The organism is Thalassobacillus sp. C254, from assembly GCF_001310615.1.
Genome location: NZ_BAXQ01000009.1, coordinates 57,672 through 115,342 on the forward strand (window position 1 = coordinate 57,672; position 57,671 = coordinate 115,342).

51 protein-coding genes and 14 pseudogenes (2 of these 65 cut by a window edge) are annotated in these 57,671 nt (G+C 42.4%); 41 read left to right on the plus strand and 24 right to left on the minus strand.

The genetic code is table 11. The annotated features are described in order from the left end of the window. From walK to rlmH, 7 genes and pseudogenes are all read left to right on the plus strand, one after another. Positions 1-1,345: pseudogene (walK, locus tag JCM19033_RS10400) on the plus strand (cell wall metabolism sensor histidine kinase WalK) (it extends 472 nt beyond the left edge of the window). Beyond that, positions 1,342-2,679: a YycH family regulatory protein gene (locus JCM19033_RS10405; RefSeq protein WP_054636262.1), complete on the plus strand. Its 1,338-nt coding sequence runs from the start codon at positions 1,342-1,344 to the stop codon at positions 2,677-2,679. Before walK ends, JCM19033_RS10405 begins: the two are co-directional and overlap by 4 nt. Continuing rightward, entirely contained in the window at positions 2,666-3,556 is an 891-nt protein-coding gene (locus JCM19033_RS10410; protein ID WP_054636263.1) for a two-component system regulatory protein YycI, read from the plus strand. Before JCM19033_RS10405 ends, JCM19033_RS10410 begins: the two co-directional genes overlap by 14 nt. Then, positions 3,513-4,305 (plus strand): annotated as a pseudogene (locus tag JCM19033_RS10415) (MBL fold metallo-hydrolase). The gene JCM19033_RS10410 and the pseudogene JCM19033_RS10415 overlap by 44 nt, the downstream one beginning before the upstream one ends. Before the next feature lie 352 nt (positions 4,306-4,657). After that, a pseudogene (locus JCM19033_RS10420) lies at positions 4,658-5,868 on the plus strand (S1C family serine protease). Positions 5,869-6,100: 232 nt separating this feature from the next. Next, positions 6,101-6,259, plus strand: a complete 159-nt coding sequence (locus JCM19033_RS22185; protein ID WP_083465384.1) for a CxxH/CxxC protein — start codon at positions 6,101-6,103, stop codon at positions 6,257-6,259. Between the two features lie 66 nt (positions 6,260-6,325). Further along, positions 6,326-6,805: a 23S rRNA (pseudouridine(1915)-N(3))-methyltransferase RlmH gene (rlmH, locus tag JCM19033_RS10425; RefSeq protein WP_054636264.1), complete on the plus strand. Its 480-nt coding sequence runs from the start codon at positions 6,326-6,328 to the stop codon at positions 6,803-6,805. A gap of 39 nt (positions 6,806-6,844) precedes the next feature. On the opposite strand, the gene JCM19033_RS25625 is transcribed toward rlmH, so the two are convergent. The 4 genes from JCM19033_RS25625 to JCM19033_RS10440 all read right to left on the minus strand — a co-directional run bounded on the left by JCM19033_RS25625 (position 6,845) and on the right by JCM19033_RS10440 (position 10,861). Then, positions 6,845-7,048, minus strand: a complete 204-nt coding sequence (locus JCM19033_RS25625) for a transglutaminase family protein (RefSeq protein ID WP_269758123.1) — start codon at positions 7,046-7,048, stop codon at positions 6,845-6,847. Then, entirely contained in the window at positions 7,045-8,748 is a 1,704-nt protein-coding gene (locus JCM19033_RS10430; RefSeq protein WP_269758124.1) for an alpha-E domain-containing protein, read from the minus strand. The genes JCM19033_RS25625 and JCM19033_RS10430 overlap by 4 nt, the downstream gene beginning before the upstream one ends. Beyond that, entirely contained in the window at positions 8,749-10,206 is a 1,458-nt protein-coding gene (locus tag JCM19033_RS10435; RefSeq protein WP_054636265.1) for a circularly permuted type 2 ATP-grasp protein, read from the minus strand. It lies immediately after the preceding gene. Between the two features lie 73 nt (positions 10,207-10,279). Then, complete coding sequence (locus tag JCM19033_RS10440; RefSeq protein ID WP_054636266.1) at positions 10,280-10,861, minus strand: DedA family protein; 582 nt, start codon at positions 10,859-10,861, stop codon at positions 10,280-10,282. Positions 10,862-11,159: 298 nt separating this feature from the next. On the opposite strand from JCM19033_RS10440, the gene JCM19033_RS10445 reads away from it, so the two are divergent. Then, positions 11,160-11,843 (plus strand): inositol monophosphatase family protein, encoded by a 684-nt coding sequence (locus JCM19033_RS10445; RefSeq protein WP_269758125.1) that lies wholly within the window; start codon positions 11,160-11,162, stop codon positions 11,841-11,843. A gap of 103 nt (positions 11,844-11,946) precedes the next feature. On the opposite strand, the pseudogene JCM19033_RS25630 reads toward JCM19033_RS10445, so the two are convergent. The 3 genes and pseudogenes from JCM19033_RS25630 to JCM19033_RS10465 all read right to left on the minus strand — a co-directional run bounded on the left by JCM19033_RS25630 (position 11,947) and on the right by JCM19033_RS10465 (position 13,839). Next, a pseudogene (locus JCM19033_RS25630) lies at positions 11,947-13,049 on the minus strand (S8 family peptidase). A gap of 17 nt (positions 13,050-13,066) precedes the next feature. Further along, positions 13,067-13,411: a hypothetical protein gene (locus tag JCM19033_RS10460; protein ID WP_054636269.1), complete on the minus strand. Its 345-nt coding sequence runs from the start codon at positions 13,409-13,411 to the stop codon at positions 13,067-13,069. Between the two features lie 146 nt (positions 13,412-13,557). Further along, on the minus strand, positions 13,558-13,839 hold the full coding sequence (locus tag JCM19033_RS10465) for a hypothetical protein (protein WP_054636270.1): 282 nt from the start codon (positions 13,837-13,839) through the stop codon (positions 13,558-13,560). A gap of 82 nt (positions 13,840-13,921) precedes the next feature. Between JCM19033_RS10465 and JCM19033_RS10470 the strand changes: the two genes are divergently transcribed. From JCM19033_RS10470 to JCM19033_RS10480, 3 genes and pseudogenes are all read left to right on the plus strand, one after another. Then, complete coding sequence (locus tag JCM19033_RS10470; protein WP_054636271.1) at positions 13,922-14,617, plus strand: uracil-DNA glycosylase; 696 nt, start codon at positions 13,922-13,924, stop codon at positions 14,615-14,617. Positions 14,618-14,695: 78 nt separating this feature from the next. Further along, positions 14,696-15,453, plus strand: a pseudogene (locus JCM19033_RS10475) (aldo/keto reductase). Next, positions 15,454-16,274 (plus strand): annotated as a pseudogene (locus JCM19033_RS10480) (radical SAM protein). A gap of 58 nt (positions 16,275-16,332) precedes the next feature. On the opposite strand, the gene JCM19033_RS10485 reads toward JCM19033_RS10480, so the two are convergent. Beyond that, positions 16,333-16,827: a glutathione peroxidase gene (locus JCM19033_RS10485; RefSeq protein WP_054636272.1), complete on the minus strand. Its 495-nt coding sequence runs from the start codon at positions 16,825-16,827 to the stop codon at positions 16,333-16,335. A gap of 459 nt (positions 16,828-17,286) precedes the next feature. On the opposite strand from JCM19033_RS10485, the pseudogene JCM19033_RS10490 reads away from it, so the two are divergent. Both JCM19033_RS10490 and JCM19033_RS10495 read left to right on the plus strand, forming a co-directional pair. After that, positions 17,287-18,485: pseudogene (locus JCM19033_RS10490) on the plus strand (peptide ABC transporter substrate-binding protein). 11 nt (positions 18,486-18,496) lie between these two features. Further along, positions 18,497-18,928: a hypothetical protein gene (locus JCM19033_RS10495; RefSeq protein WP_054636273.1), complete on the plus strand. Its 432-nt coding sequence runs from the start codon at positions 18,497-18,499 to the stop codon at positions 18,926-18,928. A gap of 143 nt (positions 18,929-19,071) precedes the next feature. Here JCM19033_RS10495 and JCM19033_RS10500 read toward each other — a convergent pair whose 3' ends face one another. Further along, the gene (locus tag JCM19033_RS10500) at positions 19,072-19,953 is read right to left on the minus strand and encodes a LysM peptidoglycan-binding domain-containing protein (RefSeq protein WP_054636274.1); all 882 of its coding nucleotides are present in this window, start codon (positions 19,951-19,953) and stop codon (positions 19,072-19,074) included. 231 nt (positions 19,954-20,184) lie between these two features. Here JCM19033_RS10500 and JCM19033_RS25635 point away from each other — a divergent pair. The 5 genes and pseudogenes from JCM19033_RS25635 (at position 20,185) to JCM19033_RS10525 (ending at position 23,868) form a co-directional block, all read left to right on the plus strand. Next, positions 20,185-21,479: pseudogene (locus JCM19033_RS25635) on the plus strand (ammonium transporter). Between the two features lies 1 nt (position 21,480). Further along, positions 21,481-22,497 carry a DUF294 nucleotidyltransferase-like domain-containing protein gene (locus JCM19033_RS25640; RefSeq protein WP_054636275.1) on the plus strand — a complete coding sequence of 339 codons (1,017 nt, stop codon included), beginning with the start codon at positions 21,481-21,483 and terminating at the stop codon, positions 22,495-22,497. Next, positions 22,497-23,213, plus strand: coding sequence for an exonuclease domain-containing protein (locus tag JCM19033_RS10515; RefSeq protein ID WP_054636276.1), 717 nt, complete (start codon positions 22,497-22,499; stop codon positions 23,211-23,213). The genes JCM19033_RS25640 and JCM19033_RS10515 overlap by 1 nt, the downstream gene beginning before the upstream one ends. 78 nt (positions 23,214-23,291) lie before the next feature. After that, positions 23,292-23,633, plus strand: a complete 342-nt coding sequence (locus JCM19033_RS10520) for a MerR family transcriptional regulator (protein ID WP_054636277.1) — start codon at positions 23,292-23,294, stop codon at positions 23,631-23,633. A gap of 46 nt (positions 23,634-23,679) precedes the next feature. Further along, entirely contained in the window at positions 23,680-23,868 is a 189-nt protein-coding gene (locus tag JCM19033_RS10525) for a hypothetical protein (RefSeq protein WP_054636278.1), read from the plus strand. 79 nt (positions 23,869-23,947) lie between these two features. Here JCM19033_RS10525 and JCM19033_RS10530 read toward each other — a convergent pair whose 3' ends face one another. After that, positions 23,948-24,457: an RsfA family transcriptional regulator gene (locus tag JCM19033_RS10530; protein WP_054636279.1), complete on the minus strand. Its 510-nt coding sequence runs from the start codon at positions 24,455-24,457 to the stop codon at positions 23,948-23,950. A gap of 929 nt (positions 24,458-25,386) precedes the next feature. On the opposite strand from JCM19033_RS10530, the gene JCM19033_RS10535 reads away from it, so the two are divergent. The 7 genes and pseudogenes from JCM19033_RS10535 (at position 25,387) to JCM19033_RS10565 (ending at position 29,442) form a co-directional block, all read left to right on the plus strand. Continuing rightward, positions 25,387-25,677, plus strand: a complete 291-nt coding sequence (locus tag JCM19033_RS10535) for a general stress protein (protein ID WP_083465388.1) — start codon at positions 25,387-25,389, stop codon at positions 25,675-25,677. An 87-nt stretch (positions 25,678-25,764) separates the two neighbouring features. Beyond that, positions 25,765-26,165, plus strand: a pseudogene (locus JCM19033_RS10540) (glucose starvation-inducible protein B). Positions 26,166-26,251: 86 nt separating this feature from the next. Beyond that, on the plus strand, positions 26,252-26,578 hold the full coding sequence (locus JCM19033_RS10545) for a KGG domain-containing protein (RefSeq protein ID WP_054636280.1): 327 nt from the start codon (positions 26,252-26,254) through the stop codon (positions 26,576-26,578). 193 nt (positions 26,579-26,771) lie between these two features. Beyond that, positions 26,772-27,700: pseudogene (thpD, locus tag JCM19033_RS10550) on the plus strand (ectoine hydroxylase). A 311-nt stretch (positions 27,701-28,011) separates the two neighbouring features. After that, the gene (locus JCM19033_RS10555; RefSeq protein ID WP_054636281.1) at positions 28,012-28,668 is read left to right on the plus strand and encodes a FusB/FusC family EF-G-binding protein; all 657 of its coding nucleotides are present in this window, start codon (positions 28,012-28,014) and stop codon (positions 28,666-28,668) included. Positions 28,669-28,737: 69 nt separating this feature from the next. After that, on the plus strand, positions 28,738-29,028 hold the full coding sequence (locus JCM19033_RS10560) for a DUF5327 family protein (protein ID WP_054636282.1): 291 nt from the start codon (positions 28,738-28,740) through the stop codon (positions 29,026-29,028). A 42-nt stretch (positions 29,029-29,070) separates the two neighbouring features. Then, the gene (locus tag JCM19033_RS10565; RefSeq protein ID WP_054636283.1) at positions 29,071-29,442 is read left to right on the plus strand and encodes a DUF423 domain-containing protein; all 372 of its coding nucleotides are present in this window, start codon (positions 29,071-29,073) and stop codon (positions 29,440-29,442) included. A gap of 457 nt (positions 29,443-29,899) precedes the next feature. Here the strand turns inward: JCM19033_RS10565 and JCM19033_RS10570 are convergent, their stop codons facing one another. The 9 genes from JCM19033_RS10570 to JCM19033_RS10600 form a co-directional block, all read right to left on the minus strand. Then, on the minus strand, positions 29,900-32,056 hold the full coding sequence (locus JCM19033_RS10570) for an ATP-dependent Clp protease ATP-binding subunit (protein ID WP_054636284.1): 2,157 nt from the start codon (positions 32,054-32,056) through the stop codon (positions 29,900-29,902). 527 nt (positions 32,057-32,583) lie between these two features. Beyond that, positions 32,584-33,105 (minus strand): spore coat protein GerQ, encoded by a 522-nt coding sequence (gene gerQ, locus JCM19033_RS22195; RefSeq protein WP_157049841.1) that lies wholly within the window; start codon positions 33,103-33,105, stop codon positions 32,584-32,586. Between the two features lie 119 nt (positions 33,106-33,224). Next, positions 33,225-33,650 (minus strand): cell wall hydrolase, encoded by a 426-nt coding sequence (locus JCM19033_RS10580; RefSeq protein WP_054636285.1) that lies wholly within the window; start codon positions 33,648-33,650, stop codon positions 33,225-33,227. Between the two features lie 191 nt (positions 33,651-33,841). Continuing rightward, entirely contained in the window at positions 33,842-34,594 is a 753-nt protein-coding gene (gene hemQ, locus JCM19033_RS10585; protein ID WP_054636286.1) for a hydrogen peroxide-dependent heme synthase, read from the minus strand. Between the two features lie 133 nt (positions 34,595-34,727). Continuing rightward, positions 34,728-35,480: an enoyl-CoA hydratase/isomerase family protein gene (locus JCM19033_RS10590; RefSeq protein WP_054636287.1), complete on the minus strand. Its 753-nt coding sequence runs from the start codon at positions 35,478-35,480 to the stop codon at positions 34,728-34,730. A 56-nt stretch (positions 35,481-35,536) separates the two neighbouring features. Further along, the gene (locus JCM19033_RS10595; protein ID WP_306301311.1) at positions 35,537-37,114 is read right to left on the minus strand and encodes an FAD-dependent oxidoreductase; all 1,578 of its coding nucleotides are present in this window, start codon (positions 37,112-37,114) and stop codon (positions 35,537-35,539) included. Next, positions 37,071-37,277, minus strand: a complete 207-nt coding sequence (locus JCM19033_RS27415) for a hypothetical protein (protein WP_306301312.1) — start codon at positions 37,275-37,277, stop codon at positions 37,071-37,073. The genes JCM19033_RS10595 and JCM19033_RS27415 overlap by 44 nt, the downstream gene beginning before the upstream one ends. 20 nt (positions 37,278-37,297) lie before the next feature. Beyond that, positions 37,298-37,459, minus strand: coding sequence for a hypothetical protein (locus tag JCM19033_RS27420; protein WP_306301313.1), 162 nt, complete (start codon positions 37,457-37,459; stop codon positions 37,298-37,300). Positions 37,460-37,533: 74 nt separating this feature from the next. Further along, the gene (locus JCM19033_RS10600; RefSeq protein WP_054636288.1) at positions 37,534-38,061 is read right to left on the minus strand and encodes a TetR/AcrR family transcriptional regulator; all 528 of its coding nucleotides are present in this window, start codon (positions 38,059-38,061) and stop codon (positions 37,534-37,536) included. 493 nt (positions 38,062-38,554) lie between these two features. On the opposite strand from JCM19033_RS10600, the gene pta reads away from it, so the two are divergent. From pta to JCM19033_RS10620, 4 genes are all read left to right on the plus strand, one after another. After that, complete coding sequence (gene pta, locus JCM19033_RS10605) at positions 38,555-39,556, plus strand: phosphate acetyltransferase (protein ID WP_054636289.1); 1,002 nt, start codon at positions 38,555-38,557, stop codon at positions 39,554-39,556. A gap of 196 nt (positions 39,557-39,752) precedes the next feature. Next, complete coding sequence (locus tag JCM19033_RS10610; RefSeq protein ID WP_054636290.1) at positions 39,753-40,109, plus strand: hypothetical protein; 357 nt, start codon at positions 39,753-39,755, stop codon at positions 40,107-40,109. A 23-nt stretch (positions 40,110-40,132) separates the two neighbouring features. Next, entirely contained in the window at positions 40,133-40,666 is a 534-nt protein-coding gene (locus tag JCM19033_RS10615; protein WP_198153480.1) for a PAS domain S-box protein, read from the plus strand. A gap of 211 nt (positions 40,667-40,877) precedes the next feature. Then, a complete protein-coding gene (locus tag JCM19033_RS10620) occupies positions 40,878-41,183 on the plus strand; it encodes an ATP-binding protein (protein ID WP_054636292.1) in 306 nt (101 codons plus the stop codon). Between the two features lie 95 nt (positions 41,184-41,278). Here JCM19033_RS10620 and JCM19033_RS10625 read toward each other — a convergent pair whose 3' ends face one another. After that, on the minus strand, positions 41,279-42,139 hold the full coding sequence (locus JCM19033_RS10625) for a biotin/lipoate A/B protein ligase family protein (protein ID WP_054636316.1): 861 nt from the start codon (positions 42,137-42,139) through the stop codon (positions 41,279-41,281). 253 nt (positions 42,140-42,392) lie between these two features. Here JCM19033_RS10625 and JCM19033_RS10630 point away from each other — a divergent pair, with 253 nt between their 5' ends. The 5 genes and pseudogenes from JCM19033_RS10630 (at position 42,393) to JCM19033_RS10660 (ending at position 47,028) form a co-directional block, all read left to right on the plus strand. Next, positions 42,393-42,617: a DUF1450 domain-containing protein gene (locus tag JCM19033_RS10630; RefSeq protein WP_054636317.1), complete on the plus strand. Its 225-nt coding sequence runs from the start codon at positions 42,393-42,395 to the stop codon at positions 42,615-42,617. 251 nt (positions 42,618-42,868) lie between these two features. Beyond that, positions 42,869-44,123 (plus strand): annotated as a pseudogene (locus JCM19033_RS10640) (dicarboxylate/amino acid:cation symporter). Between the two features lie 212 nt (positions 44,124-44,335). Then, entirely contained in the window at positions 44,336-45,631 is a 1,296-nt protein-coding gene (locus JCM19033_RS10650; protein WP_054636295.1) for an HD domain-containing protein, read from the plus strand. Positions 45,632-45,722: 91 nt separating this feature from the next. Next, positions 45,723-46,224 (plus strand): annotated as a pseudogene (locus tag JCM19033_RS10655) (YwgA family protein). Between the two features lie 255 nt (positions 46,225-46,479). Further along, positions 46,480-47,028, plus strand: a complete 549-nt coding sequence (locus JCM19033_RS10660; protein WP_054636296.1) for a YwhD family protein — start codon at positions 46,480-46,482, stop codon at positions 47,026-47,028. A 581-nt stretch (positions 47,029-47,609) separates the two neighbouring features. Here JCM19033_RS10660 and JCM19033_RS25645 read toward each other — a convergent pair. Genes JCM19033_RS25645 through JCM19033_RS25655 form a run of 3 tightly spaced genes read right to left on the minus strand, consistent with a single transcriptional unit; the run spans position 47,610 to position 49,443 of the window. Further along, positions 47,610-48,323: a transglycosylase domain-containing protein gene (locus JCM19033_RS25645; protein ID WP_269758127.1), complete on the minus strand. Its 714-nt coding sequence runs from the start codon at positions 48,321-48,323 to the stop codon at positions 47,610-47,612. After that, on the minus strand, positions 48,272-48,817 hold the full coding sequence (locus JCM19033_RS25650) for a hypothetical protein (protein WP_269758128.1): 546 nt from the start codon (positions 48,815-48,817) through the stop codon (positions 48,272-48,274). The genes JCM19033_RS25645 and JCM19033_RS25650 overlap by 52 nt, the downstream gene beginning before the upstream one ends. 11 nt (positions 48,818-48,828) lie before the next feature. Continuing rightward, positions 48,829-49,443 carry a transglycosylase domain-containing protein gene (locus tag JCM19033_RS25655; protein WP_269758129.1) on the minus strand — a complete coding sequence of 205 codons (615 nt, stop codon included), beginning with the start codon at positions 49,441-49,443 and terminating at the stop codon, positions 48,829-48,831. A 351-nt stretch (positions 49,444-49,794) separates the two neighbouring features. Here JCM19033_RS25655 and speE point away from each other — a divergent pair, with 351 nt between their 5' ends. The 4 genes and pseudogenes from speE (at position 49,795) to JCM19033_RS10685 (ending at position 53,475) form a co-directional block, all read left to right on the plus strand. Beyond that, entirely contained in the window at positions 49,795-50,622 is an 828-nt protein-coding gene (gene speE / locus JCM19033_RS10670) for a polyamine aminopropyltransferase (protein ID WP_054636297.1), read from the plus strand. 131 nt (positions 50,623-50,753) lie between these two features. Beyond that, the gene (gene speB, locus JCM19033_RS10675; RefSeq protein WP_054636298.1) at positions 50,754-51,632 is read left to right on the plus strand and encodes an agmatinase; all 879 of its coding nucleotides are present in this window, start codon (positions 50,754-50,756) and stop codon (positions 51,630-51,632) included. 279 nt (positions 51,633-51,911) lie between these two features. Further along, positions 51,912-53,093 (plus strand): annotated as a pseudogene (locus tag JCM19033_RS10680) (CynX/NimT family MFS transporter). A gap of 193 nt (positions 53,094-53,286) precedes the next feature. Continuing rightward, positions 53,287-53,475, plus strand: coding sequence for a hypothetical protein (locus JCM19033_RS10685; RefSeq protein WP_054636299.1), 189 nt, complete (start codon positions 53,287-53,289; stop codon positions 53,473-53,475). A 57-nt stretch (positions 53,476-53,532) separates the two neighbouring features. Here JCM19033_RS10685 and eutB read toward each other — a convergent pair whose 3' ends face one another. Next, positions 53,533-54,516, minus strand: a complete 984-nt coding sequence (eutB, locus tag JCM19033_RS10690; protein ID WP_054636300.1) for a hydroxyectoine utilization dehydratase EutB — start codon at positions 54,514-54,516, stop codon at positions 53,533-53,535. 487 nt (positions 54,517-55,003) lie between these two features. Here eutB and JCM19033_RS10695 point away from each other — a divergent pair. The 3 genes and pseudogenes from JCM19033_RS10695 to JCM19033_RS10705 all read left to right on the plus strand — a co-directional run. Further along, positions 55,004-56,192: pseudogene (locus JCM19033_RS10695) on the plus strand (M24 family metallopeptidase). Positions 56,193-56,228: 36 nt separating this feature from the next. After that, positions 56,229-57,218, plus strand: a complete 990-nt coding sequence (locus JCM19033_RS10700; protein WP_054636301.1) for a cyclodeaminase — start codon at positions 56,229-56,231, stop codon at positions 57,216-57,218. Between the two features lie 424 nt (positions 57,219-57,642). After that, positions 57,643-57,671, plus strand: partial view of a DUF1934 domain-containing protein gene (locus tag JCM19033_RS10705; protein ID WP_157049839.1) — the beginning only. Its footprint extends 409 nt past the window's final position; only the first 29 of its 438 coding nucleotides appear in the window; the start codon lies at positions 57,643-57,645; its stop codon lies off the right edge, out of view.

Genomic DNA, 57,671 nt, shown 5'->3' on the forward strand with positions numbered 1-57,671 from the left:
AGCGATTTATATCGAAGCTCCTATGGAAGAACTGTATTCAGAGATGCAGGATATTAATAACATTCTAGCTACGAGTACCTTTATTGCCCTGGTCGTGACAATGATTTTGGGAATATTTGTGGCCAGAACCATTACGAGGCCTATTGTAGATATGAAAAAGCAGGCCAGAGTTATGTCTGAAGGTGATTTCTCTCGTCGTGTAAAAGTATACGGCAACGACGAAATCGGGCAGTTGGCCATTTCCTTTAATAATATGACCAGAAAGTTAAAGGATGCTAATGCGACGACAGAAGGAGAGAGAAAGAAACTAAGCTCTGTGCTTACTCATATGACTGACGGCGTGATTGCAACCGATGAACTGGGCCGTGTTATTTTAATGAATAAGAGAGCAGAACAGCTTTTAAACATATCCAGTGAAGATGTAGAAGGGGCCTCCCTTCCTGATTTGCTCAGGCTGTCGGAAACCATTGCACCAAGTGACCTATACGATTACTCAGATTCAATTTTGCTGGATTTCAGTGAGCAGGAACAAGAGTATCTCCTGGAAGCAAACTTTTCGGTAATCCGTAATGAAGATGGACCGGTTAATGGTTTAATTACTGTGCTTCATGATGTAACAGAACAAGAGAAGATCGATCGTGAACGAAAAGAATTCGTAGCCAACGTTTCCCATGAACTTCGAACACCTCTTACCTCTTTGAAAAGTTACTTAGAAGCTCTTGAGGATGGCGCGATGCTTGATGATACGCTGAGACAGCGCTTTTTAAAGGTGACCCAGAATGAAACGGAACGAATGATCCGTCTTGTTAATGATCTGCTGCAGCTTTCAAAAATGGACAGCAACGATTTAAAACTTAACTACCAGTCTTCAGATATAGGCAGCCTTCTTCATGAAATCGGCGATCGTTTTGAAATGGTGACGAAGGATAAAAACATTGAACTAGAACGAGTGATTCCTTCTTATCCTGTTTACATTGACATGGATCAAGATAAGATGGTGCAAGTGTTTGATAATATCATTTCAAACGCAGTGAAATATTCTCCAGATGGCGGAACAATTACCCTAAAGCTCCATCCACGAGGGCAAAATATAGCAGTAACTGTTCGTGATGAAGGAGTAGGTATACCAAAGGAAAATCAAAAGAAAATCTTTGATCGATTTTACAGAGTAGATAAGGCAAGGGCTAGGAATTTAGGGGGCACAGGTCTTGGGCTTGCTATTGCCAAGGAAATGGTTCAAGCTCACGGTGGTCACATTGGTGTGCGCAGCGAGTGGGAAAAAGGAACGACAATTATCGTTACTCTTCCGTATTCTGTCTATAAAAAAGCAGGTGTTAACGAATGATTGAACGGGTGAAATCTGGCCTCCTCACAATTCTAGTCATTATTAGTTTATTTTTAACGTGGCTCATGTGGACGTACCAGCCTGATTATGATCTTTTGCAAGGTACTGAGCCTATTGAAAGTGACCCTTACGGAGAGGAATTAAACTACGATGAGGTAGTGTGGCCTGAACGCATGATCCTTCATACACAATTGGGGAGCACCATGGTGGACGGCCAGGAATCTTTGTTTGTTTCTTTTTATGAAACCCTTCTTGATGCTGGGTTTGAAGAACTCTCTGTCAGCACCTCTGTAGATACTGAAAACCTGTATGACGCGGAATCAGGAATTGAACTGATATTTCCTGCTCCTATTCCCAGTGAAGTGTTAGGCGAACTTTTTGAATTTGAAGAAGATGAGCCTTATTTAACGGTTGGGTCGGCAGATCGTTTTCTCTTTACTCACGATGAGGAAAACGAGGAGATACTGGCACATTTGATTTCATATGAGGAAGATTTAGTAATTGAAGCATCTACCACTTTGAGTGTTTCTGATTTTGAAAACCAGTATTTGAACCGTGCAGGGTCTTACCCTGAGGTATTTGCTCATCAGGGGAACGAAGGGAACGAAGAAATACCTCGAATACACTATCTGCCGGAAAACCCTTTAACTTATCCGCATGTACAATATACGAGCGTAGAGCTTCAAGCTGAGCCTTTTATCGATTACTTGTTTAGTGACCCGACGTATGTAAAGCATTACCGCCAGGAGAATGGCACAGAGTCCTTTACCGACGGGAACAGGATGATGAACTTAACTAGAAATGGCCGGTATTTAAATTATATTAACCCAGTGTTCAGCGACCATGGAACTGCCAGTCAGCAACATGTGGTGAACACATCCTTTGACTTCATCAATTCTCATGGAGGGTGGACCGATCAGTATCACCTCTATTCCTGGAGTCAAGATGCGGACCAGGATGAAAGTAGATTTCGCTTGATTATAGAAGGGCTTCCTGTGTTTGAAAGTAATGGAGTGAACAGAACAAGCTTATTTGTTACAAGGTCTGGCACCCAGACATCTCGTTATTCTAGACCGATGTATGATATAGATGTAGAAGAAGAGCCCATTGAATCCACTCCATATGAACTGCCCGCTGGACAAGAGGTGCTGGACTATATTGAGCAGCATACTCCATTTAGCGAAGAGGAAATTGAAAATATTCGTGTAGGCTACCAGATGGACAGGCACAACCTCGTCCTGGCCTTTGAACCCATGTGGTTTGTGAAATACAGAGACTCTTGGTATCCGCTTGAAATTAATAATTCAGAGGGGGAGGAGCATGGACTGGAGTAAAACAAAAACCATCTTCATTGTTACGTTTCTCCTTCTTAATTCTTTTCTGGTCTATCAGCTTATTCAAAAACAAAATGCCAGTGAACTAAACGTAAGAGCTGAGATGACTTTGCAGCAGCGTTTTGAGGACAATAATATTCGCATTACTGAAAACCTTCCCGATGAAATCAATGAAGGACGACACATAGTTGGGAAACGCACACCCGTCCCTCAGGAAGCAATAGATGCAGTAGACGAAGAAGAAATTCTTTTTCCTGATGAACATGCCATGGGGGTTGTCCTGGATGAGCCATACTCAATTTCCAATGATAATGTGAACGAGGACATTGGGAGCTTTTTAGAATCGGAGATATATAACGGTGAACAGTACCGCTTTGCCAGCTGGGATCAGGAGAATCAAAATCTGGTATTCTACCAAACCTACCAAGGCAGCACGGTATACACTGATCAGGAAGAGCAGCTGGTACTGTTTTTAAATGACGAGGGAGATGTGACGAGCTACCTTCAAAGCTTCCTGGAAGTGGAAGAGCACGGGAGAAAGCGTGAACTCCTTTCTCCTTTAAAAGCAATTGAAAGCTTGTTAAATGAGCAGCTTCTTACGTTCAATTCTGTCGTCAGTCAAGTGGAACTTGGGTATTACAGTTATTTCAGTCCTCTTGGAGAATCCCAGGTGTTTGCGCCGATGTATCGCATCGAAATTGATGAAGAGTCTTTTTATCTGGTCAATGCCATAGATGGTGGAATTCAGGAGTTAACTGATTCTGCCACCAGGAGAATGAAGATACTAGTGAAGAGTCCAGGGAAAATGAAGAGGAATAAACGGAGTGAATACAATGTCTTTAAAGTGCAGTGTACTAGCAAGCGGGAGTACAGGTAACGCATCTATGTAGAGACAGGCAAACAAAGACTTCTCATTGATGCGGGTCTGAGCGGAAAAAAAGTAGAACAGCTCCTGGCCAAGGTTTCTTGTAATCCTAAAGAGCTGGATGGCATATTAGTATCCCATGAACACAGCGATCATATAAAAGGGGTAGGAGTGCTTGCGCGTAAACATGGCATTCCTGTTTATGCCAACAGCCTAACCTGGAAAGCCATGGACAGCCAGATAGGAACAGTTGATCCAGGACAGAAGTTCCACTTTGAACGAGGAGAAGTGAAAAGCTTTAAAGATCTTGACGTGGAATCTTTTGGAGTTTCCCACGATGCTGCTGACCCGATGTTTTTTGTTTTCCATCATGAGGGAAAAAGCTGACGCTTGCTACCGATATGGGGTATGTCAGTGAACATATTAAGGGTACCATTCAAAACTCAGACATGCTTATCTTTGAGTCCAACCATGATATGAATATGTTGAGAATGGGGCGTTACCCTTGGAATGTCAAAAGACGGATTTTAGGGGATTTAGGGCACGTATCAAATGAAGATGCTGCGTTGGCTTTGGCCGAAGTAATCGGTGATAATACATCAAGAGTGTATCTGGCTCATTTAAGCCAGGATAATAACATGAAGGAACTGGCTCGAATGACAGTGTCTCAAATGCTGGAAGAGAAAGGACATGGAGTAGGCAGTGAGTTTCACCTTTTGGATACGGATCCTTATACGCCTACGTCCTTAATTGAAGTATAAGCAAGGTTACAATAAGAAAAGTGTTTCGGTCTAGTACGGCGGAGACCGCTGTCAGGCTGTTGAGAAAGTGTTCTCAACAGCCGTTTTTATCTTCTTCAGCAACGTGATATATAAGCAGGTGAACTTTTAAGGTGTAAAAATACAGAGAGTCGGACACCCTAACATCATAATTATGGAAAATATTCTAAAACGTTTTTCTCATATAGACAAATGAGAGCAACCTTTTTAAAATAAGATCACAGCCCTTCCTCATAAGGTTGTCGTCGTTACATTTGTCCATATGGTTTGAATGAACAGAGTCTAAGAAAAAGACTGCAAGAGAAGAACTGGGGAAAGGATGATGATGAGGATCATGGGTTATTATGATGATCATGCTCACAAAACTAGAAGTGGAAACAAAGGCAGACGCGGGCTGATATGGGCCGGTGTTACAGGGGTAATATTAGGAGCGCTGCTCGTAATGTTTTCTGTTCCTTTTTTTACGACCGATCAGGCTGGCACAGCAGAGAATCAGTCCAGTCCTATCACTAATGAGGAAACGGTTGAAGAAAGTCCTAATCAGCAGCATGTCAGTTTAAACGTAACTTCAGATATAACGGAAGCTGTCGATCAGGTTTCCGGAGCAGTGGTAGGAGTGTTTAATCTTCAGCAGTCAGACTTTTGGGAAGAGTCGGGCATGAATGAAGGGACCGGGTCAGGAGTTATTTATAAAGTAGAAAATGGCCAGGCTATATCGTTACAAATCACCATGTGATTGAAGGAGCAAGCCAAGTAGAAGTGAGCTTGGCTGATGAAACAAGGATGGAAGCAGAAATAGTAGGTTCTGACATATTAACTGATTTAGCTGTCCTGCGAATTGATGGGGAGCCTGTAGATACAGTAGCAGAGTTTGGTGACTCGGAAGCTCTCCGTGTTGGAGAACCGGCAATTGCCATCGGAAATCCATTAGGATCTTACCTGTCAAGCACGGTCACGCAAGGAATTATAAGTGCAACCGAGCGCAGCATTCCTGTAGATTTAACGGGAGACGGTCAAATAGACTGGCATGCGGAGGTGCTGCAGACAGATGCAGCTATTAATCCAGGAAACAGCGGGGGAGCGCTCATTAACATTAACGGCCAATTAGTAGGGATTAACTCCATGAAAATTGCTCAAGCAGCAGTAGAAGGAATTGGATTTTCAATTCCTACCTCAGTGGCGGTTCCTGTTATTGAAGATTTAGAATTATATGGAGAGGTTCAGCGTCCTCAATTGGGTGTAGGGATCAAATCTCTCGCAGAAATACCAAGCTATCACTGGCAAGAAACTTTAAACCTCCCGGAAGAAGTTGAACATGGAGTGTTTATAACGAGTGTAGCAAGCAATTCACCAGCTGAAGAATCAGGTCTTCAGGAGTACGATGTGATTGTCGCCTTAAACGGAGAAGAAATTGTGGACGGTCACAGTTTAAGACAATTTTTGTATTCTGAAGTTGAAGTGGGCGATACGATTGAAGTGGAGTTCTATAGGAACGGAGAACTTCAAACTATTGAAGCGACTCTGATGGAAGAAGTGCAATTTTAACAGGAAAGAACACGGGGCTGGCTCAATTTGAGCACAGCCCTTTTTTTGTTACAGATCTCTGCAGAGAGCGGGACACTGAGTCTGTTTTAAAAGAAATGGGGCTTCGAATGTGGATAATTTATAGAGAGGAAGGGCAGAAAATAAATGAAGGAATGATGAATGGGAACGGCTTTGAACTAGCCATCCCTGTGGATAACTTGTTACAATAATAAAATGGAAAGGAGAGTTACTTTTGATATATTGTTGCGAAACACATGTGGAAATGGCACTTGATGATATTGTCGATCGTTCGGGAGAAATGCCGATATTTGAAAAAATAGAAGAAAATAAATTATCCACAGCCTGTTCCTATTGCAAAAATCTTGCCGCATACACAGTCAGCGAGCAATGATTGGACAATGGTTGTGTATATGTGGATAACCTTTGTGGATAAGATAAGTAAAGGTGGATAACTCTTGTGAATATAACAATTATTGCTGTAGGGAAATTGAGAGAAAAATTTATGAAGCAGGGGATAGAGGAATATCACAAAAGAATGACAACCCTGGCTAATGTGAAAATAGTAGAAGTGGCTGATGAAAAAGCTCCGGACCAATTAAGCGAAAAGGAGCAAGAGCAGGTCAAAGACAAAGAAGGAGAAAGAATTTTAGCTAAGATCCCACAGCAAGCCTATGTCATCGTCTTAGATTTAAAAGGCGAGATGCTGAGCTCTGAAAGTCTGGCAGAGAAATTAAATCATTTGGCTTTGCACGGAAAAAGCAAAGTTGTTTTTGTCATTGGCGGATCTTTGGGTATCAGTGAGAGTGTCCGCAGGCGGGCAGATTTCTTATGGTCTATGTCAAAACTTACATTTCCTCATCAGTTAATCCGGGTCATAGTAATGGAACAAATATATAGAGCATTTCAAATTAACCGGGGATCTTCTTATCATAAATAAGCGGATGCCTGTGTACAAGGCACCCGCTTACGTTAGGTATTATTCTGTTGAGGAGACGGTGTTTTGGTCAAGGAGGGTAACTTTAACACTTACATCAAGAGTCTGGTTGCCTCCACGGTAAACTCCTTGAAGAGGACTCACGTCAGCGTAGTCACGGCCTGTACTCACGCGAATATGATGCTCCAAAGCTTCTACATTGTTTGTGGGGTCAAGTCCTACCCAGCCAATACCAGGCACCATCACTTCAACCCATGCATGGTGGCAGAGTCGCCAATTAAAGCAGAATTTTCGCCTACATAAAGATAACCGCTGACATAACGAGCAGGGATGTTTTTCGCCCGTAAAATACCGAGCATCACATGAGTAATATCCTGGCATACCCCGTTTTTTAAGTCAAAGGACTCTCGTGCAGGAGTGTTGACATCCGTTGTTTCACCGTTGTACGTAAAGGTATCATGCAGATGCTCCATGACATCAATGGAAAACTGAACTGGATTATCCATTTCTCCCACTGCTTTTACAACCTGTTCTACCTGTTCTGGCGTAACATAGGTGTAATGGGTATCATTTAAAAAGGACAAATAATGAAGGCGGAATAACTCCGAATGAAAGATAGCTTTCATTTCAGGTGAATAATCAATCCGATGAATAAAAGGACTTCGCTGAATGCTTACAATTGAAGTTGTTTTCACTTCAAGGTGTGTGTGCTGTTCAGGAATAAAAAAGGTTTCCACATAGTTCCCCCACAGATCAATATGCTCTTTCGTTAAAGAAGAAGGCTGGATCTCTGTCCGGTAAGACAGCAGACGCTGGACTTCATCTGTGGTAGGCTTAAGCCTGATCGTATTCATGCTCTGGTCTACGACAGTCTCATAATCAAACTTATTAGTATGTTCGATTTGATATTTCATCGATGATCGACTCTCCATATTCTGTTGTTGATGAGGATGCTGTGTTTTCCCCACTTTATAGGAAGTGTTGACGGGTTCTACTAAATAATACGTCTTTGAAAAAATTTGTCCAATTTCATTGCAGCGATATTGAAAGTGATTTAAAAAGTTACTTAACTCCTGAAGACTTAGCTCTTTAATTTTAACCTCGTTAAACTCATCCATCAAGTTATCAAGCGCGGCATACATCTCCCACGAATAGTGTGAAACTTTCCCTTCCTCAAGCTCAAAGATTGCTTCCCGAACATGATCCATACAATACTTAATGGACCTTGGAAAGTTTTCGTCTCCAATTAAAAATGACAGGATTGTTTTTGGGTCCATAATTGGAGGATGCTGCTTTAAGTATGCTTCATAGCCGTTAACAAGCTGAAGAGCGGTTCTCCAGTAATAATAATACTCTTCCTGATATTCGGCATCAGAGGTAGGAATGTTTTTGCAGACACAATTCAGGATTCGTGCCGTTTTGTCAGCTCGCTCGAGCCACTTTCCTATTTTAATCATTCGATAGGGAAGCCCACGGGACATAGACGACTCAATAACTCCTTGAGCAGTAAGAGAGGCCATTTTCATACGCTGAAGATAATTTTGAATGTCTTTTTTGGACCATTTCTCTTCTTTTGATTCTAGTACGTACAAGTAAAAATCATTCCAGATTTCCCAAAAATCATTTGGGAGATGATCTCTCGTTATGCGGGCATTTTCCCTGGCCGAGCTTATGCAAGTGGTAATGGAATTAATGTTTTCTTCAGAAAAAGCCAGGTAATTGATAAGAACTTCTCCATCATAAATATCTGAGTGGCTGAATTTTTCGAATTCTTGAATGGAAGCGCATATCTCAAAAATGACTTCCCAATCATGGTTGGCGTACGTTTCTTCATCAGAAGCCTCCAGCATTTGGATAAGCTTTACACTTAATATTCTGGCATTGTTTTCTGCTCTCTCGATATTCCGGGACATCCAATATAACGAATCTGCAACACGGCTTAGCATTTACTGATCGCTCCCTTCACCCTTTAATACCCATGTGTCTTTTCCTCCTCCGCCTTGTGAGGAATTAACGACTAATGACCCTTCTTTAAGAGCTACACGTGATAAGCCCCCAGGAACAACGTGGGTGCTCTTTCCCCGTATGACGAAAACCCTTAAATCAACATGACATGGGTAGAATCGTTCTCCTTGATAAGCAGGGGCCCGGGATAAATTGATAGTGGGCTGGGCAATGTACTGGTGAGGTTCTTCGATGATTTTTTCTCTGAACATTTCAATTTCTTCTTGCGAGGCGTGAGGACCAATTAGCATGTCGTATCCTCCGGAAGCTCCAACGTTCTTTACAACCAGCTGTTCCAGGTTCCTAAGCACCCATTCACGCTGATCAGGCTCACGGAGACGGTACGTATCAACATTTGAAATGATTGGCTCTTCGTTCAAGTAATAACGGATAATATCAGGTACATAAGCATAGATGGCTTTATCGTCGGCAATTCCATTGCCTATCCCGTTTAATATGGCCACGTTTCCGCGCCGGTAAGCTTCTAATAATCCAGGCACGCCCAGTGCAGAATCCGGACGGAATGCTTTGGGATCCAGAAAGTCATCATCAATGCGCCGGTAAATAATATCTACTCGCTTTAACCCTCGGATCGTTTTCATGTAGACAACATGGTTATTTATAACTAAGTCCCGGCCTTCCACCAGCTCAATTCCCATTTGCTGAGCCAGAAATACGTGGTCATAGTAAGCAGAGTTATACATACCGGGAGTTAACAGGACGGCGCGTGGCTGGGTACCGCTTTTTGCGGTTTTTGGGACATGTGCCAAGGCTGCTTCATGTAAATGAGAAAGTTGGTGTTCTAGGGTGTGGAGGGAATGATTGGCAAAGAATTCGGGGTATACTTGTCTCATCACGTACCTGTTTTGATAGACATAGGACATCCCGGAAGGGTTTCGTAAATTATCTTCAAGAATCAGGTATTTTCCTTCTTCATTTCTGATAAGATCTATTCCAGCTAAAAAAATATGGTTATTTAAAGGAATCTCCATTCCTTGTACCTGCTTTTGGTAATAATAAGGGTTGTCTACAATAAGCTCTCGAGGAATCACACCATCATTAAGTATTTCCTGCTCATGATAAATATCTTCCAAAAATTGATTCAATGCTTCCGTTCTTTGAATCATTCCTTTCTCTATCAGTGCCCATTCTTCCGGAGGAATGACAATAGGAATGAAATCAAATGGCATGGTTCGTTCTGTGCTTATATTTTCATTGTACACAGTGAAGGTAATTCCTTGCCGTAAAAAGGAAAGCTGGGCTGTCTCATGCTTTTCTCTGAGCTCCATTTCTGAAAAGTTTTGCAATGTATGATAAAAGCGAGAGTAGTGATCCTTTGGATCTCTGTTGGGTGTAAACATATGATCAAAAAATGGCTCAGTTTTGTATGAATTGAACAATGTAAGATCACTCCTTTTTTTCCATGATACTGTAAATGTAAATTTGTTCAAGTAGATTTTTGAAACTTTCAAACTATTTTGTAGATGATTGGTATTTTTTGTTACGTTTCAGACGGTACATGAGGTAAAGAGCAGCCAATAGCGCTAGTAAAGAGAATATTGCAAATTGAAAATTTTGGAACCATTCATAAGCAGCTTCAATATTGCCCAGCTGTCCTATATAAAACATGACTAAAGCTGTAGGAAAAATACCTATGAAAGTTAAAACTCCATACCGAAGCGGAGTGATTTGACAAAAAACAGCGACGTAAGCAATATATCCCGCACCAAGCATTCTCCCTGCTGCTAAGGCCCAGTCCCCGTGTTTTTCTACTAAGCGGACCATTTTCTTAATACTGGGTTTATTAACATGTCGTTTTAAAATGTAATCATATCGCTGAGACAACAAGTATGGGATATAGCTGACAGCCACATAGCATATAGAAACGGCGAAACTCAGACCGACCAATTCCCACCCACCTGGATCTAAGATATAACCATAAGCGAGAATGAAAATCCCCGCAGGAAAGGGGATCGAAAGAGCCTCGATGGCTACTCCTAAAAATAAACCTATAATGCCGAGCTGTCCTAAAATCTCCAGAGCATATTCAATCATTGGTGTTCTCCTTTAATTAATACGAAATAAATACCATTGCTTTCCTATACCCTTTTTTTCTCACTAGTTACCTTGATTAATTTGTAAATAAAAGTTTCAAGATGCCACTGAGACAATACATCTGCCTTATTGATAAATACAACTATCTTTGTGCTCTGGCCTTCAGTTCGTTAAGATAAGTATGATGTCAAATGAAGGAGTGTTGTGATATGAGCCTGGAATGGAGAGAGCTATTAGAAAACGCCAAGAAGTGGGCCGTAGAAGCTGGAGAAGAACAGGTCAGCCGGCTGGAAGGCCGATGAAAATGGAATCAAAAACCTCTGATATAGATTTAGTCACAGAAGTGGATGTTTGGTCAGAGGATTTTATTATGAATAGGATTAAAGAAACGTATCCCGATCATGGCATGGTTACTGAAGAAAGCGGGGAACATGCCGGTGAAGCCGAATATGAGTGGGTGATTGATCCTATTGATGGTACGGTCAATTATGCAAGGGGCCTTCCTGTTTTTTGCGTGTCTATAGGGATTAGATATAAAGGTGAAACGGTAGCGGGCGTAGTTCATGCACCTAGAATTGGCGAAACGTATGAAGCGGTGAAAGGAGAAGGTGCTCTGTTAAACGGCAGCAAGATTACTGTGTCTAAAACAAGTGAGCTTTCCAAATCTGTGTTGGGTACTGGTTTTCCATATGACAAGGGGACAGACCCTGATAATAATTTGTCCTACTTCAATGAATTACTTCCGAGAATTGGAGGTATTCGGAGAATGGGAGCAGCTGCCATGGATCTTTGCCAGGTCGCTGCAGGGCGTTTCGATGGATATTGGGAAATGAAGCTGAAGGCCTGGGATATTGAAGCCGGTGTATTAATTGTTGAAGAAGCAGGTGGAAGCACCTTTGTTAAAGATGAAGAAAAAGGTTTCTTTGTAATCGCAGGAAATGATGAGATTTTTCCACGATTACAGGAAGTAATTCAAAGGTAGCTCATGCAGGTGCAAGCGAGTGTCGTTTAATGATTATCAACAACAAAATGGAACTAAGCCATAAGATAAAAGATTCCCCCTGGGTTGTCCCAAGGGGAATCTTTTATCTAGCCAGAGTAAAGGAATAGCTAACGTCTTTATTGGCTTTAAATTCAGGGTGAGTAACCTGGCCAGAGATAAGGTACTCCCCATAAAAATTTCTGTGGAGATCGATTGTACCGGTATAAGTTCCATCTTCACTTGTGAAACCTTCTATTTGTTGATCTTTTCCTCTCGGAGCGTTGATAAGGAGGTTGATTTCAGCATCTTGTACCGCCTTGCCATTTTGGTTTGTTGTAGAAATGGTTACATCAAGTTTTCCATTAGCGGGGCTCTCGTGGTCAACTGTTACGTTTAAAGAGGGAACAAACTCTTCTTCCGCGTGTTCATCCTCGATTTCCACTTCTTTATTCATATGAGGGGCTTGTATAAGTCCATAACCATATCTATTAGTGGAACCGAGGTCAATCGTATAATGGTTTTGAAGCATTTCTCTTATTTCCTTGTGATCAGCATCAGGATAAGCATTTTTCAACAAAGCCAGATTTCCGGTTACATAGGGAGCTGCCATGCTTGTGCCGCTTAATCTTTCATAGTCCCCTGCCAAATAGGTGCTTAGTATTTGAACGCCTGGCGCGGCTGCTTCTACATCCGGTCCAGTAGAAGAAAAGGATGGCCGTTCATCATCCTGGTTCGTGGCTCCTACTCCAATAACAGACTCATACTTCGCAGGTACATCACGGTATCATTGTTTCCCCCGCGGTTACCGCTGTTTCCGGCAGACGCTACAACAAGCACTCCCGCCTCATAAGCCTCATTTACTGCTTTTTCAAGAGCAGTGGAGTGAGAGGATGTTCCAAGACTTAAGTTGATAATATCCATCTCCTGTTCTACCGCCCAGTCAACCCCTGCAGCGACATCAGACAAGAAACCAGAGCCGTTTTTGTCTAATACTTTTACACCGTAAATGTCGGCTTCATGCGCAATCCCAACTGTGCCTATGTCATTATTTAAAGCTCCTACAATTCCTGCTACATGGGTACCATGTCCATTTTCATCCGTGTAATCCTCGCTGTTTGTTCTGCTTCCTCCAAGAAAGGCAGCACCGCCTGCGATCTGTAAGTCCGGATGTTCAGCAATTCCTGAATCAAGTAATGCTATCTTCACGCCTGTACCCGTGAACCCTATTTCCCAGTCATTTTCTCCGTAAATACGTGTAAGACCCAGTCAGCCTCTTGGCTTTGTGAGTGAGCATGGACCAGACTGTCTTTTTCCACAGCTGTGACATGAGGGTTATTTGCAAGCCCGTTTGCTGCATTTTCATTCATTTCTACCACACTTACTGAAAAGGAAGAGAAATCGTGTACCACATCGTGCTGAGGTATATGTACTCTGTCCTTAGCTCCCTGATTTTCAAACGTTACCAGGTATCTTTCTTTTTTCTCCTGTCCGCTGCCATATGCATTCGAATTAAAACCGCTGACTGTTATAAGCAGTACGATTAATAAAGTTGAAACGATTACTCTCATATGTGCACCCCCCATTTTCATAGTAACAGAGTATCAACGAATCAGGAATAATTATCCATTAAATTTACAAAAAAATGCAGCCAGCAGGGCTGCACTTCCCATAAAGAAGTCAGGATTACAATGAATGGAAAATTAGCCTGGTTTTTTTAACCCTGCCTAAGGAGTAAGCCAATAACTAAAATACTGATAAAAAACAAAACAGCAAGAACACTGGTTACTAGTCCTAAAAGGGCAAGTATCAAGCCGCTTTCCTGGTTTTTCTTTATTTTAGCAAGGGAAATAGAGCCGAGAATCATCCCTGCTGCTCCTAATAGGAGTCCCAGCAGGGGAACAACAAGCATAAATGCTCCTGCTAACAGGCCAGTAACTAAAGATGCTAATGCTTGTCCATTTAAATGGTTTTGTTGCTGTGTTTTATTTGCTGTCACCGTTACGTTCACCTCTATTTTCTTTATATCCTGGCTACTATGCTACAATGAATTCATCACCCATGCTAGAAGGGGGAAGAACATGAGCATTCTGCACAATGATTGGGCTCTCCGCTTAGAGAATGAATTTTCTAAGCCGTATTATGTGGAGCTGAGAGAATTTTTGAAAAAAGAATACGAAACCAACACAGTTTATCCACCTATGGATGACATTTATAATGCCCTGCACCACACAACTTATGAAAATACGAAAGCAGTGATCCTGGGGCAGGATCCTTATCATGGCCCTAATCAGGCTCATGGTCTTAGTTTTTCGGTGCAGCCAGGGGTAACTATCCCCCCATCCTTAAAAAACATCTATAAGGAGCTTGAGGAGGACCTTGGATATCCGGCTCCTGATCATGGCTGTTTGACTTCCTGGGCAGAGGAAGGTGTGCTTTTACTCAACGCGGTTCTAACGGTCCGTGGAGGTGAACCTAATTCTCATCATGGAAAAGGATGGGAGCATTTCACCAATGAAGTGATACGGCACGTAAATGAAAAAAAAGAACCGGTTGTGTTTATCTTGTGGGGAAAAAATGCTCAAGCCAAAGAAGATTTGATTACCAACGAGCATCATTTAATTATAAAATCTCCCCACCCAAGCCCTTTTTCAGCCAAAAGAGGCTTTTTTGGAAGCAAGCCTTTTTCACAGGCCAATGAGTTTTTAGCAAAAGCAGGCCGGCCGGAAATCAACTGGTCTATTCCTGCAAGGGAGGATCTTGATGAAAAGAGATAAATTTTACACTACCCTTCATAACGGCACCAATATGCCTGGGTTGGCCTTGGTGTTTATCAGGCAGAAGAAGGGGAGGAAGTGAAAAATGCAGTAAAAACAGCGTTACAACATGGTTATCGAGGGATTGATACTGCCTCTTTTTATGGAAACGAAAGAGGGGTAGGAGAAGGAATTAAAGAAAGTGGTATTTCAAGAGAAGACGTATTTATTACTACAAAAGTTTGGAATGATGAACAAGGATACGAGGAAACCCTACAGGCCTTCGAAAGAAGCAGAAGAAACCTTGAAGTGGATACAATTGATTTATATTTAATTCATTGGCCTGTTCCCGGTAAATTTGAAGAGACCTGGAAGGCTTTAGAAGAGCTTTATAAGCAGGGGAAAGCAAGAGCGATAGGTGTGAGCAATTTCCAGCAAAACCACCTCGAGAAGCTTTTAAAGCAAGCTTCTATAAACCAATGGTTAATCAGGTTGAATTTCATCCTCGACTTTTCCAAAAGGACCTCCTTGAGTTTTGTAATAGTCATCGTATTCAGGTAGAGGCATGGAGGCCGCTGGGAAAAGGGAACCTTCTCAGTCACTCCGTTATCCAGAATATTGCTGAAAAATATAATAAAACACCTGCTCAGGTGTTAATTAGATGGTGCCTTGAGCACGAGGTGGCAACGATTCCAAAGTCAGTGACACCAGAGAGAATCAGAGACAATTTTGAGGTGTTTAATTTTTCACTTGATCCTGAGGATGTAAGCTCTATTGACGACTTGAATGAAAACCATCGTTACGGTTATCATCCTGATGAATTTCCTTATGATGATATGCAGGCTGATGAGCAGTAAATGACAAAGTTAAATGTCACGCATAAAAAGCCGTCTCGTCTTCTTACACCAGCCAGTGGATTCTTAAAAGGCTACAGCCATTCCTTAAATCCTTACATTGGCTGCTCTTTTGCCTGCTCATACTGCTATGTAAGGCAAATGCCTGTAAACCTGTTCAGAGATGGAGAATGGGGGACATGGGTTGAGGTAAAGGAAGAGTCAGCGGAAATGCTTCGTAAGGAACTTACCCGTGAAAAAAAGAAGTTGAATGTCCGGATTTTTATGTCTTCCAGTACCGATCCCTACCAGCCCGCCGAGGCCAGGGAAAGGATAACTCGCATGCTGCTTGAGGTATTGACCGAAGATCCTCCCGACTTTTTACTGATTCAAACAAGAAGCCCATTAGTATTGAGAGACATAGATCTTATCAAAAAACTCGAGAACAGAGTAAGGGTCAGTGTTAGTATTGAAACAGATGAGGACAGTGTCAGAAAAGCCATTACCCCGCAGGCTCCGCCTATTTCGGGAAGGTTAAAAGCGATACAGACCTTACAGCAACATAATATTCCTGTTCAAATTGCTGTCTCTCCTCTTCTTCCCCATTCACCACGTTTCCCAGCTCTTCTTGGGGAAATTGGAGAGAGGGTAGTGTTGATGATTACTTTCTTGGTGATGGGAGCGGTGGAAGACGTACAAAGAAGCTGAAAATACCGGAGCTGTACCACAAACATGGGTATGGAGAGTGGTATTCTCCTGAATGTCTTTCTCATTTTCTTAAACAGCTTGAAAAGCAAGTAAAGAAAAGCAGGATTTTTATTAGTCAGGAAGGGTTTTTGCCATAAGGAAGGGACTGTCTCAAAAGTAAACCTCTTGAGTACAGTCCCTTTCTTTATTACTTAATTACTTATTTACAGGCTGCTCAAGTCCTGCTTCAATCATACCAGTAATTTGCGGGTCATCAGGCTTTACATCGCTTTTAAAGCTTCCGAGAATTTCTCCGTCTCGTGATATGACAAACTTCTCAAAGTTCCAATCAATGCCTCCATCAGGGTCCGTTTTATCAATCAGCCATTCATAAAGTGGGTGTTTGTTTCCACCTTTCGCATGTACCTTATCAAAGACTTCAAAGCTCACGCCGTAGTTACTTTGGCAGAAATTTTGGATTTGATCAATGCTTCCTGGTTCTTGACCGCCAAAGTCATTAGAAGGAAAGCCTAATACATGAAAGCCTCTTTTGTGGTACTGTTGATAAATTTCTTCTAGCTGCTCGTACTGTGGCGTGTAGCCACATTCAGAAGCTACGTTTACGATCAGCAACACGTCGCCTTTATACTCTGCTAAGCTTTTTTCTGATCCATCTGCTCGTTTCACATCGATAGTGTAGAGTGTAGACATATGATTCCATACCTCCTTAGAGACAATTCTAGTACCAAATCTTCCCGTCTGTTGTTTTCTCAAAACCTCCCTTCAATGTGGAAGAGGATAAACTGCGATTATTACAAACTAGTACAAATTAATACCAAATGTTACTTTGTGTGAATAATGTAATACAAAGTATAACTTAATAATATTTTATACGTTTTTATGCAGTGGAAATTAATGGATACTATCAAATATTACTTAATATTATAAAGTAATATAATGTATTACACTTTGTATTAAAATGTATTACAAAGTAATATTAAATGTATGATAATGTATTACATTTCAAAAATGGGAAGTGTCTGTCAAATGTATTACATTGTATTAACAATGTGCTAACTATGTATTAAACCCTATTGACTAAGGGCTTCCGTTTGATAGAATATATATGTACCTTGGAAATTATCACTAATTGAAGGAGTTGTTGGATTCATGACACAACTATTAAAAGCGGGAGCCGATGCTGGTAATAACAGCCTGAAACTATGGGTGAAAGATAAAGAACCTATTAACATACCTACTGTTTACTCTCTTTATATGGGAGAAACGACTGAGTTGATGGATTTAGAGGACATTCCTAAGGAAGATTTACTTAATAATATTGATGTAACAATTAATTCAAAAGCCCTCTCAGAAAATGGCCTGAGATATGCAATCGGAAATAAAGTAATCGATGAAAATTTAGATGCGTTGGAACTTGAAAAGAAATCTGATAAGTCAAAAGATGAAATACCAGTCATTGTAACGTTAGCAGGCCTGGCTATTTCAGCAATGAAAGAGAAAGAAAATGAGGCCGCAACCATATTGATGTAACCTACGATCTGTCTGTAGCTCTTCCTGTCAGCACCATTACAAAGGAAAGCGCAGCTCATAACTCAGCAAGATATACAGGAACACATGAAGTTATTTATCACCACCTTCGGGGCGAAATGTAAAAGTAGTTATAAAAATACAATACTGCAAATGCCTGCCTGAAGGAGCATCCGCAGCCTGGGGTGTAGTGTATGATGAAAATGGCAAACTCACGGAAAGAAAGGTAGAGGCTGACGGAAGAGTAGCAAAGGTGAATTTCGCCGATAAAACACTTCTTCATTTTGATATTGGTTCAGGAACGACTGAAATTGTTGTAACAGAAGGCGTGAAGTTTAATCCAAAGCTTTCTGAAGGACTTGGGTATGGAGTGAAACATGCAATCTCTGAAATTATTAAACGATGGAATCGGAAAAACCCTAGAAAGAGCATAGATTCAATCGCTGAGTTTAATGAAATTTATTTTGATACAGAGCATCCAAGGCACAGCGCATTAAGAGAAGAATCAAAAACAGGCTCATGCAGCTTTCTAAGTTAATTAGTCAGGCAATCATCAACAAGATCGACGATATGAAAGATGACCCTATGTATTTATTTACGGCGGAGGAGCTGCAGTCCTTAAAGAGAATCTCCAAAGTATTTTAAGAAGTAAAGACAGAATGGTAAATGTAACCTTTTTAAAGGATCCATTATATGTGAATGCACGCGGTCTGTTAGTTTATACTTGCTCTCCTCGTTTTACTCAGCAAAAAGAAAAGGAATTAGGAGTGGAAACAGCCAGTTCGGCTAATAATTCTTTTAACAAAAAGAAAAACAACTAGGAGCCTAAAAAATGAGCAGGCGAAAAAAGCAGTACCAACAAGGTGAAAGAGCTACCATATATATAAATAGGGATGTCTCGCCTGAAATGCTTGAGTGGATTAACAAACAGTCTGATCTTTCTAACTTTTTTTTGTATGCAGCGAAAGAACTTTATAAGCAGACAGGTAACATGGACGTAGCTGAAATTCTTCCCAGAAAGATCAACTTTTCACTAGACGAAACGGCTGCTGCAAGTGAACATAGTTCCTCCTTTTCGAACCTGAAGTATTTTCCTTCTTATGAAGAAAAGGAACCACCGGAAAAAAAGTTACCCATTCTCCTTGATGAAGAAGAGGAAGAACAAGAAAAGGCATACGAAGAAGAAGTGGAACAGGAAGAAAGTGACGGGCAAGATGAAAGCTGGTCCAATTTAGAAATGGATGACGACGATCCCTTTGCCTAATCATCACCCGTAAATAAAATACAAGGTAAGGCTGCCTCCAGCGGACTGGGGGCAGCCTTCTTTGAGTTTCATGCTTTGCGGTCTGTTCATAAAAATATAAAATTTATTGAGCAAAACGGGCATTCCCGTAAAAACTGTGTGATTTATATGGTCCACTCGTCATTAATGATACCGACTACATACCATTCGCCGTTCTCCTGAACCATAGCCAGCCTAAGGCTATCCCAGTCCATTCCTTGATATTCCCCGCTGGAAGGAAAGTGATATTCTACGACAGTAGCGTCAGGGTATACATCGCCGGTATTGTCAATTGTATTTCCTGGTCCTTGTCTTTCATCAACAGCTACCTCTTCTGCATGAGCATAATCTCTGTTATACACAAATTCCTCGTAATATTCAGAAAAAGTATATTCAATAGGATGGCCGCTTCCATCATAGTTCCCCCACAGGTACTCTGTTTCATCGTGCCATAAATCTTCCACTTCTTCAGAGGAAAATACCTGGTCATTTTCCTGGTCTACAAAAGCGTAAGGGCTGAAGCGTACACCATCATCAGGGTGTATATAAGAAGAAACGGCTTCCATATCCTGACTTTGCAAATGGGTAACAACTTGATCTGCTGTTTCCCGGGCGGATTCAGAGTCGTTTTCAATAAGAACAGTAGTGCCTGGCTGAAGGTTGTAAGGATCAAGGTCAGAGTTCTTCTCCATTAGTTGCTGAGCACTGACACCTTCATACTGGGATGCAATGCTGTAAAAGGTTTCCCCCTCTTGAACAGTATGGCTTCCAGTAGAATCTGATTGTTCATTTAGATTAATCATGGTGCCGGGTTGAAGATTGTAAGGGTCAAGGCCGCTATTAATGGTTTGTAAGTCCGCTACGCTTACCCTTTCTGCTTCGGCGATACTCCAAAGTGTATCGCCAGGCTCAACAGTGACAGTGGAAGCATGAGCAGAGAAACCTGAAACGCCAAACACAACTCCTGAGGCTAGAACCGGTGCAAGAATACGCGTGGATTTTCTCAAGATGATCTCCCCCTTTAAAATCCTTATTATTCTCTACCATTGTCAAAGTGAACTTAAACTATGGATTTATAAAATTTAGAATAATTAAATAAGTCGAAAATTCAATGAAGATAATGTGTTAGATAATCTTACGCAAATGTAGATTACTACATGTAAAAGAGTAAAATAAGGATTAACGAAAGATGTTAACTAAGTTAACGTCAACTCTGATTAGGAGAAGGGGGAAAAAAGATGGATCCAATATTTTTTATGAACAATTTGTGGGTTATGATTGCATTTATTCTCGTTATCTTAATGCAAGGTGGATTTATTCTTCTAGAAGCAGGATCTACTCGAATGAAAAATGCCGGTCATATTGCCGGTAAAACAATTTTTACTTTGGGAATAGCCTCAATCATTTTTTGGGCTGTGGGGTATGGACTAATTTACGGCACGAGTGCCGGAGGGTTTATTGGAACATCTGATTTTTTCTTTGGCGATTTTACAACTGTATTTGATGGTTTAGCAGGATCAGTAGATTTTATCTTCCAATTAGCATTTGCGGCAATTGCTCTCACAATTGCATTCGGGGGATTTGCTGAAAGAGCAAAGCTTTCCGTTTATATCATATTCGCCGTTCTATTTTCCGCGTTAGTATACCCGGTAGTTGCTCACTGGATCTGGGGAGACGGCTGGATCGGAGGACTTGGCAAGCAGGACTTTGCCGGTTCAACAGTTGTCCATTTAACAGGAGCAATGGGGGCCTTGGCAGCAACTATTTTACTTAAGCCTCGTATTGGGAAATTTAATAAAGATGGTTCTGCTAACGAACTAGCAGGTCACAACCAGGTGTTTACCGCATTAGGTGTGCTTCTCTTATGGGTAGGCTGGTTTGGTTTCAATGCTGGAAGTACATTAGGTGTGGATGATGCATTCTTTGGCTTCGTTGCTCTTAACACTCAACTAGGTGCTGCTGCTGGTGCTGTAGCTGCGATGATTATTGCGTGGATTGCCATTGGCAAGCCGGATGTACCTACAATGCTGAACGGTGCATTAGCAGGCTTAGTAGCTATTACAGCATCGTGTGCATTTGTCGATCCGTGGGCTGCACTTGTTATTGGTTTAATTGCAGGGATTCTTGTCTTCTACAGCATGAAACTTATGGAGAAATTAGGTATTGATGACCCGATCTTTGCCTTATCTGTACACGGGATTGCAGGGATTTGGGGTACGCTTTCCACCGGATTTTTTGCAACTCCGGCACTTGCTGAAATGAATGGAGGAAATGCAGGTCTGTTCTATGGCGGGGGGCTGACTCAGCTTGGCGTTCAGGCGATCAGTGTTCTAGCCTGCGGGGTATTCGCTTTTGTAGCTTCTTATATCCTGCTTCTTATCACTCGCGGCCTTACAGGCGGACTCAGAGTTTCTGAAGAAGAGGAAATCATGGGACTTGATATCAGTGAACACGGGGATATGGTTATCCAGAATCTTTCCAGCCGACAAACACAAATACTACTGCATTCAACTCTTCCAATACGGGAGCCTGACATGGAAAAAATAATATATTCTGAGGAAGAATCCTTTCTTCCTCAGCCTTCTTTCACCACCTATGAACAAATAAAACAAAAGAGAGAGAAAGAGACAAAAGAAGTGACGGGAAACCATGAGCTTCTTAATAAGGCTCACGATGTATGGGTTGCAGAAACCGTTTTGTTAGCTATAGAAAAAGTTAAAAGTGAGCGGGGAAAAGCCCCTGCTCATTTTGCTTTCTTTGTAATGGGCAGTGGAGGAAGACTAGAGCAGTCTACGTTTAGTGATCAGGATCATGGAATCGTTTTCCAAGGTGAGGATAAAAGATGCCAGGAGTACTTTCTTAAGCTTGGAGAGGAGATTCGTGAAGGCTTAGCGGAAGTAGGATACCCACGTTGTGATGGAAATGTAATGGCTTCCAATCCAAGATGGTGCCACGGAGTAATAGAATGGAAAAAGCAGTTGGATGCCTGGATTCAAGCAAATGAGTGGGAAACTTTAAGGTATTTAATTACCTTTAGCGATGCAAGAACTATTGCAGGAAAGGAAAGCCTTCTTTCGGAAGTGAAAGAGCATTTACTAGAGCGGGTGAAGCAGGAGTCGGAACTGAGAAAGAGGATAGGTGAAAACACCTCTGTTCTTCACAAAGGCATCGGAATATTTGGCCAGGTTCTCACGGAAGAAAAAGGACCATACACCGGGTTTTTTAATGTCAAAGAAGCTGCTTTGTTCCCTTATGTGCATGCTGCAAGGATGCTTGCCTTAAAAGAAGGTATGGAAGAACCCTCTACCCTAAGAAGACTAGCTCTCTTAAAAGAAAAATACCCTTTTCTTCAAGGGAAGGAAAAGAGTTTTTCACAATTATTAGAACTGAGAGCATCCTTTTCAGAAAAACACCACCACTATGACGATGTTCATTATATTCCAGTACGCTCCTTGCCAAAAGGCCAAAAGCAACAACTTAAATTATGGATAAAAGAAGGGAAAGAGATGTTAACAGAAGCAAAGAGTAACATGGAAGCGGGTGAAAGGTGATGGGGATGTTTCAGTGGATGCGCCAAGTATCAAAACTAGGCAGTCAGGATCCAGGCGCTATTTTTGAACAAAGCACCCCGCAGCAACTCTCTTTTATCCGCCAATTGCAAAAAGATTTGAAAAAAGAACAGCCATTAACACGTCAGTTAAAAGACTTGCAAGTAACCGTGTTAGATTTAGAAACGAGTGGGTTTTTTCCGGATAGAGGGGATCAAATCCTTTCTATAGGAGGGGTGAAAATTAAGGAAGGGAAGGTTCAAAATGAAAAAGTCTTTTATTCCTTGGTCAATGCTCCACATGCTCTTTCTGAAGAAATATCTGAATTAACAGGCTTACGGAAGGACGAATTGGAAAAGGCCCCTTCTCTTGCTCGTGCGTTAAACAGCTTTTACCGATTTGCGGGGACAGATGTGCTTGTAGCCCACCACGCCAGCCACGAAAGAAAATTTTTACAGCATGCTACATACCAGGTTCTTGGTTCTCAATTTCGTCACCGCTTGTTAGATACTTCTTTTTTGCTGAAAATTGCTGCCCCGGATGTTCCGTTAAAAACGTTAGATGATTGCTGTAACCATTATGGGATTCCAATAGAAAAACGACATCATGCTCTGGAGGATGCTTTAATAACTGCTGAACTGTGGAAATGCATGGTGGAGATCGTAGAGAGGAAAGGGTATCAAACACTTCAAGAAATCTATGCTTTCCTGAATAGCTGAGAGGACTCCTATTTATAAAGTCTTAAGAACGGCGCGAAAAAGAGTGAATAAACACCTGACTGAAAAGGAGGAATGGATGTGAGTGACCATATACCGCGTGAAACCGCTTTTTTTCCCATCAGTGTGGTCCAGGAGATTACTTCATTGACTGCCAGGCAAATTAGGTATTATGAGGAGCAGGGTTTAATTAAGCCGGTAAGAAATCGGGGAAACCAACGTCTCTTTTCACTTGAAGATATAGATCATTGTGCAGAGATCAAGAGTTTGATTGATAAAGGATTAAATATTGCAGGGATTAAAGCTATATTAGAAGCAAGGCAAACTGCTCCCGATAAAACATCTCCCCGTAAAAAAATAGTAAAAAAAGAAGAAATAGAACATTTATTAGAACAGTGGCAAATGAAAAAAGGATTAAAATAGAGCTGTTTAACTTTTCCATTCAAAGGGAAAGTGGAGGATGGAGGTGATGTCATTGGCTTATATTGTCATTGATAATTTACAAATTCCCGCTCAAAAATTTGAAGAGAAAAATGAAGCTCTTAATGTTTCAAAGGATAAAGAAGTTGTAGTGGAAGATAACAACGAAAGTTACTGGGTTATTGATGAAGAGAACTACGCAAAAGTAGAGGCCTTTGGATATTCAAAAGTGGAATAAGAGCAGGCAATCATGCGGAACACCGGGAGAAGACCCGGTGTTTTTTATGTGAACTCCCTTTATGAAAGAAAGGAAAGGATCAGCCGGCATCTCTTTTTCTGGCACGATCCATTAATTCCATTAGTGTTTTGTAATCTTTGTACACCGCTTCATATTCTTCCTTTAAGTCGGCAATAATTGCATGAAGCTTTTTATTTTCAAGCTGAAGTTCATTTCGCTGTGTGATAAGCTCTTCAAATTTTTCTTGAGAAAGTCCGTTGACAGATGAGGATATTTCTTCCAAATAAGATATGATATCGGGAATGGTGATAGTAGAAGCAGTTCCCGTCTCAGGAGGGGCTGCAGACTCTTTCCTTTTGTCTTCTGTTCTCATTTTCCTTTCTTTCTTAGCTAATTCAATCTGTTTTTTATTTTTGTCCCGTAAGATCGCATTCCAGCGAAACCCACAAGCGGAAGATGATCGGTTTAACTCGTCTCCCACTTCCTCAAAAGCCTTTAACTGGGTGCTTCCCTTTTTTATATGTGCAAGAACAGTATCCGTCAGCAGTTGATCTTGTTCCTCTGTCCAGGCATCACGTCGCTTATTCATGCAAATATCTCCCTTCTCCTAGTAATCTTAATATCTATTAATATGAACAAGAAAAACACTTTTAATACTAAATTTGAAAATTTCAATATCTTTTTCTTTTATGAAGTGTAATAGGCTATTTTCATATTGTGGATGCCGAAAAATTACAGGAAGGGCAAACTACCTTTGTTTTGGCTGGAATAAAAGCCAAATCCCTTGGAATCAGTGAGTGACAAGGTGGACGATTTATTTATCGCATGTGGCTGTCCATAGCTTGCCTTCGTTTATGGTATGGGGGAAGGGTGTTTTAAGTAAGGAAGGAAAAGAGAAGCCAGGTAAACATTCTGTTAAAGAGGATCTTGTACATAGTGGGTGGTAGCAGAAATGAAGTGGCTTGATTGAGAAAGCATTATTAAAACCAGGCAACCTCCTGCCTTTTAAACTTTAGGGGAAAATTAACAATAACCAGGCGAAAAGGTACTCACTGATGGATTTCTGTCTACAGCTGCTTTCATTTATGAGTTTGAATTTAATTGTAAATGTTTAAGAAGTATTCTCAACGGATAAACAGCTATCAACAACAAAATAAGTCATTAGTAATGAATGTTAAAGGGCTTAGAAAAAGAGTGTTTATGCAATTACAAAAATAGGAATATAAAACACTGTAGTGGAAATGAAATAATCAAGGAGGATGATTATCATGGCACAAAACAATAACAACAATAACATGAGCCGTGAAGAAGCAGGAAAAAAGGCGGCGAAAAAGTAAAGGAAAAGTACGGTCAAGAGCATTTTGAAGAGATTGGCAAAAAGGGTGGAAAGAACTCCGGAAGCCAAAGCTCAGATTCCGAGAAATAAGAAAGAAACTTATCCCTCATTTTTAAATAAGAAGTTTAGAAGAAGCTTCAAGTGGTATAACAGTGAACAATAAACAAAGGAGGATGATTATCATGGCACAAAACAATAACAACAACAACAATAACATGAGCCGTGAAGAAGCGGGACGTAAAGGCGGCGAGAAAGTAAAGGAAAAGTACGGTCAAGAGCATTTTGAAGAGATTGGTAAAAGGGGTGGAGAAAACTCCGGAAGCAGCAACTCTGATAGTAATATGAGCCGCGAAGAAGCGGGACGTAAAGGCGGCGAGAAAGTAAAGGAAAAGTACGGTCAGGAGCATTTTGAAGAGATTGGCAAAAAGGGTGGAAAGAACTCTGGAAGCAGCAACTCTAACTCAGATAAATAAGATAAACACCCCTCTGCGTATTGTTGGAAGTTGTAAGTGAGTGGACGACTGTTATTGAAATAATTACCTTTAAGGAGGATGATTATCATGGCACAAAACAATAACAAAAACAAAAACAATAACAATATGAGCCGTGAAGAAGCGGGACGTAAAGGCGGCGAAACAACAAGCAAGCGCTATGATCAAGAGCACTTTGAAGAAATCGGGGAAAAAGGCGGAAAAACAACCAGCGAAAAATATGACAAAAAGCATTTCCAGGAAATCGGGAAAAAAGGCGGCGAAACAACAAGCCAGGAACATGGTCAGGATCATTACGAAGAGATCGGCCAAAAAGGCGGCGAAACGACAAGCCGTGAGCATGGTAAAGATTTCTATGAGGAGATCGGCCAAAAAGGCGGCGAAACAACAAGCGTGAACATGGCAAAGACTTTTATAAGGATATTGGTCAAAAAGGCGGGGAAAGCAGGTCTAACAACAATAATCGCTAATCCTTGCCTAAAGGACTAGTCTATGAACAAGAGCTGTTCGTGCAACTGAAAAATCATTTGATATTTAAATGAGGAGGAATGTACAGATGGCACGTAATAATGATCGCATGAGTCGAGAAGAAGCAGGACGTAAAGGCGGAGAAAAGACCAGTCGTGAGCACGGCCAGGAATTCTATGAGGAGATCGGCCAAAAAGGCGGCGAAACAACGAGCCAGGAACATGGTAAAGATTTCTATGAGGAAATAGGCCAAAAAGGCGGCGAAACAACAAGCCGAGAAAAGGATAAAGAGTTCTACGAGGAAATCGGTCAAAAAGGTGGAGAAAAGACAAGCCGTGAGCATGGCAAGGAGTTCTACCAGGACATCGGTCAAAAGGGCGGCGAAAACTCAAACAATAACTCTGACAATCGCTAAGATTTCTGCTTCATAGATGGCAGATCCTGCCTATGAACTTGTCTCTTCTCAAAGTAGTTTTCAGGGTCCTGGTCAGAGGACCCTGATTTCTATTCTAGCATAGAGAATAGTTATAGAAAAGAAATAAGCAGGCCGAAAGACCCCCCTTTTTATGCATTAAAATTTGAATCTTTTAATTGGAGAGTGTTTAGCAATGCAAAAAGATTTATATCCATCCAGGAAAGGCGAAAACACGCGAATAATTGAAAGAAAAGATCCAGTAATTCATTCAGAATCAAGAGATAAAGGCCCTTTAAGCATAAGGATCTTGACTTCTATGAAAATAATGGCTACTTACTCTTTGAGAAGATGTTTAATGATGAAGAAGTAGAAATCATGAAAAAAGAACTGGATAGTACGATGAAAGAGAATGAAAGCAGAGATGCTGACGATGTGATCAAGGAACCTGGAAGCAATGAAATCCGTTCTGTTTTTGAGACTCATAAAGATGGGAACTTCTTTCAAGAGCTTTCAAAAAATGAGCGAATTGTAAAGGTTGCTGAGCAGCTTTTAGGAGACCAGGTGTACATTAACCAATCCCGTATTAACTTCAAGCCCGGTTTCAAAGGAAAAGAATTCTACTGGCACTCTGACTTTGAAACATGGCACGTAGAGGACGGCATGCCGAACATGCGTGCAGTCAGCTGCTCAATTGTTCTTACGGACAACTATGAATACAATGGTCCGCTTATGCTGATCCCAGGGTCCCACAAATGGTTTGTTTCCTGCCCTGGTGAAACTCCGGATGCAAACTATAAGAGCTCTCTTCAAAAGCAGGAGCTTGGGGTGCCGGATAATGAAAGCATGAAGTGGCTGGTGGACCAGGCAGGAGGACGCATTGACCGTGCAACCGGGCCGGCAGGATCTGTGTTGTTCTTTGAGTGCAACACGATGCACGGATCTGCAGGGAACATCTCTCCTTATCCGCGAAGCAATGTTTTCTTTGTCTATAACTCGATTACCAATAAGCTTCAGGAGCCGTTTTCCGGCAAAGAGCCTCGCCCAGAGTTCGTAGCCAACCGTGAAAACGTGCAGCCGATCACACCGATTAGTGGAGAGATCTCTTCTAGAATAAAGAAATAAGCAGTTTTGAAAAGGAACCTGAAAAAGGGTTCCTTTTTTAGTAAGCTGACCAGAGTTATTGTTTTAAGGAGAAAAGCTGGAGGAAGTATGCCCTGAAAGCACGAGCGCTTAAGTCTACCCATTTTCAGGACCTTCTTCGTAAGGAATCAGGGCAAGAAAGACGCGGATGTGGAGGATTATTTCTTACACCCTTTTTTTTAATTTAGGAAAAGAGAGGTTTTTACAGGGGAGAATAAAGGGCAGAGATAAGTAGACGCTACAAGAGAGTTCAGGCGGCACCTACATCAGCTTCCAAAAGGAGAGGGAACAACATGGAACCTTTTATTTATAACCACCAATATAACTTTATAAAACAGCAGGCCTTTCAGCTTCAAAAAAATTACCTTCAGGTAAAAGATGAATCAGTTATTAGTGCGGTGAAAGCAAATGCTGAAGAGAAAATACTGGCTCAATTTGAAGGGCTGACAAACCAGCAGAGACAAATGCTCGGCTTGATCATTGATCTGAAACAAGAGCAGGATTTTCACAATTATCTTCATTCCTTATCTTCCTATATCCTTTCGTTTCCATCAGTATCAGAAGATACACTGAGAAAGTTGTTTAAGAAAAATAAAAAACTAAATCTGCCTGCTCTTGAAGAAATAGATTTTTCAAAACTTACTTATCTAGGGTGGAATGATATTAGCCTGCAGAAAAAATTCATTGTTTATGAACAAAACGGTCAGTGGATTGGAATTGAAGGAAAGTACACTCCGGCGCGGCATAAAAATATATGCTTTTTCTGTCAGAAGCAGACCAAGGTTTCATTTGTTTCAGCTGTCACAAATGCTACAAGTACCAGTGATCCAAATTATTATAAATCACTAGGACATTATATATGTTCAGACAGCCAGGAGTGTAATGAAAATATTACACATTTAGCTGCCTTGGAAAATTTCATGGAAAAGGTGAAAGAGCCGACCGTGTAATTCTTCATTCCTTACCCGTCACTTTCCTATGTTATAATAAGGCAAAAATAGAAAGGGCAGGTGAGCAGAGTGAATATTTCAGCTCACACCATTATCCATAAAATACAAACAGAAGCCGCTCGCTTGCAAGAGCGCGGGGAAGATGAACAAGCGATAAAAGAGCATGCTCGTCTCATTCGAGCATATTGTGATCTCCTTTTAGAAAGCGAGGAAGAAACGTTCAGCAATCATTCATTGCCCCCAAAAAACTATCAGACCATTCAAAAACCCTTGATGAGTGAGAGCCAGGCGGTTTCCCCTCCTAAACAAAAGAAGCCAGGGGAAACTCCGTCCTCTGAAGGAAGCCTCCTTGAATTCTAATAATAGCTGCAATAAAGTAAAAAGAAGTGAAGGTGACAAGGAATGTGGAAGATATTTGTAATACTCGGCGCAATAAATGCGGCTTTAGCTGTAGGATTAGGGGCGTTTGGAGCTCACGGATTAGAAGGAAGGGTTACTGACCGGCTGATGGAAGTGTATCAAACTGGCGTTCAGTATCATGTAATGCATGCACTGGGCCTTTTAGCCATCGGGCTGGTAGCCGCGTATGCAGGAGAATCGGCCTTGTTAGCATGGGCCGGTTGGGTGATGTTCGCAGGGATTGTTATTTTTTCTGGAAGCTTGTATACAATGACGTTTACAGGCATGTCCTGGCTTGGAGCAATTACCCCTATTGGCGGCATGGCATTTATTATTTCCTGGATTCTGCTTGTAGTCCATGTAATAAGAGCATAAGAAAAAGGCTTCCTGATGGTGCAGGAAGCCCTCTTCATTTCATTCACATTCATGATCCTTCTTAGCCGCTCCCCTGGCGGTAATGAAAACAGTGAATTGTACTGTGTCTGCAAAAGGTATTTATCCCTAATTACTTTTCCCTGGCTGCTCCCAAACTTATCTAGTATTACTTTATTAAGAAAAAACGTACATAAAGAGACAGGTTTACAGTCTTCTATGAAAAGTATAGTAAGAGTAAACTTATGATTTCCTTAACCGAAAGACGGCGGCTCCAACGGGAAAAGCAACAGCTGAAGATCCCGCAGGGCGATGTTCCCGAGGAAGCTGAAGCGTTGCCCGTGGATAGCGTCCGTCTGTAGGGGGAAGAAGGGTTTTTAATTTAATAATTATCTAACTTATCTAATTCAGACTGATAAGAGAAAAAGGGCTTCCTGATGGTGCAGGAAACCCTTTTTTGTTATTGTTTTTTAACACAGACCTCATTGTTTTCTATGATGACTTTAATATTTGTAAGCAGATCTTCTTCAAGCATTAAGTCAGCGATTCCGTCTTCTACTGTTTCTTCAATGACGCGGCGAAGAGGACGGGCTCCGTATGCAGGATCATACCCCTTCTCTGCCAGAAGCTCTTTGGCTTCTTTGCTGATATGAAGAGTAATTCCCTGTTCAACTGCTGCTTCAACGATATCAGCAAGCATTAGATCAACTATGGCAACCAGGTTCTCTTGAGTTAATTCTTTAAAGCCTATAATACTGTCAAAGCGGTTTAGGAATTCTGGTTTAAAGTAATCTGTTAGTCCTTCCATAACCTTTGCTTCAGCTTCATCTTTGCTGCCAAAGCCTACCGTAATTTTTTTAACGCTTGAGCCTGCATTGGAAGTCATAATAATAACGGTGTCTTTAAAGCTTACTGTTCGTCCTTGACTATCTGTCAGCTGCCCGTCTTCCATAATTTGAAGGAACATATGCTGAACATCTGGATGAGCCTTTTCAATTTCGTCAAGAAGAATGATACTATATGGTTTGCGGCGGACACGTTCGGTTAATTGTCCGGCTTCTTCATGACCTACATATCCAGGAGGAGAACCAATTAGTTTGGAAACAGAATGCTTCTCCATGTATTCACTCATGTCGAGGCGGATCATTGCTTCTTTATCTCCGAAGATTTCTTTGGCAAGTGATTTTGACAGCTCGGTTTTTCCTACGCCTGTCGGACCGACAAAGAGGAAAGAACCAATCGGACGGTTTCCTTTACGAAGTCCGGCACGGTTTCTGCGAATGGCTTTTGCTGTTTTCATGACTGCCTCTTCCTGACCAATTACCTTTTTGTTTAAACGCTCAGGAAGATCTTTCATTTTCTGCTGTTCATCCTTTTGCAGGCGGCGGACTGGAATCCCTGTTTTGTTCTCGACAATTTCCTGAATCGTTTCTACGGTGACGGCTGCTTTATTTGAAGAACTGTTATTTTCTTTTTCTGACTCATCTAATTGCTTGGTGAGCTTGGCTTCTTCATCGCGAAGTTTAGCAGCCTTCTCGTAATCCTCTTGCCTTGTCGCTTTTTCTTTTTCGTTTGCAATCTGTTCTAATCGTGTTCGGATGTCGCCTGCATCTTCTTCTGTAAAGGAAAGATTAATTTTAGAGCCTGCTTCATCCATAAGATCAATGGCCTTATCAGGAAGGAAACGATCCTGGATATAGCGGTTAGAAAGGGTAACGCACGCTGTTAAGGCGTCATCAGAGTAGGTTACGCTGTGGAATTTTTCATAGTTTTCCTTTAAGCCTTTTAGAATTCTCACTGCATCCTCAGTAGTTGGTTCATTAACCATAACAGGCTGAAAGCGGCGTTCTAACGCTGCATCTTTTTCAATCTTTCGGTATTCTGCAAGAGTTGTAGCTCCAATCACCTGTATTTCTCCTCTGGCCAGTGCAGGCTTCATAATATTGCCTGCATCTGAAGAGCCTTCCGCGGAACCTGCGCCAACAATTTGGTGAATTTCGTCAATAAAGAGAATAACGTTTTTCCGTTCCTGCAATTCTGTGATCAGCTGCTTCATTCTTTCCTCGAATTGTCCTCGGATGCCTGTATTGGCGACTAGTGAAGAAACATCAAGCAAGTAAATTTCTTTATTTTTTAATTTTGCAGGGACTTGTCCTTCAGAAATTCGAAGGGCAAGGCCTTCTGCAATCGCTGTTTTTCCCACTCCTGGCTCCCCGATAAGAACCGGGTTGTTCTTATTTCTTCTGTTTAACGTTTCAATAACTCTTTCAACTTCTTTGTCTCTCCCAATGACAGGGTCAATTAATCCAGCGCTCGCAGCATGTGACAAGTTTTTTCCAAGGTCGTCTAATAGTCCGCCTCCGCCTTGGCCTCCTGTTTGAGAGGCTTTTTCAGAAGGTATATCCTGGCTTCCCATGTTAGATTTCATGATATCTTGGAAAAAGTGGTCAAAAGGATTTGATTGACCGTATGGATGAAATCCTGACGGCTGTTTCATACTGTTTCTGATTTCCTCGTAGCAATGATTACAAAGGGTAAGCTTTTGTTTGTTTCCGTTTATATTCATATGCAATTCAATTTGTGCTTGACGCTGTTTGCATTGCTCACACATTTTCATACTATTACCTCCTGCGTATTTAATGACTTACTGATAGTGTCTTTGTCATTCAACGGGAATTATTTTACGGTAATTTGACCAATATTGATCTTAACTTTATTATAGTTTGGCTTTAACTGACTTTCAATCCTTATGCTTTTCTTACAAAGGAAAGCTATAAAACCATACTTATGCTGACCATAATGCTTGTTTACAAAAGGAAAGCCCCAAGTTTATTCCAAAAGAGGGGGAGGATTTTAAGTTTTACCTTACGTTAACTTTTGACTAACTTTGACCTTATATACATTATAATTTGACCTTTACTGACTTTCAAGTGTGGAACCAAAAATTTTTTCCCCGGGTATAGAGACAGGGCGACGGCGGGTCACCGGAATCGGGGAATATAAGGCCAACTGCAGTTCCAGGAGAATCGGCTGGATTCAACTGTTAGAGGAAATCATGGGAAAGGGTTAAAAGGGAGTATAAGAATCAATAGCCGTAAGAGCACTTAACAATAAAAAAGCTCCCATAGCTGGGAGCTTTACGACCTACCTTGGAGAATATCCGGCAAGAGGAGGGACATCGTTAAACGGATAGTCATATTCAATCTCTTCATCAAACACAATATAGTCTAAGTAAACCATTAATAATAAATACCATTGGCCGGTTTCAGGGTTACTGAGAACAATATGATCCCGTCCTGCTTCTTCCACAATTCCTTCAAATACCATGGATCCCCAGTCCGGATTCTGTTCAAACGTCATGTACACGGTGACTGGCTTTCCTCGATTCAGACGCAGAATGTTTTCTATATACGACTGTTCAAGAGGAAGCATACCTGGAATTTGAGGAAAGCCGGGCTGCTGTTGTTGAGGAGCCATCATGCCAGGCATCATTTGTTGTCCGGGCATCATCCCGGGCTGCATGCCAGGCATCATTTGTTGTTGTCCGGGCATCATCCCAGGCATCATTTGTTGTTGTCCAGGCATAGGCTGCTGCATTCCGTGCATGGGCTGCTGCATACCAGCCGTCATTCCAGGCTGCTGGCCTGCTTGGTGGCCCCCAGCCATGGCTGGCTGACCTCCATGGGCTTGAGGACTTGGATATCCAGTGTGCCCTCCTGTCTGTTGCTGAGCTGGACCTTGCCACTGTTGTTCATGACGTTGCATATGCCACACTCCTTTTTCAGTTATCGATAAACCTCTGGACAGTCTTCCGGTCTGGGCGAGTAAAAGCAGTGAGCTTTAAATTGCCCCACATTTGGCTGGCCAAACCATTCATCAGGACACGGGGCATCAGGTCTGAAGAACCACAATGAAGCCTCAGCGGGATGAAATCTTTCCCCATTAATTAACCTGTTTGCAAGCCTGATTTCTTTTTCTCTGGCCCGCTGGTAAAAGTATCCTTTCTGAACAGCTTCAAATCCTCCAGGTGACTGGAAAGCCATTTGCGGAATGGTGCGGATATCTACAAAATCCATACAGTTGGCAAAAACTCTGTTCACCATCACATTGCCGGCTAAAAGCATCCCCAGGACTCCTTCACCTTCTGCTTCAGCCCTCATAAGTCTGGCCATGATTTTCCGATCTTCTTGGTTTGCTTTTATGATTGCCATTACATTCACCTCTTTTAGTTGTTGTTAACTAAATAGGCGCTGATTCAATTTATGCCTACCTCCCATACAATATGCTCGATAATAGGAGGTGGGAATGGATTTTCAAAAAGTAATGGAATCATAGGGTCTGGGGAGAGATAAGAACCAATAAAAAAACCTTCCGTCCCAAAAAGGCCGGAAGGCAGGTAAAGCTATTTTACATAAAGAAAAGATTCTACTTTTGATGGCTCCAGGAGGTTTCCAACGTAAAATGGTCCGAAATCTCCGTAACGCGCGGATACTTCATCAAAACGCATTTCATAGACAAGCTTTTTAAATTGCAGGACATTATGGGCAAAGAGCGTCACACTCCACTCCCAATCATCAAAGCCAGTTGAACCGGTAATAATCTGTTTAACCTTGCCGGCATACTTACGTCCTGTCATGCCATGAGCTCTCATAAGCTCCCGGCGCTCGTCCATCGGAAGAGAGTACCAGTTATCATTACCTTCACGCTTTTTATCCATAGGATAAAAGCAAATATGATTCCATTTTGGCAAAATCGGATAAATCCTTGCGCGGATCTCAGGGTTCTCTGTTGGATCGCTTCCGTCCTTTGGAGGCATGTAGTTTCCAAGCTCCACTACAGATACATAGGAATAAGCAGGAATGGTGTAATCTGCAAGGCCGGATTTATTAAAAGCATTTTCAATTTCATTTAACTCTTCCATCGTCGGGCGAAGAATCATCATCATGAAATCAGCTTTTTGCCCAACGATTGAATAAAGAGCATGGCTGCCTTCTTCATTATCTTCTACTTGCTGCCAGCCTTCTACCATACTTAAAAAATCATGAATAATTCTTTGGCGTTTTTCACTGGGTACTTGTTTCCAGGATGTCCAATCCATCGTCCGGAAGTCGTGCAGGCAGTACCAGCCATCTAAAGTTTGTGAAGCTTGAGCCACGGTTAAACACTCCCTTTGTTAGAATAATCCATGAATACTATACCATAAAGTGTTCTCTCGCCGAAACGACACACACTTATGATGATCAGCTTCAGGTTCTAAATGAAGGGCTTGTCACTGATAGGGAGGCAAATTAAGATTTCTTTCCTTTCGACATAAAGGAAAGAAGCGCTTGGCGGTGTTCCTCGGTCTGCCCGGCCAGACTTTGAGCAGAGATTTCCATTTCAAGGACTTCAGCCAGGCTTTTTTCAAACCCTTCAGTCATGTTTTGTTTCATAAGCCCGTATGCTTCAGCAGGTACCGAAGTCAGCTTTTGTGCGAAATCTTCGGCATTGCCGATTTTAGTGATAAGATTTATGCGATAGGCTTCTTCGGCAGAAAGGGTTTCTCCAAGGGACAGCTCCATTGCTTTGCTTAATCCTACAAGGCGGGGGAGAAAGTAAGAGGCCCCGGCATCAGGTACGAGACCAATTTTAAGAAAGCTGAGAGCAAGCTTTGAATCGTACTCGGCTACCCTGTAATCACAGGCCAGGGCAATGGATAAACCGGCACCGACAGCTATCCCGTTTAAGTATGCAACGATTGGTTTTTTTATATCGGCAATAAACAAAATGAGGCGGTTATAGGTTTCACGAAGGTAATGGCCATAATCAAAAAGTTCGTCTTCCTCTACAGGAACGCTTTTTAAATCAGCTCCCGCACAGAAGGAATCTCCAGAGCCCTGAAGAAGGATCACTTTGACTTCTCCATCGTTGGCAGCTGCATTAAAGCAATCAAACAATTCGTTATGCATGTCCAGGTTCAGGGCGTTTTTCACCTCCGGACGGTTTAAAGTAATGTGGGCAATGTTCTCTTTTTTCTCGTATAAGACAGTGTTTTGCTTCATGATATGTCTCCTCCTGTATTTTCGTGGTCACCCGCCTTACTTACGGGGTCATTTTACTATAATGCCCGACCGGTCATCGTCCCTTCATGAATTGCCTTTTTTGCATCAAGGCCAAGAGCGTGTCTGGCTCCCCCAATCACATGTACAGGCTTGCCTGTCTGGCTGATCGCTTCGTAGAGAGCAGGGTTTGGAAGCTGCCCGCTGGCGGTAATAACAGTTTCACCTTTGATCATTTTGTCCTCTCCCTCTATGGAGACAAGCACACCTTCAGGTAGAACTTCTTTATAAGTTACGCCGCCGAGCATTTGAACTCCTTTCTTTTTCAATTCAAGAATCGTTGCCCACCTTGTCGTTTTTCCAATTCCTTTCGCAAAACGACTGCTTCTCTGAAGCATAGAGATGTCTTTATGCCCTTTTTCATATAAAAAGGAAGCAAGGTCACAGGCAATCCCGCCTCCGCCAATGATGACAACAGCTCCTTTTATGTTTGCTTTATCTTCAAATACATCCTGATAGGAAAGGACGTGTGAGTGGTTTATACCTGTTATTTCAGGAGTGCGGGGAATGATTCCTGCCGCTACTACAATTTCATCAGCCTCTTTGACGAGGGGATGGTCTTCAACAATCGTTTCACCAAGGTGGATCGCAACTTTACTTTTTTCGAGGACTGCTTTGTAGTACCGAATCGTTTCGTTAAACTCCGACTTTCCGGGGACAATTCGGGAGTAATTTAACTGGCCGCCGATTTCAGTTTTATTATCAGCCAGAGTAACCTTATGCCCCCGCAAGGCTGCTGTCTTTGCAGCTTCCAATCCAGCTGGTCCGCCTCCAATGACAAGAATGTTCTTAGCCTTGGCTGCGGGTGAAAGTGTTAGTGTGAGCTCCCGGCCAGCTTCAGGATTAACAAGACAGGAGGCTGATTTCCCTTCAAAAACATGGTCAAGGCAGGCTTGGTTACAGGCGATACAGGTGTTTATTTCCTGGAGGCGGTTTTCTTTGGCTTTAGTAAGGATCTCAGGGTCTGCCAAGAAGGGACGGGCCATAGAGATATAGTCTGCTTTCCCCGATTTGAGAATAGCTTCAGCATCATCTGGATTATTAATTCGGTTGGAAGCAACGACAGGAATAGGGACGTGGGCTTTAATTCCTTCAGCTATATAGACAAAATTGTTTCTTGGAACCTTCATCGAAATAGTAGGGACCCTTGATTCGTGCCAGCCTATACCGATATTAAGCAAATCCACGTCTGCTTCAGCCAGCTTCTCTGCCCACAAGAACGTTTCATCTTCAGTGGTACTGTTTTCAATTAAGTCAAGGCCGGACATGCGAAAGATGATGGGGTACTCGTTTCCTGTCTCACGGCGGACTGCTTTTGCAATTTCAAGGGAAAAACGGATCCGGTTCTCAAAATTTCCTCCCCATCGATCCGTACGTTTGTTAGTGACAGGAGAAACAAATTGATTAATAAGGTATCCTTCAGATCCCATAATCTCAACAGCATCAAAGCCGGCTTCCTTTGCCCGCCTGGCAGCAGAGGAAAAGGACCTTATTAATTCTTCTACTTCACTGTCTGTTAATTCTCTGGGCTGATCAGTTGATAGGAGACTGAAGAGGAGAGGGGGCAACCGGATCAAGTCCGTTTGCGGCTTTGTATGCGTAACGACCGGCGTGGAAAAGCTGCAGCGCAATTTTACCGCCGGCTTCATGAACTTTATCGGTAAGATTTCTCCAATGGGCGACGTCATCATCTTTATATATGGACATAAAGTGAGTGCCGCCGCTTCCTTCCGGGCTCACAGCAGCTCCTCCTGTTACAATTAATCCACATGTTCCTTTGCACGGCGTACATAGAAAGCCGTAAGCTTCTCTAAACCGTTTTCTTCGCCTTCCAGTCCCACATGCATTGACCCCATAATCACTTTACTTTGCATTTCCATTCCTCGAATAGTAGAGGGGGAGAAGAGATATGAATATGCCATAATCAGCCTCCTGTTTTATATTGAATATTCATTATAAAAACGCTTTCAAGTACATTATAGGAACAAGCCTGGTATTAATCAACATATTGTTTGAAAATTCTTATGAATTCATCTTTTAACACGGTGCTTCTTTCTTCCTCGGGCAGGAGCATCCCCTGAAAAGCAAGACCCATCGCCTGGCTTGTAATCATCTGGGAGATTGTTTTCTGCTCTAATGGTGTAAGCCGTCCTTCATTCACGCCATGTTGAAGAATGTCTTCAATAAAGCCCTGAAGGTTAATCAGGAATTTAGAAATGATTTGCTTCACATCATCATTGTAAGGGGACTGGGCAAGGTAATTTAAAAGGATGATATAAAAATCAGGGTTGTCCTCAGGAACGGCAGCCACCACTTCTAAATAAGCAGAAAACTTATCCCGGTAGGTGGTCTCTTTAGTCACAGCCTCTCTAACCATAAGTTCCGTTTCCCCAAAGGAGTCCTTCAGCACATGTACATAGAGGTCCTGCTTATTTTTAAAATAGTGGTAAATCACTCCTGTGCTTAATTGAGCTTTTTCAGCTACATCCTTAATAGAAAAGTGATCAAACCCTTTAGAAAGCATGCAGCTTTCGCAGCCTCTATGACTTGTTTGCGTCTGATGGGTTCCATCCCCACTTTTGGGCTCATTTTTTCCCCTCCCTGTAGTTGCCGTTATTTTTCCATTTTACCATAGGGAAGAGTAAGGGGTGCGAAAGTGATTCGCTTTCATGGAAAAAACAATTCAGGGAAGACTAAGAAAGGAGAAAACAGGGTAGAGAATATGTAAACAAGACTAAAGGAAATGTGATTCAGGTATAGGAAAGAGCAGCTAATAAAAATGAAAGTGATCATAGTATTATTATTCATGTAACTGCATTAATATAATATAGGTTATTATTTAATAACCACCCTCGAGTGCCTGAAAGCGCTTAACAACAAGAATGGCAAAAAAAAGAAAACCTTTAGAAAATTAATACTTTGATTATTTTATGCAATTCGGTTTATTTTTAAGAATAAGAGGAGTATCCTAAAGGTTGACTAAATCGTGTTAAGACTTAAACTAGGAGGAATTGCTTGTGAGCGATCTCTTTAATAAAATTAAAACCAAGGTCCAAGAGCATAAACCGGCTATCGTATTTCCAGAAGGAAATGATGAGCGGATTATAAAAGCCGTATCAAAATTACATGAAGATGACATGGTGAAACCAATCGTCGTTGGGGATAAGGAAGAGATTCATGAAAAAGCAGAAGATCTTGGAGTATCTCTTAAAGGCGTACAGATATTTAACCCGAAAACATACGTGAATTTTGATAAGCTTGTTTCTTCTTTCGTAGAGCGGCGCAAGGGAAAAGAAACAGAAGAATCAGCAAGGAAAAAGCTGTTAGATGCGAACTATTTTGGAACAATGCTTGTCTATGAGAATTATGCAGACGGACTGGTAAGTGGTGCTGCCCATTCCACTGGCGACACTGTCCGCCCGGCGTTGCAAATTATCAAAACCAAGCCAGGTATTCAAAGAACATCTGGGGTCTTCATTATGGTAAAAGAAGACAAGCAGTTTGTTTTTGCTGATTGTGCTATTAATATCTCCCCAAATGCAGATGAGCTTGCGGAAATAGCGATTTCTACTGCTGAAACAGCTAAAGCATTTGACATCGACCCTAAAGTGGCAATGTTAAGCTTTTCAACAAAAGGTTCAGCTTCTTCTCAGGAAACGCAAAAGGTTTCCAAAGCAACGAATATGGCACAAGAATCACGTCCTGATCTTGTTATAGATGGCGAGTTCCAATTTGATGCAGCATTTGTACCGGCAGTAGCCCAGAAAAAAGCTCCTGACTCCCCGCTTCAAGGTGAGGCAAACGTCTTTATTTTTCCAAGCCTGGAATCAGGCAACCTTGGCTATAAAATTGCCCAGCGATTGGGAGGATACGATGCAATTGGTCCAATTCTTCAGGGGCTGAACAAACCTGTAAATGATCTATCTCGGGGATGCAGTGTGAATGACGTATACAGCTTGGCTTTGATCACAGCTATGCAGGGAATTATGGAAAAGAAAGTACAAACAACAAGCAATTAATACCAAAGTCTGTCTATTTTACATGGGCAGACTTTTTGTTTCACGTGAAACAAAAAAGATAAACAATAAACTTTAATTATAAATTTCACTATTATTATTTATTTCTAAATATTAAAACTATAGAATAAAGGAAAGGTACGTTTTAGGTGATATCCCTGAATCAGGAATAAACAATAAAGATAATCGGGTGAACACTATGAATGATAAACTGCAAAGAGGTTACGTAAAGGATGCTAACATTTATGAGGACCGTGCATCTTTTCAAAGTAAGGAATTATTAGATAACCGTTTCATCTTAGAACAATTATATTCATTATTAAGTATCGTCCGAAAAAAAGAGGATACGTTTGTCTTTACGTATTGTGGAGGAAAAGCGGATGATGAACTGGACGTCCAGCTGAAGGACATGGAAAACAAGACTGCAGAAGAAATCTTTCCTTTGCACATTGCCGCTCGTCTGAATGAATACTTAGCGGCTGGCTTTGAAGGGAAAAGAGTGGAGTTTGAGAGTCTTTACCTGGATCGTTATTTTTTACAATCATACATCCTGTGATTAAAGAGGGAGAGATTACGGAAGTGATCGTGACCTCTCAGGATATAACGAAGCGAAAGCACGGGGAAAGAGAGGAAAGTGAGAAAACAAAATTATATTTTTCTGTTTTCCATGAAGCCTCAGATGGCATGTCTTTTTTTAACAATGAGGGGGTACACTTTGACGTTAATAAAGCCTTGTGCGAAATCTTTGGAAGAACGAAAGAAAAGGTACAGCAAAAACTAATCAGTTTTTTTACGTATAACAAGGACTGGATTAAGGAACTGAACCGCAAAGGAGAAGTCAAAGGAGAATATGTAATTGAGCATTCTAACGGGTCGGCCCGGATTATTGAATATGTCGCAAAAGCAAACCTGCTTCCTGGCAAACATTTAGCGATTCACCGTGACATTACAAATAGAAAAACCCTTGAAGATCGGTTAATGCAAGCTGAAAAGCTTAAAGTTGTCGGAGAAATGGCAGCAGGTGTAGCTCATGAGCTTAGAAATCCGATGACCTCCCTTAAAGGCTTCCTGCAGCTGATGAGGTATGAAAAAGAAACAAACCCCACTACATAGATATTACCTTGTCAGAACTACAAAGAATGGAAGAAATTATAACTGACTTTATGACGCTGGCAAAGCTGCAATAAGCGAAAAGGAAGCGAATAACCTGGTAGAGATTCTTCGTGAAGCTATCGATGTTCTGCAGCCTGAGGCTTCTTTGAGAAATGTGACGGTACAGCCTTATTTGGGAGAGGACTGCTGGATCGAATGCACGCGTAACCAGATGAAACAGGTTTTTATTAATTTAATTAAAAACGGCATGGATGCGATGGAGGATGGCGGCTGTATCACGTTAACAGCTAAAAAGGAAAAGGGAGACATAGTAATCCAGGTAGAGGATGAGGGCTGTGGAATGAATGAAGAAACACTTCAAAGAATAGGGGAGCCTTTTTATACGACAAAAGCGAAAGGGACCGGTTTGGGCCTGATGGTCACCTATAAAATCGTCAATGACCATAACGGGAAGATTGAAGTTGACAGCGAGGAAGGGAAAGGGACCGTCTTTCGACTTCTTTTTCCACTTGGATGACTAAATGAATCTGGCAACAACCATCAGCTCCTGCTTCTTGGCTGCTGCCTTCTTCCGTAAACAAACCAGTTAGAATAGAACTCCCTGCGTCCTCATTATAAATGATTTGAAATATCTTTATTTCTTTCCAGTGCTTTTTTATTTCTTTCCGTAACGCGCTGGACCTGGTAATCAAAAAGGTGGATCTCCTCATTGGTAAGCTGAGAGGTTTGAAGGTGCGCTCCGGTGTTTTGAAAAAAAGTAAGAAGGCGGTAAAGGACATCATTTACAGTGATTTCAGTTCCATACAGTTCAGAGAGGGAAGCCATGACTTCCGGCTTGATTTTCGGCCAGGAAAATTTTGGTTTTCCGCCTGCGGCAGCTTTATCATAGAAGTTTTTTAACAAGGCCGCTCTTTCCCCACCGCTTCCTGTCATACATAAATAAATCTGGACAGCAGCCCCACCGCGAATTCTTCTCTGAGATATACCGGCAAATTTCTGTCCGTTGATGCTTAAATCGTAGCTGCCGGGACAATACGACCCTCCGACTTCGTAAGCTTCAATCTTACCTGGAGAATCTGTAAATACTTCTTGAATAAGTTTCCACATCATGTCATAGCCATAATCGATGGTGAATTTCTTCTTTTCTGTCATAATCAGCGACAAGTTTAGAATGCCCTCATCAAGGACTACCGCTAATCCTCCGGAATTTCTGACTATCACGTCATACCCCTGGTCTTTTAAGTAGTTTATTCCAGCCTGGACCGATGGCAGTCTGCTGTCTTGTATGCCAAGAACAATGGTAGGAGAGTGAACCCAGGCCCGTAAAACGGAAGGCGATTTTCCTTCCCCGGTACTCGTACATAAAGTATCATCCATGGCAAATGACTGTAGGGCATTAAACTGAAGGCCTGAGCTTGAATGGTCGATCCACCGCCATGACTGATTACTTATCGCGCTTTCTAGTATATTCATCATTTGGTACCTCGTTTTTATGGATTTCAGGATACTTCTGTTTTGCTGCAAAAGAATTTTCTCCTCACTTAGTATAACATGGCGAGGATGAGCAAGGCTTTGTAACAAGAAAGACTTTATAAAGGTCAGGTGCTTCTTTTCTTGTGAATGTATAAAATGCTAATATCTTTCATTGCTTTCAATAGACGATGTGGTATACTATAGCATGCAAAATCATTCCGGGAGAATGACTGATGAAAGGATTGGTAGGAACATGGCTAACGAATTTCGTGTATGTGATGACTGCCAGGCCACCAATTTGAAAACATTGCTGCCAAAGCTAAAGAAGCTTGATTCAAAGGCTACAATAGATATTGGCTGTCAATCTTATTGCGGACCTGGCCGGAAAAAGTCTTTTGCGTTCGTAAATAATCGTCCGGTAGCTGCACCTGATGAAGAGCAGCTTCTAGAAAAAGTCCAACGTCGCATGAAATCATAAATAGGCAAGAACGACCTGTCCTTTGGCTGTAAAGGCAGGCCGTTTTTTTGTTAAGCGACAAAGAGGAAAGATTAGGAAATGATTTGTTTTATTAATACCTGTATCCGCATAGCGGTTGTTTGGTAAGGGGTTTGGCTTCAGGCTGCTGAAGTAAGCAATGAAGTTTAAAAATTTTATAAATAAGGAATTTAGGAGTAAGGAAGCAGCCAAGCAAGCAAACAGACCCCTCGTTTGAGAGAGGAGATATAGTTATGAGTTTAACGAAAAAAATATTAATTGCACTGGTATTAGGTGTCGTTGTTGGTTTAGGGCTGAATTTTGTTCCTGCTGACGTGTTCGAAGCACTTGATACATATGCTTTGACTCCAGTGGGACAGCTGTTCCTCAACCTTATCATGATGCTCGTAGTGCCCATTGTCTTTATCTCTATTGTTTTAGGGGTAGCGGGATTAAATGACCCGGTACAGCTGGGGAGGATTGGCGTCAAAACGATTGGCTTTTACCTGGCTACGACGGCTATTGCACTGGTTATCGGCCTGAGTCTGGCGTATATCGTTCAGCTGGTCAGGAAGGTCTGTTGGAGCAGGCCGGCGGGGAAGAAGAATTCCAACAAGAAGAAGCACCGCCGATTATGGATACGCTTCTGGAAATTATTCCAGATAATCCAATTGAAGCTATGGCAGCCGGAGAAATGCTTCAAATTATTGCTTTTGCCATCTTTATTGGGATTGCCCTTGCGAAATTGGATAAAAAACCGAAGGAATTGTCAAACTGTTTGAACAGGGAAACGATATCTTCATGTTCCTCGTAACCCTTGTTATGAAGTTCGCTCCGTATGGAGCGTTTGCCCTGATAGCTTCTGCACTGGGGGATGCAGGACTAGAAGCCTTAGGTTCTATGGTGATGTACATTGTCACTGTTATCGGTGCTCTCCTTATACATGCAGTCTTTACGTACAGCCTGGCCATTGGATTAATTGGAAAAGGAAACCCGTTAAGCTTTTACAAAGGGTTTTTCCCGGCAATGACGTTAGGTTTCAGTACGTCCAGCTCTGCTGCAGCTTTACCTGTATCAATGAAAACAGCCCAGGAGGCACTGGGTGTAAGAAAGTCGGTCAGTAGTTTTGTGCAGCCTCTGGGAGCAACCATTAACATGGACGGTACTGCCATTATGCAGGCAGTAGCTACAGTGTTTATTGCTCAGGTATATGGTGTTCAGCTCGGCTTTACAGATTTAGTGATGGTCGTGTTAACTGCTACATTGGCAAGTATTGGCACGGCAGGTGTTCCTGGGGTTGGGATGATTATGCTGGCCATGGTATTAAACCAGGTAGGCCTTCCTGTAGAAGGAATCGCATTAATCATCGGTGTGGACCGTCTCCTCGATATGATCAGAACATCGGTTAATATTACAGGTGATGCAACATGTGCTTATGTTGTTTCAAAATCCGAAGACAGAAAAGAGAATTCTGCCGATATCGAAGCAGCGAAAGACTCCTCCCGCTAATGGAGGAGTCTTTTTTTGGCTGGGGTGCCTGGCACCTCAAGTCTTTGTAACAATTTGCTCACAATAATTATTGATATAAAAGGAAAAGCGCAAGAAACAATGTTACAGCCATCTTCGGTGCCAGGCACCGTAAATGACAGGTTTCCCTATGTTTCGATCTTAGGTATAATGAGGTATAACAAAAAAGACCGAAGGCAAAGGAAGGGTAGGCCATGGGAAAGGGCAACCGAACGTTGAAAGAAGAAAAGGTATTTAAGGACCCGGTGCACCGTTATATCCATGTGCGTGACGAACTCATTTGGGAGCTGGTTGGAACGAAGGAATTTCAGCGTCTGCGTCGTGTCCGTCAGCTTGGGACAACGTACCTCACGTTTCACGGTGCCGAGCACACGCGCTTTAACCACTCACTGGGAGTATATGAAATCATGCGCCGTATTATTGAAGGCTTCGAAGGCAGGCCTCACTGGGATGAAAAAGAAAGGCTCCTTTGTTTATGTGCGGCACTTCTTCATGATATAGGGCATGGCCCGTTCTCTCATTCGTTTGAAAAAGTATTTCACACGGATCACGAAACATGGACGAGAAAAATCATTGTAGGAGACACCGAAGTCAACCAGGTTCTTAAAAGGATGGGGGATCATTTTCCCCAGCAGGTTGCTGATGTTATTGAAAAAACCTACCCTAACAAGCTGGTAGTCAGCATGATATCAAGTCAGATTGACGCTGACCGCATGGATTATCTCCAGCGGGATGCTTTTTATACAGGAGTAAGCTACGGCCATTTTGATATGGAACGTATCCTTCGGGTAATGAGACCTACGGAAGACCAGGCTGTTGTAAAATATACCGGCATGCACGCAGTGGAAGATTACATAATGAGCCGCTATCAGATGTACTGGCAAGTATACTTTCATCCAGTAACGAGAAGCGCCGAAGTTATTTTAAGTAAAATATTGCGTCGTGTACGTGTTTTATATGATAAAGGCTACAGCTTTAAACAGGAACCCGCCCATTTTAAAGGTTTTTTTAATGAATCCCTCACCTTAGAAGAGTACCTTCGTTTAGATGAATCAGTCGTATTGTTTTACTTTCAAGCCTGGCAGGATGAAGAGGATGCTATACTTAAAGATTTGTGCCAGCGGTTTATGAACCGCCGCTTGTTTAAATACGTGGAATTTGACCAGAACTTTGTCATGAATGAATGGGGCGAACTTCAAGAACTGTTCCGCAAAGCAGAAATTGACCCGGAATACTATCTTGTTATTGATTTTTCCTCTGATCTTCCTTATGATTTTTACCGGCCGGGAGAAGAAGAAGAGCGGATGCCTATTCATTTGTTAATGCCAAACGGGAAGCTTAGAGAGTTATCGAGGGAATCAGATGTAGTCGAAGCCATATCAGGAAAAAAAAGAACGGATCACAAGCTGTATTTTCCTGTGGATCTTCTGGAGACAAAAGGCCATGAGAAGGAAAAGCAACGAATTAAAGAAATTTTGTTAGAAACATAAGAGGAAGGTTTCGCAGGCGAAACAGTAGGAAATAGAAGTGACAAGTATAGATGGCAGAAATGAATTATCTGGGCAGAGGAGGCGCTTGCCAGTGCTGACTGAACACGCGAAAGTAATGGCGTTATTAAAAGACGCAGGAGAAGTCGTAGGACGTAAAAAGCTGCAAAAGATGGTATACATCAGCAAAAAATTGAAGCTCCCTTTTCAAGAGAGATACAATTTCCATATGTTTGGTCCGTACTCTGAAGAACTGACCTTGAGAGTGGAGGAGCTGAGTAATCTGGGATTTGTAAAAGAGGTCAAGGAAAAGAAAGCCGGCTATTACCAATACCGTTATGCCCTTACAGAAGACGGAGAAACATTTTTTAAAGAAATTTCCTTTAGAATGGCCCAATGAAAAGGCAAAAGGGATGGTAGAAAGCATGAATACCCATCCTTCAAAGTTTTTGGAGCTTGTATCTACGATTCTTTATTTTGACGACCTTCCTAAGGCAGAAGTAAAGGAAAAGGTGTTTACGTTAAAGAAAAAGCAGAATTATTCTGAAGAGGATATAGAAGAAGCATATAATTATATACATTCATTGAAACATTAGGTATTTTTTGTGATTGCCTGTGGTAATCTGACAGGGAAGACACCGGGGCTGATACTTACTATTACCGCCTGCTGATACAGCGGGCGGTTTTCTAATAGAAGAAAAGGCAAAACGCCTCCTCTCAGTGGAGGAAAAGCGCCAGAAGGAGTGGAAGTCATTTACAATCATTTTCCTTCGAGTGGTAGAAAGCAGAACTATTATGATAAACTAAACATTAACTCAAGAAGAAAAAGGCTGTTGAAAGGAGTTATATACATGGACCTTTTCGATAAAAAGAAAAACGAAGAAATAAAGAAGATGGGCGGCCGAAGAGGCGGCGGATTTAATATTTTAAGCAGTGATTCCACGGATGGTCATGGCGGGTACGGAGCCGGGACGTTAAACTTAAATAATATTTCACCGGTTATTGTCGATCCTGAGGGTGGAGATGCATTTGTGGATATGGGAGCTCTTCATGCTCGTTCTGAGATTGAAAAACGCATTAAGTTTTTAAAGAATAAAGAAGAAGTGCCAAATGGCCGTCTGTACTGGCTTGTGTGGGTGACCGTAGACCACCGTGATGGCAAGCCGTATTACGCCGGGGTAGCAGCGTGTGAAATGACAGTTGATAAAGAGATTCGCCGAGGTTACAAGAGCCTTCCGGAACATGTAAATAACATGGATAGGTCGTTAAAAAGAAAACTTGTTGTCGATAAGATGGACGATAAGTCAAAGCAAATATTAGCAGAGTTTCTGCAAAGTCATAGTGAAGAGATGTGGAAAAATAGTGATGAAGACCTCCACCAGGCTCTGAGTACAACCTGATTTCGGCAGAAACAACGTGAAAAACCTGTGACCACTCATGAGAAAAGTCACAGGTTTTTTTTAATAGGCAGTATTTATATAACCAGTTCTTTACCAAACATATAGGTCTGGTTTTGTCCATCCCCCAATTATGCAAACTATGAACGATTTTTGAACAGATGGACTACCTGGTTGTTCTTTTGGAAAAATATAAGTAAACTAGCATTACACACACACGCAATATAGCTAGGACACTAAAACGTGTAAGGGTTTCCGAATCCTTGCACGTTTTAGTTTTATTACAAATATTACAGCTTTACCCAGGGTGCCAGGCACCTAAATTTATTCACCAAACCAGTTGATAAAGCGGTCGAAGAATTTTTCTTTTTGTTCAGGCAGTTCATCCTCAAGCTGCCCTTCCGGCTTGTCATTATCATCTTCCTCGAGCTCTTCGGTACAGGACTTAATTGGTTCTGTTCCTTCAAGGAAAGCAACTTTTCGCGAGGGGCCGCATGCTTCAGCTCCTAAAAGGCCGGTCTCAAGGTCAATGTCTGCCTCGATGACATCAGGCGGCCTTGAGAAAGAGAGTTTCAGCTCTTCGGCTAGCCTTCATTCATTGTCCGCGCCCAGATTCGCTTTGCAAACTGTCCTTCATCTCCGTGGTGAAGAGAGCGGTTATCATCATACCCGACCCAGACACCTGTAAGAAGCTGGGGTGAAAAGCCCACCATCCAGCTGTCTGCTGGTGTAGATCCGCTTTTTCCTGCAATGGGTCTGTTAATCATGTGCGCGACGGATCTCCCCGTTACTGTCGTATAGGTATCCATGTCTGGATCAAACATGCCAGTCATTAAATCGGTCATAATGTAAGCTAAAGAAGGATCAAACACTTCCACTTTCTCCGTTTCCGTTTCCAGAATCACGTTCCCTTCTCCATCTGTCACTTTTTCAATTAAATAAGGATCAATCCGGTAACCGCCGTTTGCAAAAGGACTGTAACTTCCAGTCAGTTCAAGGAGGTTTACGTTTTCTGTGCCCAGCGCAAGAGATGGAATGGGAGAAAGAGGACTATCAATCCCTGCTTTTTTGGCCGTTTCCATCAATGCTTCGGGACCAAGAAATAAATGGGATTTCACAGCAAATATGTTATCAGAGACAGCTAAAGCTTCAGCCATCGTAATAAAATCATCGGCATAACGATTTCCAAAGTTTCCTGGCGAGTATTCATCTTCCCCGTCGTTAAACGGAAACGTACTCTCTTCGCTCACAAAAGAAGTGGTTGGGGTAAACCCGTTCTCAAGAGCCGCATAGTACAAAAAGGGTTTAAAGGTAGACCCTGGAGGCGCATAGCCTGCGTCGCCCGGTTAAAGGCGGATTGTTCATAGTTTTTCCCTCCAACCATCGCTTTGACAGCTCCTGAGCGGGGATCTATGGATACAAGTGACCCTTGAATTTCCGTATCAGCAGGCAGTTCAATCGCCAGCTGGTTTTCAGCTTTTTCCTGAAGCACAGGATCCAGAGTGGTATAGATTTGAAGTCCTCCTTCTTCCACAAGCTGAGGGTCGAGCTCATATTCATCAACAAGAAGCTGCCTTACATAATCCTGAAAAAACGGGCCAGTACGGCCATCTGTTACTGTTGCACTGTCTACTAGAGGGAGTGCTTCTTGTTCCGCTTCCTCTCTCTGAGCTCCTGTGATCATTCCTGTTTCTTCCATGGCGGCAAGCACGGTTCTCTGCCGGGATTCCGCTCGTTCAGGTTCCAGAAACGGTGAGTAATAGGTAGGACCTTTTGGGATGGCAGCAAGCATGGCGGCCTCTCCTAACGATAAGTTACAGCCGATTTATTAAAATAGAGTCTTGAGGCCGCTTCTATTCCGTAGGCTCCGTGGCCGTAATAGATCGTATTGACATACCCTTCCAAAATGTCTTCCTTGTCGTAGTGCATTTCCAGACGGAGGGCGTAAAGAGCTTCCTCAATCTTTCTTGACCACGTTTTATCATGAGAAAGAAAGAGGTTTCTTGCATACTGCTGTGTAATCGTACTGGCTCCTTGTGCCTTTGAGCCTGATTTTATGTTAGCTGCCACAGCGGCTCCGATTCTTGTAAAATCAAACCCTTTGTGGCTGTAAAATCTGCGATCTTCAATAGCAAGAGTAGCATCAATAAGGTCAGGCGAAATTTCTTCAACGTTCACCCAGTATCGCTGCTGTCCCCCCTGGCTCTCTCCGATGATGGAACCGTCTTCCCCGTAAAATACTGTCGTCTGGTCTACCTGCAGAGGAGGAGCTCCTGCTCCTAAGGAGTAAAGCACAACCAACAGTGCTCCTCCCATGGCAAAAATGCCTGCCAATAATGTAAGACGAAATCCCATACGAATAAATCCCGGCCGTTTCTTCTGAAGACGCTGCCTTCTTTTTCTTGTTACGACATCCATGCCATTACACCTCTTTTCCTTACAGGAAGAATTAGATAACAGACTCTCTGTTTGATAGAATCTATTTCTAGTTTTGGTTTTTTGAAAGAATTTTAAACAAGGAGTGAAAAATAACCTTGCATTCTCTGCCTTCCTGCGGGTATAACAAAAAGAGGGTTCAACCATTGCTTTTAATAAGGCTTTATTCCAGACAGGAACTACAGGCGGCTAGTGAGGGAACTCCCTTACCCTGGATGCTAATTTCCGGACCGGGGTCTGAGTGGGATCTTTTTTGTCAGTGTAAAGCTAAGAACGGGTGAAGACCTGGAAGGAAAGCGGGAAAGAACCTATTTCAAGTTGAGGTGATTTGCAGTGGAATTTTGGTTTACGGAGAAACAAACAGATAAATTTGGTATTACAGCGAAAGTGAAACGAACGCTCCATACAGAAAAAACAGACTATCAACAGCTCGATGTTGTAGAGACGGAAGAGTTTGGGAATATGCTGCTTCTTGACGGAATGGTGATGACCACGGAAAGAGATGAGTTTGTTTACCATGAAATGGTCACCCATGTACCTTTGTTTACTCACCCTGAACCTAAAAGTGTTCTTGTGGTTGGCGGTGGAGATGGAGGAGCGATCAGAGAGGTACTGAAGCACCCATCTGTCGAAAAAGCCACGTTAGTAGAAATTGACGGCAAAGTCATCGAGTACTCGAAAAAGTACCTGCCAACGATTGCCGGAGCTCTGGATGATGAGCGCGTAGAGGTAAAAGTTGGAGATGGGTTTATGCACATTGCAGAAAGCGAAAATGAGTACGATGTGATCATGGTCGATTCAACAGAACCGGTGGGACCAGCTGTGAAACTGTTTGAAAAAGGGTTTTACGAAGGTATTTACAAAGCGCTTAAAGAAGATGGAATCTTTGTGGCGCAAACAGATAACCCATGGTTCCAAAGTGAACTTGTGAAAAATGTCTACTCTGATGTTAAAGAAATCTTCCAGGTTACAAGCTTGTATACATGTAATATCCCTACCTATCCAAGTGGCTTGTGGACATTTACCATCGGGTCTAAAAAACATGATCCGTTGAATGTGCCCGAGGAGCGATTCCACGACATTGAAACCAAGTACTATACAAAAGAGCTTCATACAGCAGCCTTTGCTTTGCCTAAATTCGTCTCCGACCTCATCAAGTAGGGTGCCAGGCACCCAGCCTGATTGTAACAAGTTTGTCATAAAGCTTCAGCGGGAATCGTTGTCCTGCAAGGATTTCACCTGAAATAACACAATGGGGTGCCAGGCACCACAATACAAAGGAGGAAGTTATCATCAGGAATTTTGATCAAGCCTACTCTGGAAAAGTATTTATCGCCAGTTCTCCTTCTTATGAAGAAAGTGATATCGTATTGTACGGTATGCCGATGGACTGGACGGTCAGCTTTCGGCCGGGATCCCGTTTTGGGCCAGGGAAGATTCGCGAAGCTTCCATTGGTCTTGAGGAATACAGTCCATATTTAGACAGGCATTTAGAAGATGTTTCCTATCACGACGCAGGCGACCTTCTGCTTCCCTTTGGAAATCCACAAAAAAGTCTTGATATGATTGAGGAAACGATTGACATGTTTTTAAAGGATGGAAAGTTTCCAATTGGCCTGGGAGGAGAGCATCTTGTCACATGGCCGATTATTAAGGCAATGTCCCGTAAGTATGAAAATCTTACCGTGATCCACATTGATGCCCACACGGATTTGCGAACAGATTATGAAGGCGAAGAGCTTTCTCATTCTACACCAATCCGAAAGGCTTGCGAGTGGCTGGGACCGGAAAATGTATACTCCTTCGGTATTCGTTCTGGAGAAAGGGAGGAGTTTGAATACGCCAGTACATCAGGAATGCACTTCCACCGGTTTAACGTAGCTGATCCTTTAAAACAGGAGCTGCCTAACCTGGAAGGAAGGCCCGTGTATGTCACCATTGATATTGATGTACTTGATCCGGCCTACGCACCTGGGACAGGGACTGCAGAAGCGGGAGGCATTACATCTAAAGAGCTCCTGGAGGCCATTCATTTTATTGCACGGTCAGAGGCGAACGTGGTAGGGGCAGACCTAGTAGAAGTAGCACCGGCTTATGACGCAAGTGAAAAAACACAAATTGCTGCCGCTAAATTTATAAGAGAAATGATTTTGGGCTGGCCGCAAAAATAACAATCAAAGGGGGGCTCTCTTTCTTAGTTGAAAGAAGTCTCCTTTTTCATGCCAACATAAAAAGGGGACGCCAACGGCAAATAAAAATCATGAACCGGTATATACCGTCCATGTAAGGAACTTCTTCAGACAAGCGGAAAGAAAGATTTATGAGTAAGCACTATTTTTCATAACGTGATAGAGTAATAGAAGCAAGGCTTTCATAGTTTTGTCAGAAGAAAAAGTGTTAGTACAGGAGTATTACGTATGAATAATCATTCTTTAGTATTTGAAAAAGGGATGACTGCAAACAAAGTGATCCTTATCCTTGGTATTCTTTTTGTATCTTTTAATCTGCGCCCGGCTATTACTGCTGTGGGACCGGTAGTAAGCGCAATCAGGCTGATCTTCATATTACAAATGGACAAGCTGGTTTCATTACGACTCTGCCGCTTCTTTCTTTTGCGGTGTTTTCTTTTATTGCTCCTAAGCTGGGATACCGATTTGGAAGTGAAGCCATGATATTTGCAGGCATGCTGGCTTTACTTGCCGGTATTCTTATCAGGTCCACGGGAGTATTGTCTGCTTTATTTATTGGAACAGCTCTTGTCGGTGTGGGCATTGCTCTGGCCAACGTATTGCTCCCAAGCATTATAAAAAACAGGTACCCTGCTAAAATCGGTCTGATGACCGGTGTGTACACTGCGTCCATGTCTATTTTCGCAGCGCTTGGCTCCGGGTTTACCATCACGTTAGCGGACGGATTTCAATTAGGCTGGCAGCATTCTCTGATGTTCTGGGGAATTCTTGCCCTGGCTGCACTTATCCTATGGTATCCCCAGCTTCATCAGTCATCAGGAAACCAGGCTGATGTAAAAAGAAAAGCTCAAGCCGTTCCTGGAAGTAATATATGGCGCTCGGCTATTGCCTGGCAGGTCACTCTTTTTATGGGCTTTCAATCCTTTCTTTTTTACTGCATGATTGCCTGGCTGCCTGAAATTTTAAGCGGAGCCGGGCTGCCCCTGGCAACAGCAGGGTGGCTTGTCTCTATCATGCAGCTTGCTGGTATCCCGATGGCCTTTTTTATCCCTGTGCTCGCAGGCGCCTTGAAAATCAAAAAGGACTGATATGGCTTATCGGGGCTCTTTATATGGCAGGTCTCAGTGGCTTACTAACAGGCGGCAGTGTGGTGCTTATTACCATAAGTGTGATGCTGATTGGTCTTGGACAGGGATCTTCAATCAGCCTGGCTCTGACATTGCTTGGGCTGCGGGCAGCAAATCCGAAAGAATCAGCTGAGCTTTCGGGAATGGCCCAGTCTCTTGGCTATGCTTTTGCGGCTACCGGGCCGGTGTTGATAGGATTTTTCCTTGATATGACAGGTTCTCCTTTTGTTCCATTGTTTATTTTTGTTGGGATTGTAGTCGTCATGGTGGTCGCAGGCTTGGCGCCGGAAGAAACAAAACAATCTTTCAAGTGTAGAGAGGCTCTCTTTAAAAAGGGAGCTTCTTTGTTTGAATTAAACGCCTATACTATTAATTTTGTCTTAAAAGTTAAAAGATTAAAATTAAATAAAAAGGGAATAGGGAATAATAGGAAATAAAAAACCTTAAGAGATGGTCAGGATCATCTCTTACATAATGGTTGTATTCTGACTGAAAAAAGGAGGATAGCAATGAAAGATCAGCTTCAATATAAGGTTGTGGCGTACAATGATCAAGGAGAGGAATTCAGCGTTTCTCCAAGTCATTTAGAACAGGATGCGATTTTTACAACGAAAGAGGAAGCAGAAAGGGCATGTGCCGACATGAAATCAGCATTGCCAGACGATTACACAATAAAAGTAAAAGAAATAGGAATGTGAAAGAAGCCATTGCGCGGAAGCAATGGCTTCTTTTATTACAGTAGTGTTACAACCCCGCTAGGTGCCAGGCACCGCGATATAGGGGTGGACGGCTTTATAATGGTCTTTGACTCCAACGTTGTTTCCCGTGACTAAGATAACTGTCGGCCCGGTCGGCTGGACGGTTCCGGCAAGCAAAGCCCCCACTCCGACGGCCGCTGCGCCTTCTACTACCAGCCGGTGCTTTTCATAAAGATAAGCCATCCCTTTTGCGATGATCTCCTCAGGCAGCCGGCACCTTTGATCGACATACTGCTTCACACATCTGTACGTGTATTTATTTTTCTGTCCGATGCCTCCAAGCAGGCTGTCAGCATAAGTAGGGTGTTCCGGAATAACAACGGGCTTTCCGGCAAGGAGGCTTTCATCCATTGCAGCTCCCTTTTCTACACAAAGCCCGATCACCTGGGTATCAGGAGCGGCTTCCTTCATCACCATTCCAACACCAGACAGAAGTCCGCCGCCGGACAGTCCGCCCATAACGGTTGTGACCTGTGGCAGTTCCTCGAGTATCTCAAGGCCAATGGTCCCTTGCCCGGCAATGATGTCGGGATGGTCAAAAGGTGGGATGACCGTTAACCCTTCCTCATCCCGAAGACGGTAGCAGGCAGCCTCCGCGTCGTCCTGTCCCTTTCCTTCAATATGAAGTTCAGCACCGCTTTCTTTTAATGCTTCCACTTTCGATGAGGGCACATTTTCAGAAATACAGATGACAGCTCGAAGTCCTAAGCGAGAAGCTGCAAACGCTACAGCAAACCCGTGATTTCCCGTAGAAAAGGTTGTCACCCCCGTGGCTTTTTCCTCTTCGCTTAGATTATTGATCATATTTGTCGCCCCTCTAAGCTTAAAAGAGCCCGTCGGGTGAAGCTGCTCCAATTTTAAGAAGACAGGGACGTCCAGTCGTTTTGATAAAGGCAATGAATAAAGAAGGGGAGTAGAAGAAACCGTGCTTTGAATTCGCTCCTTTGCTTCCCACACGTGTCTTACAGTTAGATCCTTCATCCAATTCCTCCTGCCAATAGGTTCTTACTTAATGTCTTTCTGTTTTCAAAAAGAAAATCCTCTCCCTGAACCAAAAAGGTTTCTTTTCCTGCGAAGATCCCGTTTAAGTCAGCCATTACATCCGCAGTTCATTTCCCGCCCAAAAGCTCGTCCAAACTTTTTTAAAAAGTAATCATGCTTTCCGTTCCTTACATAATATATTGAAAAGTATAAAGCTATTCCTCCCGGCTCATAAAAACCAGCTGGGCAGGCTGTTGCATGGAAAGAAAAGCAGAAAGCCGTAAGCTGCTGACCATAGAATGCTGTCTGTAAAAGAAAGGAAGCAGACTGCCGGCAGCAGGGGAAAGTAAAAGTAAAACAAACTGAAGGGGAATCTTCTCGTGAAATAGATAGTAAAAAGAGCTTACCTTGCAGGGATGATGGTTGTCTGCAGCTCTTTTCTCAAGGTTTTAACATGAACGACAAAGGAGGCAGCCGAATGCGATCAATGACAGCCTTTCCAAAACAAGAATATGACGAGCGTCTGATCAAAGTGAAAGAGGAAATGGAACGAGCAGGGGTGGAGCTGCTGTTAATTAGTGATCCGGCCAATATGAACTACATTACCGGGTATGATGGCTGGTCTTTTTATGTATCACAAATGGTAATGATTTTTATTGATGAACCGGAGCCTTACTGGTTTGGAAGGGGCCAGGATGTAAATGGGGCCAAGGCGACCACGTGGCTTCCTGAAAGTCATTTGCTTTCCTACGGGGACGAATTTGTGCATGCCAAAACCAAGCATCCCATGGATGAAGCGGGACGGTGGCTCAAAAGCAAAGGAAAGCATGCGAAAAGAATCGGTGTAGAACTGGACGCATATTATTTTTCTGCTAAAGCTATGAATCATTTAGAGCAAGCACTTCCTGATGCGGCATTTGCTGATACAACAAACCTGGTTAACTATGTGCGAATGATTAAATCAGACAGGGAAATTACTTTTATGAAAAGAGCGGCTGCTATTGCCGAGGAAGCGATGAATGAAGGAATTCGTGCCATTCAGGAAGGAACAAGAACCTGTGACATTGCAGCAGCTATTTCTTCGGCTCAGATTCGAGGAGCAAACGGAATAGGGGGCGATTACCCGGCCATTGTTCCTCTGATCTGCGGGAGAGCTCACCTTTGCTCCCCATTTGACCTGGACAGACGAACCGCTGAAAAAGGGAGAGCCTATCATCATTGAACTTGCAGGCTGCTACCGTCGCTATCATGCGCCCCTTGCAAGAACGGTCGTACTGGGCAAACCGGATGCCGAGCTGCAAAGGCTGGCTTATGCAGTGACAGAAGGCATTGAAAACACCCTCGATTCCATACGGCCAGGATTAACATGTGAGGAGATCGAAGGAGTCTGGAGGAATACGATCTCAAAGCATGGATTTAATAAGGATTCCCGTATTGGCTACTCCATCGGTGTCAACTACCCGCCAGACTGGGGAGAGCACACAGCGTCAATACGACCGGGCGATCATACAATTCTTCAGCCCAATATGGCTTTTCACCTCATTCCAGGTATTTGGCTCGACAATATGGGGGTAGAGATAAGTGAGTCCTTTATTGTGACTGATAAAGGGTGTGAAACCTTAGTAGATTATCCTCGTTCTCTCATTGTTCAGCCAGGTTTTTCAACGGCAATCTAGAAGTATGGTAGAAAGCTGTGAAAAGGAGTGATGGGCTTGTATATTTTTTCAGAGAAAGATATTCGGGACATTGTAAAGGTAGACAAGAAGGCATTGTCCCTGATCGAAGAAGGCTTTAAACGATTCGAAGAGGGAGAGGTGACTCTCCCGCCTATTTTACGGGTGGACATTCCTGAAAACAACGGCGAAGTCGATGTGAAGACCGCTTATATTAAAGGAATGGACAAGTTTGCTTTAAAAATATCTTCAGGCTTCTTTGATAATTACAAAATCGGTCTTCCCAGCTTGAGCGGCATGATGCTTCTCTTTAGCACAGAAACCGGTGTGCCGGAAGCTGTTCTTCAGGATAACGGATATTTAACAGATGTCAGAACAGCAGTAGCAGGAGCCATGGCAGCCAAATTCATGGCAAAGGAAGAAATTGATACGGTAGGGGTGATCGGCACAGGCACCCAGGCCCGTTATCAAGTAAAAGCGCTCAGTCTGGTGCGTGAGTTTAAGCGGATTGTTGTTTATGGACGAACTCCAGAGCATGTTGAAAAGTATAAAAGAGACATGGAGGAAGAATTTAAAATCCCTGTGGTAGCCGTAGAAAATCCAGAAGAAGCAGTAAGTAAGAGCGATATTCTTATTACAACCACCCCAGCTAAAGAACCGATCATTCAAGCAGAGTGGATAAAGCCGGGGCTTCATATTACCGCTATGGGCTCAGATGCAGAAGAGAAAAATGAGCTTCATCCAGAGGTTTTAAAAAAAGCAGACCTTTTAAGCTGTGATGTGGTAAACCAGGTGTTTACGTTCGGTGAACATCACCACGCGAAAGAGGCAGGTCTGGTTTCTGAAGAGGACTCAATCATTGAGCTTGGGGCACTGGCTGCCGGGAACAAAAAAGGAAGAACAAGTGATGAACAGATAACGGTGACTGATTTAACGGGAACGGGGGTACAGGACACAGCAATTGCTGTATATGGTTATGACCGCCTCCGAGAGCAGGAAAAAGGTGTATGGTTTGGGGAAAAGGAATAAGGATACAAAAGCGGGACAGCCATCAAGGCTCCCGCTTTTTGCATGGACCTGAAGGATGGACTCCCCTTTCAGAGGATTATAGGATAGCGTAACCTCCCTTCATAACAGGCATACGGCTGCTCTCCTCTGATAAAAGGTTGATACTGTGTATTAGTCAGACATATGGTATCATAGTCGTTACCATCACCTTTCTAAAAGGATCTTCCCATCAAGAAGACGAACATAGTTATTTATGTCTTGCCATACATAGGTTGTCCTTTTCTAACATAGAGTGTACAAATGTTTTTTTATTTCACACATCTGAGGATGAAGAAGGCCGGCAGAAAATGGCGCTCCTTAAAGGAAGTTTTAAAAAGGAGTGAGGCTCCCCTTGCATGAGAAGGTGGGAATCGCTACACTTTTAAAAAGAAAGGTGAGAAAAGACATGCCTACTAATGCAAAAACACCGATTTA

Coding starts and splice junctions, on each gene's coding strand:
- JCM19033_RS10650 (WP_054636295.1), top strand. CDS start 44,336: ATGGGAAAGGGCAACCGAACGTTGAAAGAAGAAAAGGTATTTAAGGAC.
- JCM19033_RS10685 (WP_054636299.1), top strand. CDS start 53,287: ATGAAAGATCAGCTTCAATATAAGGTTGTGGCGTACAATGATCAAGGA.
- JCM19033_RS25640 (WP_054636275.1), top strand. CDS start 21,481: ATGGAAAAAATAATATATTCTGAGGAAGAATCCTTTCTTCCTCAGCCT.
- gerQ (WP_157049841.1), bottom strand. CDS start 33,105: ATGGCTGGGGGCCACCAAGCAGGCCAGCAGCCTGGAATGACGGCTGGT.
- JCM19033_RS10485 (WP_054636272.1), bottom strand. CDS start 16,827: ATGTCTACACTCTACACTATCGATGTGAAACGAGCAGATGGATCAGAA.
- JCM19033_RS25650 (WP_269758128.1), bottom strand. CDS start 48,817: ATGCTTGCTGCCATCCCAAAAGGTCCTACCTATTACTCACCGTTTCTG.
- JCM19033_RS10470 (WP_054636271.1), top strand. CDS start 13,922: ATGAGCATTCTGCACAATGATTGGGCTCTCCGCTTAGAGAATGAATTT.
- JCM19033_RS10590 (WP_054636287.1), bottom strand. CDS start 35,480: ATGAAGCAAAACACTGTCTTATACGAGAAAAAAGAGAACATTGCCCAC.
- JCM19033_RS10620 (WP_054636292.1), top strand. CDS start 40,878: ATGAAACAGGTTTTTATTAATTTAATTAAAAACGGCATGGATGCGATG.
- JCM19033_RS10570 (WP_054636284.1), bottom strand. CDS start 32,056: ATGAAAATGTGTGAGCAATGCAAACAGCGTCAAGCACAAATTGAATTG.
- JCM19033_RS25655 (WP_269758129.1), bottom strand. CDS start 49,443: ATGGATGTCGTAACAAGAAAAAGAAGGCAGCGTCTTCAGAAGAAACGG.
- JCM19033_RS10445 (WP_269758125.1), top strand. CDS start 11,160: ATGAAAATGGAATCAAAAACCTCTGATATAGATTTAGTCACAGAAGTG.
- JCM19033_RS10545 (WP_054636280.1), top strand. CDS start 26,252: ATGGCACGTAATAATGATCGCATGAGTCGAGAAGAAGCAGGACGTAAA.
- JCM19033_RS10405 (WP_054636262.1), top strand. CDS start 1,342: ATGATTGAACGGGTGAAATCTGGCCTCCTCACAATTCTAGTCATTATT.
- JCM19033_RS10440 (WP_054636266.1), bottom strand. CDS start 10,861: ATGATTGAATATGCTCTGGAGATTTTAGGACAGCTCGGCATTATAGGT.
- JCM19033_RS10460 (WP_054636269.1), bottom strand. CDS start 13,411: ATGAGAGTAATCGTTTCAACTTTATTAATCGTACTGCTTATAACAGTC.
- JCM19033_RS10580 (WP_054636285.1), bottom strand. CDS start 33,650: ATGGCAATCATAAAAGCAAACCAAGAAGATCGGAAAATCATGGCCAGA.
- JCM19033_RS10430 (WP_269758124.1), bottom strand. CDS start 8,748: ATGCTAAGCCGTGTTGCAGATTCGTTATATTGGATGTCCCGGAATATC.
- JCM19033_RS10410 (WP_054636263.1), top strand. CDS start 2,666: ATGGACTGGAGTAAAACAAAAACCATCTTCATTGTTACGTTTCTCCTT.
- JCM19033_RS10530 (WP_054636279.1), bottom strand. CDS start 24,457: ATGAATAAGCGACGTGATGCCTGGACAGAGGAACAAGATCAACTGCTG.
- JCM19033_RS27420 (WP_306301313.1), bottom strand. CDS start 37,459: ATGGCATATTCATATCTCTTCTCCCCCTCTACTATTCGAGGAATGGAA.
- JCM19033_RS10535 (WP_083465388.1), top strand. CDS start 25,387: ATGGCACAAAACAATAACAACAACAACAATAACATGAGCCGTGAAGAA.
- JCM19033_RS10600 (WP_054636288.1), bottom strand. CDS start 38,061: ATGCTTTCTAAAGGGTTTGATCACTTTTCTATTAAGGATGTAGCTGAA.
- JCM19033_RS10565 (WP_054636283.1), top strand. CDS start 29,071: ATGTGGAAGATATTTGTAATACTCGGCGCAATAAATGCGGCTTTAGCT.
- JCM19033_RS10660 (WP_054636296.1), top strand. CDS start 46,480: ATGGACCTTTTCGATAAAAAGAAAAACGAAGAAATAAAGAAGATGGGC.
- JCM19033_RS10525 (WP_054636278.1), top strand. CDS start 23,680: ATGTCATTGGCTTATATTGTCATTGATAATTTACAAATTCCCGCTCAA.
- JCM19033_RS10625 (WP_054636316.1), bottom strand. CDS start 42,139: ATGAATATACTAGAAAGCGCGATAAGTAATCAGTCATGGCGGTGGATC.
- eutB (WP_054636300.1), bottom strand. CDS start 54,516: ATGAAGGATCTAACTGTAAGACACGTGTGGGAAGCAAAGGAGCGAATT.
- JCM19033_RS10630 (WP_054636317.1), top strand. CDS start 42,393: ATGGCTAACGAATTTCGTGTATGTGATGACTGCCAGGCCACCAATTTG.
- JCM19033_RS10555 (WP_054636281.1), top strand. CDS start 28,012: ATGGAACCTTTTATTTATAACCACCAATATAACTTTATAAAACAGCAG.
- JCM19033_RS10495 (WP_054636273.1), top strand. CDS start 18,497: ATGAGCAGGCGAAAAAAGCAGTACCAACAAGGTGAAAGAGCTACCATA.
- JCM19033_RS10515 (WP_054636276.1), top strand. CDS start 22,497: ATGGGGATGTTTCAGTGGATGCGCCAAGTATCAAAACTAGGCAGTCAG.
- JCM19033_RS10610 (WP_054636290.1), top strand. CDS start 39,753: ATGAATGATAAACTGCAAAGAGGTTACGTAAAGGATGCTAACATTTAT.